This is a genomic window from Thiovibrio sp. JS02, from assembly GCF_053485635.1.
Map to the genome: position 1 here is coordinate 1,825,146 of NZ_CM130715.1, position 56,269 is coordinate 1,881,414.

The following is a 56,269-nucleotide window of genomic DNA, read 5'->3' on the forward strand; positions in this document are numbered from 1 at the left end:
CTTATGGCGCAAGGGTTCGGGATCATCCTGCTCAAAGTGCTCCAGGATGACCGCCAAATGCTCGGCCATCTCCTTGAAGGGCCCCTTGGCCACGCAGGCATCGGCGCCCAGGGAAAGGAAATCTATCTTTTCCTCGGCGGCAATGGCCGAGATAATGACCAGAAAAACGCCCGCATGCTCGGGGAGCTGCCGGATGATCCGGCAGAGTTGCTCGCCGTTGATCTTGGGCATGACCAGATCGATGAAGATGAGGCCGGGGCGGAAGGAATCGAGAACATTCAAGGCGGCAAGCCCGTCTTCGGCAGTGGCGACCTCGTATTGCCGCTGCTCCATGAACCTGCTGACAAGATGCAGGAGAACCTTGTTGTTATCTACGATGAGCACGCTCTTCTTCATACCATCCTCCCGGGGCCGGTGTCGGGACATCGCCGGAACCCACAAGCAAAAAGCCCATCTTCCTGCCGAAGATGGGCTCCGATACAACCAACGCGGCTTCCCTTCGGTAACCCGGCCGCCAGCTTGCTGGCCCGTGGCTTTGCGTCCCCAGGTCACCCTGGGTTTGCCATTTCGGAAGAAGTACTGACACTCTAATAGATTCAACACGAACAGGAATAAAGTCAATACCTAAAAACTACGGAGATGAGCATGCCACCTCAGAGCATGCCGAGGCTCCGGCTCACCCGCACCGCCTTTTCCGGATCAAGCTTCGGGATGATCTTGGCGACCTCGTCGGTCTTCATGGCCTTCAGGATCTCCACCACCTCGTCGTCATCCATCTTATCAAGCAGCGGCGCCACCTTGGAGGCACTCATGCTGCTGTAGATCTTTATGAGATTCTTGAAACGCTGATCCTGCACCTTCTTCAATTCCGCGAGCTGCGCCTTGACCTCTTCCTGCAGGGCGATGAGTTTTGCGTATTTCTCATCCACCTCACGCGAGAGGGCGGCAAGATTGCCCTCCTTGTCGGCAAGCTCCTTTTCCTTGACGGCGACCGCCTCTTCCCGCTCCCTGAGTGTGGCGGTCAGGGCGATCTCCTGACTGGAGGCCTCAACGGGCTTTTTCTCCGTGGCCGCCGGCAGGGCGGCGAACAACACGGCCAAAACAATGGCCCCCTGGATACAGATTTTGGAACGGGGTATTCTCATGCTCTTCCCTGCGCCCTCGGATTGTTTTTGGCCTGGCTCAATGCTGGTTGCCGTGCCGGCCGAAACGCAGCACCATCTGCTCATCGGCCTCGTTCTGCTCTTTTTTCATCTGTGCCTGCAAAAATTTCTGGTAATCGCGCTCCCTGGCCTTTTCCATCACCTTTTTTTCCCGCACCTTCTCGGCCAGCGCCTCTCTTGCCGCGAGCACCACCTGCTGCTGGCTCTCCAACAGCCGGGTAACCGCTTCGATCTCGCGCTCCTTCAGGGAAATCGCGTCCATATAAAAAGAAAAGAGGGGCGCAGGCATGGTGTTGCGCTTTTTTTCTTCAAACTCGTCAACCAGAGCCTGCCGCTGGCTCCTGAGTCCGGCAAGCCTCTGGGTGTGGGATTCAAGAATCAGCAACTCCCTGGCCAATTTCTGCTGGGCAAGCTCTTCGAGATTGCGCCGCAGGGCAAGAACCGTTTCCAGCCTGAAATGGTAAGCCATCCCTCACACCTCCCCTTAACGGACCTTCGCCTTTGCCCCTTTCTCTTCAGCGGTAAAGATGGCGGCCAGCTGCCTGGAGCTCTCGGCAAAGGATACCTTTTCGTCAACGGCCTGCTTGAGATATCCGGTCAACCGGTCGATCATGCCGATGGCATTGTCGATCTTCGGGTTGCTGCCGCGGGCATAGGCGCCGATATTGATCAGATCCTCGGAACGGCGGTAGGTGGCCATGACCTCCAGAAACCGGTGGGCGATCCGGACCTGCTCCTTGGAAACCACGTCGGTCATGCAGCGGCTGACGCTGCCCATGACCTCGATGGCGGGATAATGCCCCTGACTGGCCAGATCACGGCTCAGGATGATGTGGCCGTCGACAATGGAGCGCACCGCATCGGCAATGGGTTCATTCATGTCGTCACCCTCGACCAGGACGGTGTAGATGCCGGTGATGCTGCCCTTGCCCTGGCAGGTTCCCGCCCGCTCCAGCAGCTTGGGCAACTGACCGAACACGGAAGGCGTATAGCCCCGCGAGGTGGGCGGCTCACCGATGGCAAGCCCCACCTCCCGACTGGACATGGCGAAGCGGGTCACGGAATCCATCATCAGGATGACATCCCTGCCCCGGTCGCGAAAAAATTCGGAGATGGCCATGGCCAGATAGGCCCCGCGCATGCGGACCAGGGGCGGCTGATCCGAGGTGGCCACCACCACCACCGAACGGGCAAGGCCCTCCGGACCGAGATCCCGCTCGATAAAGTCTTTCAATTCACGACCGCGCTCGCCGATTAAGGCGATAACGCTGATATCGGCGGCGGTGTGCCGGGCGATCATGCCAAGCAGGGTGCTTTTTCCCACCCCGGAGCCGGCAAGAATGCCGATGCGCTGGCCCTTGCCCAGGGTGAGCAGACCGTTGATCGCCCGGACCCCCACATCCACCGGTTGCAGAATCCGCTCGCGGGACATGGGATTGAGCGGTTCGGCGTAGAGAGGATAAAGGGTGTCGGCGTCAAGCGGCCCCTTGCCGTCCATGGGGTTGCCGAGACCGTCTATTACCCTGCCCAGCAGCGATTCCGCCACCGGCACGCTGGCCTGCCCCCCCACCAGCCGAATGGCGCTGCCCGGCTCGATGCCGCGCATCTCACCCAAGGGCATGAGGAGCACCCGCCCCTCGCGAAAACCGACCACCTCGGCAAGCACCCGGCCCTTTCCCTTGAAGACCTCCACCTCGCAGATGCTGCCCACCGGAATCCCCGGCCCCAGGCTTTCCAGCACCATGCCGATCACCTGATTGACGCGGCCTCCCACCGTGATCAGGGGGAGATCCTGCACAACCTGCCGGCAGCGGGAAAGATTCATGGGGTACGCGTCCTGTAATGGGAGGAAGCCTCTCCACCGTGGGAGAAGCGGGGAGCCGGAGCTTCAGCTGTCGCCCAGGGCGGCGAGAAAAGCCTTGTCCACTGCGGCATAAAGCTTTTCCTTACAATTTTCCAGGGTGGCGTCGATTTCGCCGAAATCCGTTTTCAAGAGGCAACCGCCCGCGCTGATATTGGGATCCTCAACCAGTTGAATCCGGTTTTTCCCTTCGATCAGGCGCGGATTCTCCAGGCTGGCCTTCTTGAGGCGGTTGAAATCCTCGTTGTTGAGGTGGATCTGCACGGTGGAATTCTCCACGACAAACTCCATGGCGTTTTTCAGACAGGCCTGGATGACGAGGGGATTCACGGAAACCTCGTGGTGCACCAGCCGCTCCACCATGCTCCTGATCAGGGCGAGCAGATCCTCCTCATACTGGCGCAGCACCGCACCTCGCTGCCCCTCAAGAGCCGCCAGAAAGGCATCAAGGGCGGCAATCCGCCCCCGGTACTGTTCGTGACCCGCGGCACTCCCGGCCGCCTCGCCCCGGGCAAAGCCCTTGTCATGGGCATCCTGCTTGATCCTTTCGGCCTGCTCCCGGGCCTGACGGACGATCTCCGCGGCCTCTTCCTCGGCAATCTCGCGGGGATCCCGAGGCTTCTCCGCAGGCGCCTCCGGCTCGCCGGCGGCCTCCTTCTGCCAGAAATCCTCAAAGGAAAGAAATTCTTCGGTTTCAAGCTTCGGGGCGCTCTGCACGGTAAGATCCTTCTGCAGCTTGATGACTCTAGACAAATTCGTCCTCGCCGCCGGCACCCTGCATGAGCTGAATCTTGCCCTCCTGCTCCAGGCGCTTGGCTATCTTGATGATGGACTGCTGGGCCGCCTCGACGTCGCGAACCCGGGTCGGCCCCATGATTTCCATGTCTTCCTTGAGCATTTCCACGGCCCGGGTGGACATGCATTTGAAAATCTTCTCCTTGAGGTCATCCGAGGCGATCTTCAGAGCGATCTTCAGGTCGTCGGTGCTGACCTCCTTCAGGATCGCCTGGATACCCCGGTCATCGACCCCCATGAGATCCTCAAAGACGAACATCAGGCGACGGATCTCGTCGGCCAGGGATTCCCGCTGCTCCTCAATGCCTTCGAGCACCGAAGCCTCCAGGGCGCGATCGGCGTTGTTCAGGATTTCCGCCACCGCCGCCACGCCGCCGAGACGCTGCCCTTCCATGCCTTCCACGGAAAGAAGCTCATCCTGGAGAACCCTGTCCACATCGACGAGAATCTCGGGGCTCACCTTGTCCAGCTCCGCCATGCGCATCACCACCTCCACCTGGACATCCTCGTTGAACTCGGCGAGGATCTGGGCGGACTGGGTGGGTTCGAGAACGGAAAGAACCAGGGCCACGGTCTGCGGGTGTTCGTTGCGCAAAAAGTTGACCAGTACCTTGGGTTCGAGCTTTCTTGCCTTCTGGAAGAGGGTCAGCTTCCAGTCGGAACGGATCTCTTCAAGGATCTCGCTGGCCTTGTCACTGGAGAGCGCCCGTTTCAGGGCGGATTCCAGCATCTCGTTGCCGGAAAGGAAAATATCGGAGTCGCCGGTGTCGGCCTTGAATTCGGTGAGCAGGGCATTGAGGTCGTCGCGGTCAACCTTGTCGATCCGCGCCATCTGCCGGCCGACCAGCTTGATTTCATCCGCGTCGAGCCTCTGGAAGACCTGGGCGGCAAAATCCTCACCAACGGTGAGCATGAAGATCGCCGCCTTCTCCGGACCGGTGAGGGAGCTGCCAGCTGCTCCCCCAGGCTCCTTTTTCCCTTTGCTCATAAATTAAGCCTCTTCACGTAACCAGCGACGAACGAGATCAGCGGCCCGATCAGGATCGCTCTGCGCCAGGCGGAAAATCCGCTCCTGATCGGTAAGTCCGCGGGGCGTCAGGGCAAGGTCTTCATCCTCCTCGCCGCCGACCCCGGGCAGATGCCCGCCATGTTCCGCCATGGCGGCAACCCGCTGGGTCTCTATCTGTTTGGCGGCCAGAATCTTCAAGAACGGCTTGACCACGAAGAGGATGACCAGGAGAGCGATCAGCAGGGAGATGACCGGCATGGCCAGCCATTCCGTCATCGCCCGCCATTTCTCCATCACGTCGGGCTGTTCCTCCTGCATTGCCGAGAGGGCAAAGGGCAGACTCGCCACCTCCACCTGATCGCCCCGCTCCTCGTCGTAGCCGATGGCGTTTTTCACCAACTTGTCAAAATAACGCATTTCTTCCGCACTGCGTGGCTGGTATTTTAGACTCGTGTTCCCGTCCTTGTCAACGCTCTTTTCGTAAGTACCATCGACCATCACCGCCACTGACAATTTTTTGACACTCCCGCCCTTCTCCTGAACATGCTTCACCTGCTTGCTGATCTCATAGTTGCGGGTGACATTCTGCCGGTTATAACCGCCACCGGTGGCCCCCTCGGCCCCTGGTTCGGCAAAGGTGGCCAGTTCGCCTTTCACGCCGGGGATCCCCTCGGGAGTGGCGCCGCTGCGTTGATCATTCTCCGTGAGCAGCTGCTCACTGCGCACCACCTGCGCCTCCGGGTCGAAATTCTCCTCGGTGAGTTCGACCCGGCTGTAATCGATGTCCGCGGTGACCCGGGCCCGGGCCTTGTTGACCCCCACCACCTCTTCCAGCATGGTCTCCACCTTCTGGCGCAGGGTATCCTCTATTTTCATCTGATGCTCAAGCTGATTGCCGGTGAGCACGCCTTCACCCTCCGCCTGCTTGCGGAAGAGCAGACGGCCGCTGGTGTCCACCAGGGTGATGTTGTCGGTGCTCAGGCCGGGAACGGCGCTGGCCACCAGATTGACGATGCTCTGGATCTGATGCGGAGTCAATTTTTCCCGACCGCGCAGCTTGACGCTGATTGAGGCGGTGGGCGGCTTCTCATCCTCGATGAAAACCGATTCCTTGGGGGTGGCGATATGGACCCTGGCCTCGACAACCTGCTGGAAATTACGGATGGTCCGCGCCAGTTCCCCCTGCAGGGCCCGCTGATAATTGAGGCGCTGCACAAAGTCCGTGGTGCCGAGACTGTTCTCATTGAAGATCTCAAAGCCCACCCCGCCGCCGCGGGGCAACCCCTCGCCGGCCAAGGCAAGGCGGATCTCATAGACCTGCTCCGCCGGCACCAGGATGGTGGAACCGTTATCTGAGATCTGGTATGGACTGCGCTGATCCTTGAGCTTGGCCACCACCTCGGCGGCATCTTCCTCGGCAAGGCCGGAGAAAAGAACCTTGTAGGAGGGGGCCTGCCCGACCATGGTCAGGCTCAGGAGCCCGCCGACCACCACAAGGATGACCACGGCCCCGATTATTTTCTGGGTGACACTCAGGCCCTTGACGATGGAAACGATCTGCTCAAGAATCTCTTTTGGGGTAGCCATGCGCTCTTCACTCCCTGGGTTGCGGTTACGCAAATACCTACAAACTACAGCTGCATCCTCATGACTTCACGGTAGGCATCGATGACCTTCTGCTGCACCCTGGTCATCAGACGGAAGGAGATCCCCGCCTTTTCCATGGCGATCATGGTTTCATGGATGTTGGCATGCTGGCCCGCGGCGAGACCGGTGACAAGCTGGTCCGCCTCCTGCATCTGGCCGTTCACGGTTTCCATCGAACTGCGGAGCATCTCGGAAAACCCCGTCTGCTCCACCTTTTTCCCGCCTCCCGGCACCGGACTCGAAGAGCCGGCAAGGGGCACCGCCTGCATGGTGATCTCTTTCATGTGGTTCACCTTCTCTTTTTACTGAAAAACCGACCGATCCTACCTGCTGATGTCAAGCGCCTTCAGCGCCATGCTCTTGGCCGAGTCCAGGGCCGTGACATTGGCCTCGTAGGCGCGCCGGGCGCTCATCATGTCAACCATCTGCTCGGCAACATTGACATTGGGCATCCGAACGATTCCCTGTTCATCGGCATCGGGGTGCGAAGGATCATACACCTCCTTGAACGGCGCCTTATCCTCCACGACCTTCACCACCTCCACCTTGCGGAGGCGCTCGGTGGTGGAATTGAGGGCGTCCTGGAAATTGACGCCCTCAAGGGGCCTGGCCGCAAAAACAACGGACTTCGCCTTATACGGGCCTCCCTCCATGGTGCGGGTGGTGTTGGCATTGGCCAGATTCATTGCCGAGATGTTGAGCCGTGTGCGCTCGGCCTTGAGGGCGGAGCCGCTGATCTGCATTGCCGTCAGGATATCCATTTATTATTTACCTCCCTCATCGATGGCATACCGCATGCCCTCGAATTTCTTGCTCACGGTTCTGGCGACCACCTGATACATTAACTGGTTTTCGGCAAGCTTGACCATCTCCTCGTCAAGATCCACAGGGCGCCTGGCCTCGGCAAACTCCCTGGTCTTGCTGACCTCCACCGCATCAAGCTCCATGTGCCCGGGGCTGGTTCTCGCCAGTTCACCCTGGCCGGTCATGACACTCTCCATGACCTTGGCGAACTTGAAATCCTGCACCGTATAGCCCGGGGTCTCATAGTTTGCCACGTTGGACTGGATCAGGCCCTGGCGTTCCTGCCGCAGGGTGAGTGCCTGCCGCATTGTCTCAACCGAACCACCGAACAGTGAATTGATAGGCATATTTTTCTCCTCGAGCAAATGATTTGCATGGTTTCCTTGCAAAGGAAATGCCAAAGAGGAGAGACAATTTCTTTTTTTATATTGCCACAGATTTTTAAAAGGAAAAAAAAGACGGGTTCCTGGGCAAATGCGGAGATCTCCACCGGGAAAACCCAGACATTTGGAGTGCAACTTGCTGAAATAACAAAAAAATAAAAACACCGGCCAGGATCACGGTGCCCCGCCCCCTGATTTAACCGATTTCTCCCAGGGACCGGTACTCATGGAGCTTGTTGCGCAGGGTGCGCACGCTGATCCCGAGAATCCTGGCCGCATGTGTTCGATTATTGTCGGTCTTGTGCAGGGCCTGCAAAATCATTTGACGCTCCACCTCGCGCAGGGTCTGATTGCCGATGTCGATGGCCGCGGAGGTGTTTGCCGCGGCAACGGCAGGCAGGCCGCCCGCGCCTTCCGGGCCGGAAAGCGCGGGCGGTTTGCCTGCCTCGGCCAGGAAAGGCGGCTCCACGTCATCCCAGAAATCCCAGGGCTCGAGTTCTCCCCCCTGGGAAAGGAGCACGGCGCGCTCGATCAGATTCTCCATCTCCCGAACATTCCCGGGCCAGCCATACTCCCCGAAACGGATCCTGGTCGCCGGGGAAAGGCTCTTCAGCTCCTTGCCGTACTGGCTCGAATACTTTCTGACGAAAAAATCCGCCAGCAGCCAGATATCCTCCCTGCGCTCCCGCAGGGCGGGCAACCGCAGGGGAATGACATTGAGGCGGTAATAGAGATCCTGGCGAAAGGTGCCTTCCTTGACGGCCTCCTCCAGATCCCGGTTGGTGGTGGCCAGCACATGCACGTCTATCCTGATGGGGCTTCGCCCTCCCAGCCGATCCACCTCTTCCTCCTGCAGCACCCGCAAAAGCTTGGCCTGCAGATGCAAGGGGATCTCGCCGATCTCATCGAGCAGCAGGGTGCCGCCGTCGGCCAGCTCGAACTTGCCCTTCTTGGTGACGATGGCGCCGGTAAACGCCCCCTTTTCATGGCCGAAAAGCTCGCTCTCAAGCAGCCCCTCCGGCAGGGCCGCGCAGTTCAAGGCCACAAAAGGACCATTGCACCGGTCGCTTTCCTGATGGATATAGCGGGCAAACACCTCCTTGCCGGTTCCGGATTCACCGAGGATCAACACCGTCGCCTTGCTCGAAGCCACACTCCTGGCCCGGGCCATGAGCTGCAGGAGCTTGGGATTCTTGCCGATGATGGGCCGGTCCGAAAGCCGGCTCTCCTCCCGCCCCGGGGCGGCCGCCTTCGCGGCGGGGGCCGGCAACTTGCCCTCCCGGGCAAAAACCCGGGCCACGGTTTCTTCAATGACCTCAACCGGAAAGGGCTTCAGGATATAGTCAAAAGCACCCCGCTTCATGGCTTCCACCGCGGTATCCACCGTGGCAAAACCGGTCATGATCACCACCGGCAGATCAGGGTGCGCCTCCTTCACCAGGCCGAGCAGGGTGATGCCGTCCATCTCCGGCATCTTGATGTCGGCCACGACCAGATCCGGCCTGTTTTTGGCGATCATCTCCAAGGCCATCCGACCATTTTCGGCAACCGCAACCTCATGGCCGTTGCGGGTCAACGCCTCGAAAAGGGCAATGCGCATGTTTTGTTCGTCATCGACAACCAGTATCCTGCGACTCTGTTCAGCCATCGGTTCCCATCCGGTTCCCTGGAATCTTCTTCGCTTCAGGCAGAAGCCACGGGCAGCAGTACCCGAAAGGTGGTGCCGCGCTCCTGCCTGCTCTCAACTTCTATCAAGCCGTTATGAATCTCGGCAATATAATGGCCGATGGCCAGCCCCAGCCCTCGCTTGCCCCCCTTGGTGGAAAAAAAGGGGTCAAAGATCTTTTCCAGGCTCTCCGGCGCAATCCCGCAACCATTATCCTTTATTTTCACTTCCAGCAACGGCCCGTGCTCCTTGTCGGCCCGCACCGTTTTCAAGGCCACGGCAAGGATGCCGCCGCCGGGCATGCTCTCGATGGCATTGAGGCCGATATTGACAAACAGCTGCTCCAGCAGGGCCGGATCTCCGACCACCGCCGCCTGCCCCTTCCCCAGCCGGCTTTCGATGAGTATACCATGCGCGGCCGCCATTTCCTGGAGGGATTGTATGCTTTTTTTCAACAGCACCGTCAGATCGACCGCTTTCATCTCCGGCTGCGGCAATCCTGAAAAGGTGACAAAATTATTCAGGAGATGGGTCATGGTGCGCACCGCCCCCAGCATCTGGGCGGCAATCCGCTCGTTGTCCGGATCCTCGGCAAGCTCCCGCTTCAGGATGGAGGCGTACAGTTCGAGGCTGCCCAGGGGATTTTTCAACTCCTGGCTCATGGCTTCGGCCATCTCCCGCATGGCGGCAAAACGCTTGCCCCGGTTCAGATGCATCTCCATCAGGGTGGGAAAGGTGACGTCCTCCAGGGAAAGAAAAAACCCGGAAACATGCAGAAAGGGGCTGGCAAGATCGTTACGGCTGATGAGAACATGGCGCTTTTCCGCGCCGGTGGAGGCGGGGATGCTCTCGCAGAGCAAGCGGCCGCCGGGCATGCGCAACACCGCCGCATCGTCGCCCAGGACGAATTTCTGGGCCAGCAGCGCCCAGCAGCTCTTGTCCTGAATGGAACTGCCGGCCAGGCCCAGCAGTTGCGAAGCCTTCTGGTTCACCGCCAGGAGGTTGCCCTGCCGGTCGGCGAGCAGGATGCCGCCGGGCAGGCTCTCTATGATGGCAAAAAAGAACTCCCGCAGGTGTTCGGGAGTGTCGAGCGTGAAATTCCCCATTGCTATACTGTGTCCGTCGCCGAGCGCACGTTCAGCCCGTGGAACCGGGAATCCGCTTCCGGCCCTGATTGATCTCGATCTGATTCAGACGCTCCTGGGCTCTTTTGCCGAGAAGCTTGTCCGGCCCGGCCTTGGCCTTTTCCAGATGCGCGCGGCCTTGCTCCATCTGCCGGTCCTTGAAAAACATCTCGCCGAGCTTGAGATGCATCTGTTGCGCCGCCTTGTTCTCCTGGGGCATCCCGGCAGCCACCCCGGCGAGATAGGCGGTGCGGGCGCCGCCGGCATCGCCTGCGCCGCCCAGGGTGTCACCCAGCCGTTTGTACCAGGCCTGCAGGGGTTCCGGGCCAAGCCACTGCTGCCGGCCGTATGCCTCCAGGGAGGAGGCGACTTCCGGATAGGAACCGATGGCAAAGAGCAGGCGCAAACGCGCTTCGGCATACTCCGCCTTTTTCTCCGGAAAGGTGAGGACGGAGGCGGCCCTGGCATAATAATCAAGGGCCTCTGCCTTCCGGCCCTTGGCCTCGCTCAGCCTGCCGCTCAGATAGTAAACCTCGCCAAGCTCCTTGCCGTTGGCGTAGATGTCGCGCAGATAGGTAAGCAATCGGTCCGCGGCGGCATGATTTTTGAGGATAAGATAGACCTCGGCCCGCCGGTAATAGAGATCCCTGCGATCCTCCGGAGTGAGCGGCAGGGCCAGGGCGCGGTAATACACCACGGCGGCCTGCTCATAGAGCTTCATGGCCTCGAGGGCCCGGCCGACCAGGAAGAGGAATCTGCCGTTGTCCAGGGTATTGACATGGCGATGCTCACCAACGTAGAGCTGGTAAAGCTTTTCGTATTGTTTCCGGTCAAAAAGCCCTTCCCCCAGGTAAAGAAGAACGGTGTTGGCAAAATCCACCTTCTCGCCCGGCCTTACTCCTGCCTCGTCATTGCGTAGAAAGCTCTTGCCGACCTCAAAGGCCTGCTCAAACTGATCGCGGGCCCGATAGCGGATAAAAAGCCCCCGGCGCGCATCCTGGGCAATGGGTTCGCCGTGAAAGCCGTCGACCACGGCCAGCAACGGCCTGTCTCCTGCCGGATCGCCCAAATCGTTGCGTTTCTGCCACTTGGAGAGCGCCCGTTCCTGATCGTCAAAATATTCGGCAATGCGAAACTGGGCGAGCACCACCGGCCTGTCCGCCGGCGAACCCTCCTCTACGATGCGACGGTAAAGGGACTGGGCGGAGGCATTGTCCCCCTGGCGGTGGTAACTTTCCGCCAGATCGAAAATCACCTCGTGCTTGCGCTTGAGATTCTCGATGAGATTCAGGTAATGATAAAAATATCTCTGCGCCTCCTTTTCCTTGCCAAGTTTCTGATAAACCAGTCCCAGATCGTACAGCACCTCGGGGTCCTTCAGATAGTAAGAGGGGTGGGCGCGCATGACCTCCTGCAGCCGGGCGAGGGCCTCGGGATATTTGCCCTCGGCATAGAGCCAATTGCCTATGCCCACCGCCGCTTCCGCTCTCAGGTCCGGCTCCTTGGCCGATTTTTCGAGGCGCTGAAACACCTCGGCCGCCTCGGGGGCGCGCCCGACCTGCAGCAGGGTTCTCCCCTGCCAGTAAAGGGCCTTATCCAAAAAGGGCGACTTGGGATACCGATCGCCAAAGAGCTTGAAGTAGATCAGGGCCTCGCGGAAAAAGCGCATCTGGTAGTGTGCGTATCCCACTTCGAAATACGCCTCGGCCGCCCGCGCCGACTCGGCAAAATCCGTGCTGAACATGCGGAAAAGATTGCGCACCCGCTCCCAGTCCGGGCTCGGGCCTTCCTGCGCCTGTCTCTTGGCGAGCTGCGCCGCCTGCCAGAGCGCCTCTTCCGCCTTGTCGCTCTCGCGGAAGCCCTCGTAATAGCGCTGGTAGAGATCCGCCGCCTCGGCAAGCTCTCCGGCGGTTGCCGCGGCCTGCGCCTCCTGCCAGAGCGAGGCCGGGTCCACGCTGACCGCGGCCGGTTGCGCCGCTCCCCCGGCATCTTCGGCGCGGCAGCAATCCACTGTCGCGCCGAAACCGGAGACGCCCGCCAGAAGCAGGAGCGCTACGATCCGGGCAAAAAGCAGCGACGGCATGCGGGTGTTTTTTTTCATCGTTTCCAGACCATGGCTTATCAATGATGGAGGGCAGCAAAAAAGCCCCCTCCCACTACGACTCGGAAGAAGAGGAGACCAGCTTGAATCGTTTCATCTTTTCTATCAGCGTGGTCCGGTTCACGTTCAAAAGCTTGGCCGCCCTGTTCTTGATCCAGCTGGTCTGTTCCAGGGCCTGCAGGATGAGACGCTTTTCAAAATCAGCCACCATGTCGTTCAGAAAAAAGCCCTGCTCGGGAATCTCCTCGATCCGTTCGGGCGCTTCACTCCTCGCTTCGAGCAACCGCTCGGGCAGATCCTCCAGGGTGATGGTTTCGCCGCCGGCCAGGATCACCATCCGCTCCACCATGTTCTCCAGTTCCCGGACATTGCCCGGCCAGGGATAGCGGATCAGGCTGTTCAACACCCCCTCTTCAACGGCCTTGATCTTCTTCTTTTTGGCGTGGTTGAATTTGGCGACAAAATGCTCGACCAGGAGCGGAATGTCCTGCGCCCTTTCCCGCAGGGGGGGCGCGTCGATGGGAATAACATTGAGGCGGTAATAGAGATCCTCACGGAAACGCCCCTCCCTGACCTCCTGATCGAGATCCCGGTTGGTCGCGGCAATGACCCGGAAGTCGGAACGGATGGTCCGGGTGCCGCCGATACGCTCAAACTGCTTTTCCTGCAGCACCCGGAGCAGTTTCACCTGCAGCATGGGACTCATCTCGGAGATCTCGTCAAGAAAGACGGTGCCGCCGTGGGCCAGCTCAAAGCGTCCGAGCCGGGTGCGGATCGCGTGGGTGAAGGCCCCCTTCTCATGACCGAAAAGCTCGCTCTCCAGAAGTTCACCGGGGATGGCCCCGCAGTTGACCGGCACAAAAGGACCGTCCTTCCTTATCCCTTCAAAATGCAGGGCCTGGGCGATGAGCTCTTTGCCGGTGCCGGACTCCCCCCGTACCAGCACGGTGGTGTCGGCATCGCAGACCTTTTTGATCAGGGAAAAGACCTGCTGCATTTTTTTGCTTTGCCCGATAATGGCGGAACAGCCCCGGCCCGAATCCGGGCCGGCCGTCTCCGGCGCCGCTTCCTGGCCCCGAACCCCGGCCTTGTCCAGAGCGGCGGCCAGCCGGGTGCCGCTGAGCGGCGGCTCAAGGTAGTCGGCCGCCCCGGCCTGCAGGGCAACAATGGCGTCATTCACCGAGGGAGAACTGGCCGCGACAATCACCGCCAGGGGCGGGGTGTTCTCCTGCAGGTCGGCGAGAAGGGTGCTGTAGGGTTGCACCGAAGGAACGGCAAGGAGCAGCGCCTGGCACTGGTTCGTTTCCAGCCAGCGCCTCGCCTCGGCCTCGGAGCGAACAACCGCCGGAACCATGCCTTTTTTCTCAAGGAGTTGCAAAAGATCGGAAGAGCGGCCAGGAGAGTCGGCAAGGAGGAGAATGGAATTGGGAATCATACCGCCGTCGTAATTTTCTTGTTTCTTTTAATAAATTTCACACCTTATGTTCTTTGGTATACAATATCCACAAAAAAAGTGTCAATTTTTTTTCACATGCTATAATTTATCTTTAATTATTAAAATGTTATAGATTATTGTGGATTGGCTTCCCGATTTATGGCAGGTTTTGTCGAACCGGGCAAACCTGCGAAGGTCAAAGGCCCGCGACGCGCTCTGCCAATTATCAACCCGGAGATGGTGACAAACTCCACCAGTTACGTTATGAAAACCGTCGACATCGTGGTTTTTCCCGGCCTTTCGCCGGGCGTCTCTCCATGATGCCGGCAATCCTTGCCCGTGCGACAAAAAAGGCTTAAGCATGCAGAAAGACGCAAGCACCTCCCCCCCCCTCATCGAGCTGGTCAAGGTCACCAAGATCTACCCCCCCGACGTGGTGGCGCTCGAAGACGTCTCCCTTCAGGTTTTCAAGGGCGAGATCCTCTTTCTCACCGGCAGAAGCGGCGCCGGCAAATCCACCCTGCTCAAACTCATCTGTTGCCTGGAAACACCGAGCAAGGGTCTGATCGAGGTTGGCGGCCGCGATCTTTCCCGGATCAAGCCGCCGGGCATCCAGCGCATGCGTCAAAAAATCGGCGTTGCCTATCAGGACTTCAAACTCCTGGACAAGCAAACGGTTGCCCAGAATATCGCCATGGCAATGGAGGTCACCTACGCCGGCAAAAAACTGATCACGGAGCGGATCGATGAACTGCTCACCATGCTGAACCTCATCGACAAACGCGACAAACTGGCGGGCGAACTTTCCCGCGGCGAGCAGCAACGGGTGGCCCTGGCCCGGGCCGCGGCCAACAAACCGGCCCTCCTCCTGGCCGACGAGCCCACCGGCAATCTCGACCCGGCCGCCACCGCCCTGGTCATCAAGCTGGTCAAACGCTTGAACGAGGAAAACGGCTCCACCATCGTCATCGCCACCCACGATGAATCAATTTACGAAGAAACCGACCACCGGGTCATGGATCTCTGTAACGGCAGGATCTCGATGCACACCTGCCGCAAACCTCGACAGATCGAACTTTTCGAAGCGTTCCCGGCCTGAGCCGCGCTTTTGCGGGAACGGCCCGCCAAGGAGTATCCGCCAATGGTGTATCTGCTCTATATCCTGAGCCAAACAGGCAGAAATCTTCGGAAAACGTGGGGAACCCAGGTCATGACCCTGCTCACCGTGACCCTTTCCGTTCTGATCTTCTCCTTTTTCTTTCTGGTCTACACCAACATGCTCAAGGCCAGCCAACGGCTCGGCGACGATGTGCGGCTCATCGTCTATCTCGACAACGAAATTGTTCCGCAGATGCGCTCCCGGATGGAGAAAAAGATCCGCGACTTTTCCGAGGTGGAAAAGGTCGTTTTCCTTTCCAGGGCCGATGCCTTTGCCCGCTTGCAAACCCAGCTCGGAGAGGAAAAGGATGTTTTGGCGGACCTCGGCCCGGAGTTTCTGCCGCCCTCCATCGAGGTCTATCCGGTAAAATCCCTGCAGAGCCTCACCCACCTCAGCCAGTTTTCCGAGTATCTCCTCTCCCTGCCAGGGGTTTCCAAGGTGCAGTACGGCCGGGAGTGGCTGGAGCGTTTCGGCTCTTTCACCAATCTTATCCGGGTCATCGTTTTCCTGAGCGGCGGCCTGCTCATCATCAGCATGACCTTTATCGTTTCCTACACCATCCGTCTCACCGTTGTCTCCCGCCACAACGAACTGGAAATCCTCAGACTGCTCGGGGCAACCAGCGCCTATCTCCGCCTGCCCCTGCTGCTGGAAGGGCTGCTGCAGGGATTTCTCGGCTCCACCCTGGGCCTTTTCGCCCTCTTTCTTCTTTATAATTGGATCACCGACCGTTTCAGCGGCCCCGGCTTTCTGCAGCTTTCCGATTTCACGTTTTTCCCGCCGACGATCACCGCTGCCATCCTGCTGAGCAGCATTGCCCTGTGCACCTGCGGCAGCCTGGTTTCCATCCGCAGATTTTTCCGAATCTAAGGGTCATGACGCGAACAAATCCTTTCGGCAGATACCCATTTATCCTCGCCCTGAGCCTCCTGCTGGCCATGGGCATGGTTTTGCCCGCCTCCCTGGCCGCGGAAAAGGGGAATACCGATTCCCGGCTCCTGGAACAGCAGAAAAAAATCCAGCGCATCAAGAAGGGCATCGAAGGCCAGAAAAGCCGCGTGAAACAAACCCGGGAGCAGGAAAACAGCCTGACCGAGGAACTTGACCGCCTCAACCAGAGGATCCAGGAGGAAGGCGACACCCTCGCCAAACTGAAGGCGGATCTTGCCGGCCACGAGCAGCTTATCCAGGCAAAACAGGCAGAAGCCGCGCAGGCCGGGCAAGCCAAGGAACAGGCGAAAACCCACGTCCAGGCGCGCCTCAACGCCTTTTACCGAATGGGCGCCATCGGCGTGATGAATGTCATTTTTTCAAGCAGCGACCTGCCGGAGCTGCTCAGCGTCCGCGAATATTTTGCCGCCCTCCTGAAGCACGACCGAACGGTCTTCGAGGAGTATCGCCGGAAAATAAAGGAACTGGAACAGGCGCAGCTTGCCCTGCAAGCGGAAAAAAAGACCCTTGTCGAAACCATTTCCCAGGTGAAGAGCCAGGAAGAGGAGCTGGCCGCCTCCCGCGGGGAGAGACTCGCCCTGCTTGACAAGGTGAAAACCGAAAAGAAGCTCTATCAGTTGGCCCTGGCGGAACTTGAAGAAGCTTCGGACAGGCTTGCCGGCACCATTGAAGAGTTGAAGGCCGCCGCCGAAAAGGAAAAAAAGAAGCGTCGTCAGCCCATTGCCAAAAAACGCAGGCCGGAAACCGCCGGATTCGCCGCGCAAAAGGGCAAACTCTCTCCGCCGGTTTCCGGCACGGTGACAACCCTTTTCGGCAGGAACGCCCATGGCAAATTCGGAATCACCACCTCCTCAAACGGCATAGACATCAAAACCCGCCCGGGGACGGAAATCAAGGCCATCTACGACGGCAACGTGGCCTATGTCGGATTTTTGCGCGGCTACGGCAATCTGCTGATCATTGACCACGGCCAGCAGTATTACAGCCTTGTCTCGCAGGCGGCAAAGTTCTACAAACAGGAAGGAGATCCCGTGGTCAAGGGCGAGGCCATCGGCATCATGAGCGAGCAGGAAGGCTTGCTGGCGGAGGGATTGCATTTCGAGATCCGTCACGGCACCACGCCGGAAAATCCCCTGCAGTGGGTGAACAACGCCAAACTGATCATCAAGGCGGCAAAAACCGCAACAAACTGATTTTCCTTTATTATTGAAGATAAATCATTGTCTCCGGGCACGAGACATGATAGGATATTATCCTTTCCCGTTTTGGAGAATCCCCCTCCTCCAGCGCTCTTTTTTATTGAAGGATTTCGTATGAACCGTATCACCAAAGGCACCCTGAAGAAATTTTTCCTTGCCTCCCTAGGCGTCTCCATGGCAGCCATTCTGCTCTGGAATTACTCCACGGTAACCGCAAAAACCGCGGACACCTATAAGAGCCTTGAGGCGTTCTCCAATGTCCTCAATCTGGTCGAGGAAAACTATGTGGAGGAGATCGACAGCGACAAGGCCATCGAAGGGGCCATCAAGGGCATGCTCAACACCCTGGATCCGCATTCCTCCTATATGAAACCCGAGGATTTCAAGGAGCTGCAGGTAGAAACCCAGGGCAGCTTCACCGGAATCGGCATCGAAATCACCATGAAGGACAATATCCTCACCGTTGTCTCCCCCATCGAAGGCACTCCCGCCTCGAAGAAGGGCCTGATGGCGGGCGACAAAATCATCAAGATCGGCGAGGAGATGACCCAGGACATGAGCCTCATGGAGGCGGTCAAACGGTTGCGCGGTCCCAAGGGAACCGAAGTGACCATCTCCATCCACCGCAAGGGCTGGACCGATCTCAAAGAGATCACCATTGTCCGTGACGTGATTCCCATCCACAGCGTCAAAGCCAAGATGCTCGAACCCGGCTACCCCTATATCCGGGTCATCAACTTCCAGGCCCAGACCACCGTTGATTTCAAAAAAGCCTTGGCCGACCTGGAAAAAGAGGGTGAGATCAAAGGCCTGATCATGGATCTGCGCAACAATCCGGGCGGCCTCCTTGACCAGGCGGTCAAAATTGCCGACATCTTCATCGACGAGGGAGTGCTTGTTTCCACCAAGGGCCGGATCAAGGAGCAAAACTCCGTGTTCCACGCCCACAACAACAACGGCAAATACAACTATCCCATGGTGATTCTGGTCAACGAGGGCAGCGCCAGCGCTTCGGAAATCGTGGCCGGCGCCCTCCAGGACCACAAGAAGGCCGTGATCCTGGGCGCCCAGACCTTCGGCAAGGGTTCGGTGCAGACCATCATCCCCATGGACAACGGCGCGGGGCTGCGGTTGACCACGGCCAGATACTACACCCCCAGCGGCCGCTCGATCCAGGCCACCGGCATCACTCCGGATATCATCGTTCCTTCGGCCATCACCGCCCAGGATGAGCCGGAAAAAGAGGCGGAAAACGGGAAAAAGCCAAAATTCCTGCGGGAAAAGGACCTCAAACACCACATCGGCAACGGCCTTGACGGCGGCGCCGACACGAAAGAGGGCGAAGAGGAAGGCAAGGAGGAGCAGCCGCAGCCGGAGCCGAAGGCGCAGGAAACGCCCCAGGAGGAAATACTCAAGGATCAGCAGCTTAACACCGCCCTGATGCTCCTCAAGGGATTGAATGTCTTTAACGGTGGGGCCCGCGGCAACTGACCGGCGGTTAAAAAACGATGCTCTTACAAAAAGGAGAGGTCACCCCTCTCCTTTTTTCTTTTGGGCGGCGACCATTTCGTAATAATCGTTCCCGGCCAGGTCGTTGATCACCACCGCCGGAAATTGTTCCACCTCAAAGCGATAGAGCGCCTCCGGGCCGGCATCGGCAAAGGCTACCAGTTCGCTCTTCCTGATGCATTTCGACAAAAGGGCGCCGGCTCCGCCTATGGAGGCAAGATAGACGGCGCCATGCAAGACCATGGCCTCACGCACCGTGGCCGAGCGGGAGCCCTTGCCCATGGTTGCCTTGAGCCCCAGCGCCAGCAAACGGGGGGTATAGAGATCCATCCGGTAGCTGGTGGTGGGACCTGCCGCGCCGATCACCCGACCGGGCCGGGCCGGACTCGGCCCCACATAATAGAGGAGCTGGCCGGAGAGGTCCACCGGCAACTCCTGGCCCTCATCGAGTAAAGCGCAGAGACGGCGGTGGGTCTGATCGCGCCCGGTGTACAGGGTGCCGCTCAGGCTCACCAGCTCGCCGGCCGCCAGGGAGGTCAGGGTATCGGCGGCCAGGGGCAGGCTCACCTCTTTTAAATTTTCAAAAAATTCCGGTCTGTATCGCAGTAATGACATGGCTTCGGGTTTCTGGTTCCGGATTCGGGTTTCTGGGGTCGGGGCAGATGCGGCGCAAGGCGGCGTCCTGCCAGCTGAAGGCTGTTACAGAGTGATTTCCTTGTGTCGATGGGCATGGCACTGGATGTTCACCGCCACCGGCAGGCTGGCGATATGGGAAGGAAAGACTTCCACATGCACGGCCAGGGCGGTGTTCACCCCGCCAAAACCATGCACTCCGTTGCCCTGCGCGTTGATCGTCCGCAGGAGCTCTTCCTCAAGGGCCGCCACATCCGGACGCCCGCTCCTCTCTCCCACCGGGCGCAGCAAAGCCATTTTCGCCAACAGGGCCGCCTTTTCAAAGGTGCCGCCGATTCCCACCCCGACGACCACCGGCGGACAGGGGTTGGACCCGGCCTGCGCCACCCTTTCGCTGACGTAGCCAACGACCCCCTCGATCCCTGCGGAAGGAGGAAGCATGGCCAGGCTGCTCATGTTTTCACTGCCGCAGCCCTTGGGCAAAAAGGCGATCCGCACCGTCTCACCCGGGACGATTTCCACATGCACCACGGCCGGGGTATTGGTGCCGGTATTCTTGCGGGTCAGGGGATCACAGACCGATTTCCGGAGGTAGCCCTCTTCGTATCCTGCCCTCACCCCGTCCTGCAGCGCCTTGTGGAGATCGCCCAACACCCGCACCTCCTGACCGAGACGCAAAAAAATGATCCCGGTGCCGGTATCCTGGCAAACAGGGATCCGCTCCCGGCTGGCAATATCGGCATTGGTGATGAGCAGATCGAGGATATTTTTGGCCAGCTCGTCCTCTTCCCGATCCCGGGCGGCGAGGAGGGCATCCAGGATATCGGGCTCCAGGTCGTGGGCCGCGGCAATGGCCAGATCCCTGACCGCCTCCCGGATCTCGTTACTGGTAATCTCACGCATGAAAAAGCCCTTAGGAATTCAGCCGGCGGTTGCGCAGGGCCAGGCTCTGTTGTTTGAAATTGTGCTGAACGATCTTTTCCCGGTCCTCTTCGGTAAGCAGGGCGTACTCAAGGGCGATCCGGAACTTCTCGCCACCCTCTTCCTCGTCTGTTGCCGCCTCGCAGGACACCACCCTGCCGAAGCAGTACACATAGATATAGGCGGGCAGCAGAACGACATGGACCTCGAAAACATCGTCGAGCCGCGCCGGCGTGTCGCTTTGAAAGGCAATGCCGTTGGCGCTGATGTTTGCCTTTTGCAGCACCAGGGCATCGAGGGGGCTTTTTTCCTTCTTCACCCGCTGCAGAACCATGTTCATCTTATTGTCCAGATGCTGCAAAAAATCAGCCAGATCCGCATCGCGTTCCCGCAACTTCACCAGGGCGGTCTGCGCGCCGATGAACATCTGGATGTCGGCAAGCTTCTCCTGGTTGTACAGGGAGATCCCGTGATGAAAATCTTCCGTTACAGACTGCAGTTTTTCCGGGGACACCGGGTTGACGGCGAGAAGCACCCTGTCTGTGATGCGGACCGACTGTCTGCGATTCAAAGATTCTCTCATACCTGTACCACTCCGTTACCTTATAAGAATTTTCCCGCCGGAAGCTACTGCAGCTCTTCGATTCCGGAAAAGGCCTCGCCGCCCTTGGCGGGCTTGATGATGAACTCCACCCGCCGGTTTTTGGCCCGCCCTTCCTCGGTATTGTTGCTGATAATGGGCTTGCCGTCCGCATATCCCGTGGCGGAGAGCCGGCCGGCCGGGATCATGAACTTCTTCTGCCAGTATTCAACCACCGCCACCGCGCGGGCGGTGGACAATTCCCAGTTGTTGCGAAAGCCGGTTTCCTTGCGCAGCATGACATTGTCGGTGTGCCCATGCACGGCGACATCCGCCTCCGAGGTGGAGGCCACCTTGCCGATCTTGTCCAGGAGCGCGATAAATTGCGGCTTGAGCTCGGCCTTGCCGGAATCAAAGGCCAGGGGCTCCTTCACCCGGATGAGAATCCCTTCCTCGGTCTCCGCCGATTCCACCAGGCCGGACTGGGAAAACTCCTCGACAATCCTTTCCAGCTCCTGGCGGGGATCAAAGGGGACCGTCTCGAAGGAGGGCGAAAGCATCAGCTCGCCGCCGGCCGGGTCATAGACCTGCTTTGTCCGCTGGACGCCGAAGGCATCCTTCATGGCGCCGCTCATCTTGGCGAAACTCGGCTCATCCATGTGGGAAAAGGAAAGAAGAACAACGAAGAAACAGAGGAGCAGCGACATCATGTCGGCAAAGGTGCACATCCAGGCAGGCGCCGCCGCCGGGCATTTCTTCTCTTTCGGTTCGTCTTCCGCCATGACCTTTCTCCTTTCCTTCCCGGCTCAACCCTCAGCGGGCTTCCGCGGCCTTGCGATCCTTGGGCGGCAGAAAGGTTTCCAGGAACTCTTCCATGACCCTCGGGTTCAACCCCTTCAGGATACCGAGCACCCCTTCGATGATCAGTTTGCGGTTGCGCTCCTCCTCCTTGCAGCGCAGGCCGAGCTTATCCGCCAGGGGGATGAAGAAGAGGTTGGCCGCCACCGCGCCATAGAGGGTGGTGAGAAGGGCAACGGCCATGGCGGGTCCGACCGCCGAAGGGTCGCTCAGGTTGGCCAGCATCTGCACCAGGCCGACCAGGGTGCCGATCATGCCGAAGGCGGGTCCCGAATCGCCCATGCCCCTGAAAACCGATTGCCCCACCTCGTGCCGTTCCACGGTGAGGCTCACCTCCTTTTTCAGAACCTCTTCGATGAACTCCGCCTCATGGCCGTCCACGCAATACATGATCGCCTTTTTCAGAAAAGGATCGTTGATGGGCTGCTGTTCAAGGACGATGAGACCGTTTTTCCGGGCGATGTTGGCCAGATTGACGATCTCCTGAATAACCTCGGTGGGGACGCTCGCCTTGATGAAAAAGGCATTGAGCGCCACCTTGATGGAGTTGATGACATCGGCCATGCTGAAGCGGATAAAGGCGGTGGCGATGATGCCGCCCCCCACGATGAAAACGGAGGGAATGTCCACAAAGAGCAGGACGTTTCCCCCCAGAACAATGGCGGCGGCCAGGATTGCCGTGCCAAAGACCATACCGATCACTGTTGCTATATCCATCGTTTCTCAACCTTTCTTCTCTGCGCTTGACAGTCCGTTGGAAAAGCCGTCCCTGGCGTTTTCAACCGCCGGTTGGTCAAAGAAGGCTTTGACCAACCTCACGAATTTCCTGGCTCTTTCAGAGCCGCCAACATTCGGCGGCACCTCCCTGTGCCGCCAACAGTCCGCTGAAAAAACCGCGTAAGGTATCGTAATACTTTTACTCTTTTTTCAACAGCGATTCCACCGCAAGTTGCATGGTGAAGCAGTGCTCCGCATCGGGATAGACGCCTGCCTTGACCTCATCCCGGTAGGAGGCGACCGCCTCCTTGATCTGGGGGGCCAGCTTGGCATACCGCTTGACAAAGCTGGGCACGAATTTCTCATACATACCGAGCAGATCGTGGAGCACCAGCACCTGGCCGTCGCAGTGCGGACCCGCGCCGATACCGATGGTGGGGATACCGATGTTGGCGGTGATCGCCTCTGCCAGTTTGTCCGGAATACACTCAAGAACCAGGGCAAAGGCCCCGGCCGCCGCCAGGGCTGTCGCCTCGGCGAGCAGGCGCCTGGCGCTGGCGGCATCCTTTCCCTGCACCTTGTAGCCGCCGAGAGAACCGGCCGTCTGCGGGGTCAGGCCGATATGGCCCATCACCGGGATGCCCGCCCGCACCAGGGCGGAGACGGTGTCGCACACCTCCAGGCCCCCTTCGAGTTTCACGGCATCACAACCCGCCTCCTTGAGAAAACGACCGGCATTGGCAATGGCTTCCTTGACGCTGACCTGATAGGAGAGAAAGGGCAGGTCGCCCACCAGCACGGCCCGCTTCACGCCATGCTTCACGGCCCGGGCATGATGCAGCATCTCCGCCATGGTCACCGGCACGGTTGACTCGTAGCCGAGCAGCACCATCCCCAGGGAGTCGCCGACCAGAACCACTTCGATCCCGCTCTGGTCCAGCAGCCTGCCAAAGCTGGCGTCATAGGCGGTGAGCATGACGATCCGCTCGCCGCGGCCCTTCATCTCGACAATATCCCGTACGGTGAGTTTTCTTTCCGGCATATCGAGCCCCTCCCTTTCCTCTGGCCCGCCTCCCTCAAAAGGGAAGCATTCCCCCGTTCATCTCCGGGTCATTTTTTCTGGTAAAGGTCCGGCCGAAATGTTCATAGGCGGCCAGGGTCGCCATCCTGCCGCGCGGGGTCCGGATCAGATAGCCGCTCTGGATCAGAAACGGCTCGTAGACATCCTCCAGGGTGTTTTTTTCCTCGCAGGCCATGGTGGCCAGGGTTTCCAGGCCGATTGGGCCGCCCTGAAACTTATCGATGATGGTGAGCAGGATCCGCCTGTCCATCTCGTCGAGTCCTTCCTTGTCCACCCCCAGCATGTCGAGGGCCTGGTCCGCCACCTTGGCGGTGATGCGGCCCTGCCCCTTCACTTCGGCGAAATCGCGCAGGCGCTTGAGCAATCTGTTGGCAATCCTGGGCGTGCCCCGGGAACGGCTGCCGATCTGCAGGGCGCCGCCCTCGTCCACCGGCACGTTCAGCAGGCTGGCCGACCGTTTGACAATGGCCACCAGCTGCTCGGGGGTATAAAAATCAAGGCGCAGCACCATGCCGAATCTGTCCCGCAAGGGCGGGGTGAGAAGGCCGGTGCGGGTGGTGGCGCCGACCAGGGTGAAGCGCGGCAGATCCATCTTGACGCTGCGCGCGCCCGGCCCCTGACCGATGACCAGATCGAGCTGGTAATCTTCCATGGCCGGGTAGAGAATTTCTTCAACCACATGGTTGAGGCGGTGAATTTCGTCGATGAAGAGGACGTCGCCCTCCTGGAGGGAGGTGACAATGGCGGCCAGATCGCCGGGCCGCTCGATGACAGGACCTGAGGTCACCTTGATGTTGGCGCCCATCTCGTTGGCGATGACATAGGCAAGGGTGGTCTTGCCCAGGCCCGGAAAACCATGGAACAGAATATGATCGAGCGCCTCGCCCCTGGCCTTGGCGGCCTGGATGGCGATGGCCAGGTTCTCTTTGAGCTGTTCCTGGCCGATATACTGGGAAAGCAGCTTCGGGCGCAGATCGCCGTCCGGCTGCTCGTCAAGTCCGGCCTGGGGAGAGACCAACCGTTCTTCGCAATTCACACCAATGCCCTCAATGCCTGCCGGAGCAGTTCTTCAATGCGCATGGCGGCGAACACCTCCGCCTCCACCTGCTGCCGCACCGTCTGCAGGGCCTCTTTGGCCCTGGCCGGCGGATAGCCGAGATTGACCAGGGCGGAGATGGCGTCCTGAACCTGCTGCTCATCGGCTGGCGCCGCCTTGACCGGAGTCGGGCCCGCCAGGGCCGCCGGCAGGAAGTTGACCTTGTCCTTGAGCTCCAGACAGAGCCGTTCCGCGGTCTTTTTCCCGACCCCGGGAAGGCGGGTAAGCCGCGCCAGATCGTCGTGGAGAATGGCCTGGGCCATGTCGGCCGGCGAAATGCCGGAAAGAATGTTCATGGCCACCTTGGGGCCGATGCCGGAAACCGTGTCGAGCAGCTGGAACATCACCTTTTCCGCCTGATCGAGAAAACCGTACAGGTTGAAGGCATCTTCGCGCACCACCGTCTGGATGTAGAGGAAAATTTCATTTCCCTCCTCGGGCAGTCGCTGGTGCCCGGCCTGGGGAAAGAAGACTTCGTAGCCCACTCCGCCCACCTCGACGATCAGGGCGTCGGCAAGCTTTTTGAACAGCACTCCCCTCAGGCAGGCAATCATTGTTGATCTCGCAAATTCATTAAAAACACACCGGTCCGCAACAAAAAATTCAACGACCATTGCCGATCCCGTGGCCCATTATGAAGGGATTTTGGCGGGAAGAGAAGCAAAAAGCCCATCATTACAACAAATTATTATAATGATTGGCCCGACAGATGGCCACGGCCAGGGCATCGGCCGCATCCTGGCTGGGCGAGGCGGAAAGCTTGAGGAGGATGCGCACCATCTGCTGCACCTGCTCCTTGGGGGCCTGCCCGTAGCCGGCAACCGCCTGCTTCACCACCCGCGGGCTGAACTCGGCCACCGGCAGCTCCCCCTGCATGGCAGCCAGAATCAATACCCCCCGGGCATGGCCGAGCTTCAAGGCGGAGCGCGGATTGACCGCGGTGAAGATATCCTCCACCCCCACCAGCTGCGGGCGGTGCCGGGCGATCACCTCGCGGATCCCGTCGTAGATCTCCTTGAGCCGTTCCGGGAAGGGCGTTTTTTCCGAGGTCCGGATCACCCCGCAGGAAACAAAGGTGAGCGCGGCGCCCTGCTTGTCGATCACCCCGTAGCCCGTGGCCCGGGACCCGGGGTCGATCCCGAGTATCCGGACAACCTCACCGCCTGCCCTCCTCTTCCCGGTTGCCATGCCTTAGGAAATTTTCTCCATCAGGGCGTCGGGGATGTCGAAGTTGGCATGCACCTTCTGCACGTCGTCATTGTCTTCCAGGTTGTCGATGAGCTTCATCAGCTGGATGGCGGTCTTTTCGTCGGCGACCTCCACGGTGTTTTTCGGGATCATGGAGATGGAAGCCTCGACAAAGGTCACCCCGGCCTTTTCAAGAGCCTCCCGCACCCCGTTGAAATCGTCCGGCGCGGTCAGCACCTGAAACACCCCGTCTTCCTCCACCACGTCCTCCGCGCCGGCGTCCAGGGCGAGCTCCATGAGCTTGTCCTCGTCGATCACACCCTTTTCCACCAGCATGGAACCCTTTTTGTCGAACATGTAGGAGACGCAGCCGCTCTCCCCCATGTTGCCGCCGGACTTGCTGAAAAAGAAGCGGACCTCGCCCACGGTGCGATTCCGGTTATCGGTCATGCACTCGACCAGCATGGCCACCCCGCCTGGCCCGTAGCCCTCGTAGGTGATCTCCTCGTAGTTGACCCCATCCATGTCGCCGGTGCCCTTCTTGATGGCGCGTTCGATGTTGTCCTTGGGCATGTTCACCGCTCTTGCCGCGGCAATGCCGGCACGCAGACGGGGATTGGCCTCGGCGTCGCCTCCGCCCATGCGGGCGGCCACGGAAATTTCCTTGGCGAGCTTGGTGAATATCTTGCCGCGTTTGGCATCCTGGGCGCCCTTGCGATGTTTTGTATTAGCCCATTTTGAATGTCCAGCCATGGAGTACTCCTTGCAGATTAAAAATTAAAAATTAAAAATGCAAAATCGAGGGGCCATTCTGCATTTTTCATTCTTCATTCCACATTTTCTTCAACCCCAGGCCCAGCACGAACACCTCGCGGCTTTCACTTCTGGAGCTCTTGGGCTTCACTATTTTCGTGGTCTTGAAGTGCCTGCGCACCTCGTCGACAAACTCCTTGAAATCCTCGCCCTCGAAGACCTTGCAATAAAAGTTTCCGCTCTCCTTCAGCAGCTCCCCGGCCACCTCGAGAACCATCCGGGACAGGGCCAGGGACTGCTGCTGATCCGCCCACTTGTTGCCGGTGGTCCGCGGCGCCATGTCGCTGATGATCACGTCGTAGAGCGGGCAAAGTTCGCGGATCTTCACCCGCACCCCCTCCTCCATGACGTCGCCGTGCAGGAAGATGAATCTGGCGCTGTTGCCCTTGGTCCGGACCTGGCCGAAATTGAGATCAACGCCGACCACCAGCCCCTGGGGACCGACGACCTGGGCCGCATACATGGACCAGCTTCCGGGCTGGCAACCCAGATCAAGAACCTTGTCCCCCTTCTTGAGGAGGTGGTGCTTCAGCTGCGCCTCCTCAAGCTTGTATACCGAGCGGGCAGGGTAGCCGTCCTTCTTCGCCTTTTTGAAATAAAAATCCTGAACTTCCTTCACAGGCCCGCCGCAGGTTGGGGTGTCTGGAAATGCGGGCAGTCCGACACAGGATCAACACCACCCAAAAAGGTTAATATTTAGCCAATTTATCAAAAATTGACAAGAGGAATCCAAGCGGACAGTCGATGCGTTTCCAGGGCGCAGCGGCAAAGGCCAGATCGAGGCGCGGAAGCTCCACAGCGTGGCGTCAAGGCAACGCGGGAGCTTCAGGCAAGCGTTACCCAGCGATCCTCCCTGGCCGAGAGCAGGCAGGCATCGCAGATCCGCACCGCGGCAAGGCCGTCCTCGGCCGGGACCGGATTTGCCCTCCGGCCGTTCAGCCACGCCTGCCAGTCCAGAAGCAGGGGCAGAATCGCCGGCGCCGGCCCGGAATGAAGAAGGGGGACAATCTCCGCCCCTTTGACAAACTCGAGAAAGCCGTGCACCTGATCGCCCTGCAGCTGGCCTGCGTTGCCGACAAACTCGTAACGGCCGCAGCGGGCCGGGCCGATCTTGCTTGCGTCCACCGTGCCGAGCAGGCCGCCTTCCATCTCGACAAGCCCGACGAAGAGATCCTCAAGCCGGCTGGTATGACGATGGCCGACCAGGGCCCGCACCCGCCGCACCTCTTTGCCGGTGATGAATCGCAGGGCGTCAAAAAGATGGACCGCGGAGTGAAGGATGACCCCACCGCCAGCGACCTCGGGGAGATCGAGCCAGGAATGGACGTTCTGCTCAAGACGGTGGCAGGCGGAAAAATGGTGCAAGGCGCCGACCCGGCCCAGCTCGCGCCTGAGAGCCATGATTACCGGGTTGTAGCGCAGCGTCTGGCCCACGGTGAGGGGCAGGTTCGCTCTCTCGAAAAGCGAGACGATGCGCTCGGCGGTCACGCCATCCGTGGCCAGGGGTTTTTCGAGAAGAAGCGGTTTCCGGTGCGCCGCGCAGCTCTCGGCAATGGCAAGATGCAGATTCGGGGTGGTAACGGCGATCACCGCCTCAACCTCCGGACTCGCCACCAGATCCCGCCAATCGCGGTAATATGCCGCGGTCCAGGCCCTGGCCTGCTCCGCGCCCTCCTTGCCGCGCCTGCTGATGGCAACGAGCCGCAGTTCGGGCAGGTCCTCGATGATATGCCTGGCGTAACGCGCCCCATGCCGCCCGGTACCGATGATCCCTATCCGCATGGACACCCCTGCTATTTCTTCCAGACCGCCAGAGCCTTCCGGTAGACCTCCGAACGGGAGAGATTCAAGTCCCCGGCAAGGCGCTGCACCGCATCCTTCATGGACAGGCCCGACTCATTCCGGTACCAGGCGAGCAGCTCATCCAGGTTGCCGGTTTCCGGTCCGGGAGCCACTTGACCTCCTTCGAGCAGGACGACAAACTCGCCTTTGATCTCGCCGCGCCGGGCAAAGGTTACCTGCATGCTCTCCAGCGGGCCGCAGACAATCTCCTCATGGATCTTGGTGAGTTCCCGGCCCGCCACCCCGCCCCGGTTGCCCAGGGCGGCCAGGCAATCGGCCAGGGAGGCGACAATGCGCCGGGGCGACTCGTAAAAGACGATGGGATATGGCTCGTTGACCAGGGAACGCAGGAGCCGGCGCCGCTCCGAAGCCTTTGCCGGCAGAAAGCCCAGGAAAATGTGACCCGGCCCGGCAAAGCCGCAAATGCTGAGGCCGGCGGCCAGGGCCGATGCGCCGGGGACCGGCACCACATCAATGCCCCGGGCGTGGGCGCTCTTCACCAGGATGGAGCCCGGGTCGGAGATGCCGGGGGTGCCGGCGTCGGAAACCAGGGCCACCGACTTGCCGGCCGCAAGCTCGGTCATGATCTCCTGGGCCCGGGTCGCCTCTTTTTCCTTGTAGTAGCTGATGAGCGGGGTATGGATATCAAAATGGCTGAGCAGCTTCCGGGTGTGCCGGGTGTCTTCCGCGGCGATCAGATCCACCTCTTTGAGAATCCGCAGGGCCCTCAAGGTGATGTCTTCCAGATTGCCGATGGGGGTGGCCACCACAAAGAGGGTGCCCTGGCGAACGGGGACCTCTTCGGAAGGACAGCCCTCCTTTTTCCTGTTCCGGGTCATGCCGCTCACGCCTGGACCGGGAAAAGAAGCTGAAAGCGGGTGCGGCCGGGCCTGCTCTCGCAGGAGATGGCGCCCCCGCAGCGGCCGGCGAGTTTGGCGGCCAGATAGAGCCCCACGCCGAGATGGTCTTGCCTGGTCGTATAAAAGGGCTCATAGATCCGGGACAGGGCGGCGGGATCAATGCCGGGCCCGTTGTCCTCGATGCTTGCCGCAACCCCGTCGCCGGTCAGCCGCGATTCCACCACCACCCGGGCGTCATCCACCTCCCGCACCGCGTCCAGGGCGTTTTGCAGGATGAGGTGAAGGATCTGGTGCAGCTCAAGATGATGAGCGGCCAGAGCAGGAGGGTCCTCCGCCAGGAGGAGCTTCTTTTCCACCTTGTGTTTAAAGAAATTGTCCGCGCAGAGAAACTCCACCTCCGCTTCGAGCACCGTATTGATCGTATAGGGGCTTATCCCGGCAAGCCGGCTGAAGTCGGGAAGAATCAGGGTGCGATGCAGGAGCTTCTGGCTCTGCAGCACCTTCTCCTTCATCTGGGCAAGGGAGGAACTGCGGCGGCTGATCAGCTCAAGCAGGGCCGCCGTCTCCGGAGATGGCTGACTCTCCTGCATCTGCGCCAGCATGTCCAGGGCCTTGGCCACCATCATCTCAAAAAGCTCGGTCTGCAGGGAAAAGACCTGTACCATGCCGTTAAGATTGTGGATGATGCCGCGAAACATCCGGCCGATGGCCGCGTCCTGACTCTGGGCAAGATAGGCGTCCTCCCACTGTTCTGCCTGCATCGCTCACCTCCCGGCAGCGCCCGCTGCCCTGCTCGTCTTTCCCATTCCGGGAAGATTCCGGTCCGCCCCGGCTCCTTATAACTTACCCACAATTCCCAAAACATTCCAGGTGATTGTCCGGAAAACGCCGCGCCTTCGTCATGCGACCGGGGTGTGGACTGAGTGGGCGGCATGAGGTATCATGAGATGGTCAATCTTTCTCCATAACCAATGCGCAAAACGGCAAAGACGACCATGCTCCTCGATGTCCCCTTCCTGCCGGACCCGGCCTATGTGCGATTTCTCAACGCGCGGCGGCATACCCTTTATTCGGTGCACTTCAGCCTTTTTCTCCCGGAAATCCCCGACGGCCGCCACCGCCCACGGGAAGGTGCCGGCTTCCCAGAACTGGCCGCAGCCCTTAAGGAACTCAAAGGCCCGAAAAAATATGCCCTTCTGAACAGCCGCTTCCATCATCCCCGCCTCTATGGAGACAGGGAAATGTTGCGCACCCTTCTGATGAGCCTGGAAAGGCTCCTTGCAGACGGCAATCTCGACGGCATCACCATCGTGGATTTCTATCTGCTCCAGGCCCTTTCCGACCTTGCGCCGGAGGTGGCGGCCCAACTTGAAGCGGTGCCGGGCGTCAACTGCATGCTCGACGCCCTTGACCGGATTGTCTCCTGCTGCGATGCCATCGACCGCAGCCACTTCAAGCTGCCGACCAAGCTTAACCTGGACCGTTCCCTCAACCGACGGCCCGATGCACTCAAGGAGATGGCCAGCCAGTGCCGCCGACATTATCCAGGCATCAGGCTCACCCTGCTGGCCAACGAGGGCTGCCTTTGCCACTGCCCTTTCAAGTTCAGCCACGACGCCCAGATCGCCTTTGCCAACCTTGGCCTTGCCGCCAACGAAACCTTTGCCGCCAATCGCGACCTGGGCTGCATCCGGGTGCTTTCGGAAAGCCCGGAGCAACTCTTCAAATCCCCCTTTATCCGACCGGAGGACCAGAGTCAGTACGAGGGTGTGGTTGATGTGCTCAAGCTCTGCGGCCGCACCCTGGGGCCGGCCTTTCTCATGCGGGCCGTGGAAGCCTATGCCAATGGCTGTTATGACGGCAACCTTCTCGACCTCCTCGACACCCTGGAATGGCTGGCGCCCAAACTCTTTATCGACAACGCCGGGCTGCCGGCTGATTTCTTCCGGCGGCTCACAAACTGTGACAGGCAATGCGCGCGCTGCGATTACTGCAAGCAACTCCTCAGCAGGCACAGCAGAAAACTGCCCCCGTCCCTGCCCGACTTCCGACAAAGGTGAGAACAAGTGGAACTCATCCAACTCCTGATCAAGCCGATCATCTTCCTGATAATTCTCACGCTCGTCTATTATTGCTGCATACGGCCCATGAGAAAGATCCTGAGCCCGCCGCTGCCACGCAAATCGCAACCGGCAGCCAAAGCCGCCGACGAAGAAGACCCGCTCCTTACCCCGAAAAGGATGAGTGATCGGGAACGGATCAACCGCCTGGCGCAGAGCGACCCGGAACGGGCCAAGGAGCTGATCAGAAAGTGGCTCAAGGAAAATGGCCGCTAGGATAAATCCGACCACGGCGGAAAGACGTCATTGCCGCCAACGGCACGACCTGTTCCGGAAGCTCCCTCCCAACCCTGCTCAGTTCCGCTTATCCCCAGAAAATCATATCGGATTTACGGAAAACCGGACTGCCCAAAGCGATCCTGCTTTGCCATTTCCTGACATATTATATACAATTCCGGCTAGTTGCCGCCCCGCCCCACGGACGGCACAAAAATTGCCTAATTTCAACCCATCAGAGAACAACCTCACGAGAGCAACACCCTGAAAAAAGTGCTGCTCTCGTGAGCCTCATTATTTTACCTTTTACTTTTTGCCGGAGGTGCACGAAAACGCCTGAAAAACCAAAACATAACAAAAAAAAGGAGCAGAGATGGGAAATTTCACTCAGCATATTCTGCATATAAGGTTTGCCCCCCCCCCAGCCTTTAAGTTGAAGATTCATTGCTTGATTTTATGTGGAGTAGCGGCACTTCTCGCGCTTCCCACCCCGTCACTGGCCACGCCAATACTTGGTTCGGCGCAGAGCTTCGCAATCCTGGGTCACGAAACCGTTACCAATGCCCATAGCGACCCGAATCCACCCACGCAAATCTACGGAAATTTAGGGGTGACCCCAGGAACCTCCGTCACCGGTTTTTATCCTGACGGGACCGTGAGTGGAGGAACGATACACGCCAACGACGGGGTCGCCCAACTTGCTCTGGCGGATGCGACGAGTGCGTACAATACCCTGGCAGCCTTACCGTTCGTTTACGACTATACCGGTGTTGTCCTCGGGTCGGCCGGCTACACCACGCTCACACCGGGTGTCTATCATTTTGACACCTCGGCTCAGTTGACAGGAGCACTCACTCTCGATTTCCAAGGGGACCCGGATGCGGACTTCATTTTCCAGATTGGGAGTACGCTCACGGCCGCAAGCAGTTCTTCCGTAAACGTCATTAACGGGAATTCACTGAGTGGGGTGTATTGGCAGGTCGGAAGTTCCGCAACTCTGGGTACCGACACTACTTTCGCAGGCAATATTCTCGCCCTTGCCAGCATCAGCCTCGATCCTCGCGCAGAGATTCTGTGCGGGAGAGCCTTCGCCCTCACCGGGGCAGTGACCTTGGTAGACAATCTCATTTCAAACGACAACACCGCCGAGGACTTCGGCAGCGGCCGCTCCGACTTCGGCAGCTATGGCTTCAGTGGCGGCGGAAGCGCGGAGCCGGTTCCCGAGCCTGCCACCATGCTCCTTTTCGGCTCTGGACTGGCGGGCCTGGTCGGCACCAGAATGAAAAAAAAGACAAAATAATCCCGACCCGTAAAGGCAGAGCATCCTGAGCCTGCATTTTTCAATATCACTCTACGGCATAACCCAACAATCCCGCGAGAGCAGACACGTTATGCTCGGAAAGATTCTGCTCATCACCGTGATTCTGATGCGGTTGGGCGTAATACCCACCTGCCCACAGCCGGACCTGGGGGTACCGGGCCGAGCGGCGGACTAGGCCTGATCATGCTCCTGCAGCCCCTGATCATCATGCTGCTCTTGGGCAGGATATGGGGCGGATGCTGATCGGGCCATGAAAACGCCGCATCGAAACGCCAAAAAAAGATTAGGAGCACACCGCTGCGTGGGCAGGCAACAGTTCGGAACTTAACGGATTCTGAATCAAGGAGGGGATTACCATGGAAAAACTGAAAGTGGGAGGCATTTGTGTTGTAGTAGTTCTCATGCTTGGAGTCATGGTGCCCGCGTTTACTCCTGGGCGGGCCGCGGCTGCTGAACAAAGTCGCGAGCAGAATGCCGAGCGAAAAGCCGACCAGAAGGCCCTTCAAGAGGGATTGCAGGAATCCCTGGGGATGCCGGTTCTCAAAGGCGATGTCTGGCAAAAGATGATGCATGACTCCAAGGTGGCTTTTGTCTGGGGGTTTGGCCATGTTGTTTCAATTGAACAGCACCTGATGGAGAAATTTCCTGAGCTCAAGAGGGATGGTTTTGTTGCAAAAGTCGTTGAAGGAATGGCTGACATACCCATGGAGAAAGTCATTGCCCAAGTGGATGATTACTACGGTGCTCATCCCGACAAGATAGATACCCCTGTCACGAATGTGATCTGGGATTTAATAATCAAGCCAAATATAAAAACAGGCATCGCTGGCCGCCCACTCCGGAAGTAATACGAAAATCATGATAACCGAACAAGGAGAGATGAGATGAAACGCATCGCTTTCGCTTTTATTGTTCTTGTCATTGTCCCGACCATCGGCTGTTCCGGGATGACCACCACCGAGCAAAAAACTCTGAGTGGGGCGGGAATTGGCGCTGGCGGTGGAGCTGTACTCGGTGCCGTCACCGGGGGAAGTCCCGTGGTCGGAGCCGTAGTCGGTGGCGGCATAGGCGCGGTGACCGGCTACATTCTTGGAGAAAGTGAACACCAGTAACCCATGATTTCATGGCAAAATCAAAACTTCACACACCAGGAGGAAGATTATGAAACTGATCAATCTGTTCGCGGAATTTTTCCTCGTCGTGCTGCTGGTCGCCCTGCTGGGATGCGCCTCGACGGCAAAACAGGAGGGAACCGGAGAGTATATCGACGACGCCGTCATCACCACCAAGGTGAAGGCGGAAATTTTCAATGACGCCTCCCTGAAATCAAGCGAGATCAACGTCGAAACATTCAAGGGAGTGGTTCAGCTGAGCGGCTTCGTCAGTTCGCAGGCAGCCATTGACAGAGCGGTCACACTGGCGCGCGGAGTCAAGGGGGTGACCGCGGTCAAGAACGACATGCGCGTCAAGTAGAAGCGGGAACGTTCAGCTCTTTATTCAGTGGAGACAGGCCATGCGGAAAATTCGCCGACGGTCAAGGGATCTGAGAATTCATTGAAATTGCCCATGGCGGAAGAGGGTCCCATGCCTATTATCTGTTGCGTTAACCATGCTCATGGCCATATGGTGGCGAGGGCCAATGGTCCTATCGCCTGGGAGGAAGTCAAAACCCACTTGCTTGTCGAACGCCTTCACGGTGGTTTGAGCTACCCCGAGTTGATCGACGCACGCGCCGCGACCCCGAACTGGTCCTCGGCCGAAGCCCGCGAGATCGTCAAACTGCTTACCACCTTCGGTCGCGAATCCAAGCTCGGCCCCACGGCGGTGGTGATCTCCGGCGACCTGGCCTTTGGCATGCTGCGCATGCTTGAGATCATGCTCGAAGACGTGTGCATCGTCAGGCCGTTTCACGATTACGACGCAGCAGAGCAATGGTTCAAAAACCCGAAAGAGACTGTCACCTGACAGACCAACAAAAGGAGGCTCATATGTTGTGGACGATTGCCGTGATAATGATAATTCTGTGGGCGCTGGGGCTGGTCAGTAATTACACGATGGGAGGATTCATACATATCCTGCTGGTCCTTGCCATCATTGTGGTGCTGCTCAACCTCATTCAGGGGCGACGTCGCCTGTAGCCTGCGGGAAGGGTATCTGTTCAACCCGGCTGATAAAGGAGCGAAATGAAACCATACACGTTGGTGGCCGTCATTCTCATCGCAACGGGGATCATAGCCTTTGCCTATCAAGGGATCACCTACACGACAAAAGAGAAGGTCGTCGATATCGGCCCTCTCCAGATGACTGCCGAGAGGACGAGAACCCTGCCTCTGCCTCCGGTCGTGGGAGCCGTCACGCTTGTGGGCGGCATTCTTTTGTTGGTCCTGGGAAGAAAAAAAGGGTGATCAAAACCGGGAGGTCTCATGAACGAATACAAACGTATCCTTGTGGTCAGCAGAATGATCCAGTCATCCCGAAAAGTCATTCAATACGGGGTTTCTCTCGCCCGGAAATATAAAGCCGATCTCTATGTCATTCATTCCATTTACAATCCCTTCGGCCTCAGAGGCTGGAGCATGGGAACCCTCTCCCTTGAAAAAGAGTATGAAAAAATTCTCGCGGATGCCAGACGGAAGCTGTCCGAGCTTGTCGAAGCCGAGAAAACCAGGGGCATGTCCATAAAGGAAATGGTTCGGGCGGGAGAGCCCACCGAAGAAATCCTGAAAACCATTGAGGAAGAAAAAATCGATCTCCTGGTTCTGCTTGCCCATCAGGAAGGGCGTCTGGAAGACCTCTTTTTCGAACGCAGCAACGATGAGCTGGTCAGAAAAATGCCTTGCTCCATCATGCTGGTGAAACAGGAAGCCGGGGAGTCCGGCCAGGAGGAGAATGACGAGGAGTGATTGCCTGAACCGTGCTTTGGGCTTGAGGAGAGCCGTCATGAATATTTTGCTTGTTTATCCCGAATATCCGGACACATTCTGGAGCTTCAAGCATGCGCTCAAGTTCATTGCCAAAAAAGCCGCTTTCCCGCCCCTCGGCTTGTTGACCGTAGCAGCCATGCTTCCGAGCGACTGGCGGAAAAAACTGGTGGACCTCAATATTGAGCCGTTGACGGATGCGCAACTGGCCTGGGCGGATCTGGTCTTTCTCAGCGCCATGCTCGTCCAGAAAGAAAGCGTGCGCCAGATCTGCCAGCGGTGCAAGGCCCACGGCAAAACGATCGTTGCCGGCGGACCGGTTTTCACAACCCAACATGAACAATTCGAGGATGTGGACCATTTTGTCCTGAACGAGGCGGAAACAACCCTGCCTCTTTTCCTCGATGATCTGGCGGCCGGTCGGCCTAAACCGCTTTATGCATCCGATGAACGGCCCGATATCACCAAAACGCCGGTTCCTCTCTGGTCGCTGATTGACAGCCGAAATTATGCGACCATGGCAATCCAGTACTCGCGGGGGTGCCCGTTCAACTGCGAGTTCTGCGACATCATCATTATGAACGGCAGGATCCCGCGAGTAAAATCGCCGGCACAGATGGAAAGGGAATTTCAGGCCCTGTTTGATGCCGGCTGGCGAAAATCGGTCTTCATCGTCGATGACAATTTTATCGGCAACACCCGGGAAGTAAAGCAGCTCCTCCCCTCCTTGATCGAATGGCAGCGAAAACATCGGTTTCCCTTCACCCTCCTCACCGAAGTCAGCGTCAACCTGGCGCGGGACAAGGAATTGATGCAATTGATGAGCGCTGCCAATTTCTTCAAGGTCTTTCTCGGTCTTGAGACGCCAAACCATGACAGCCTGCTGGAATGCGACAAAAAACAAAATGCCTCCGCCAGTCTGGTCGAGGTCGTGGATACGATTCACCGGCACGGCATGCAGGTCATGGGCGGCTTCATTGTCGGTTTTGACCATGACCCGGAGGACATCTTCGACATACAGGTTCGTTTTATCCAGCAGATCGGGGTGGTCACGGCCATGGTGGGCATATTGACCGCTCTGCCGCAGACGCGCCTCTGGCACCGGCTGATGGCCGAAGGGAGGCTGCTCAGTGATGCCACGGGGGAAAACACGGATGGGCAGCTGAATTTCAAACCCAAAATGGCAAAGGAGAAACTCATTGCCGGGTATCAACAGCTCCTCACCACACTGTATTCACCTAAACACTACTACCAGAGGATAAACACCTTTCTCCGCAGCTACACGCCCACCGCCAGAACCAGGGTAAGCAAGGAAGACCTGCTCGCCTTCTTGAGAGCCGCCTGGTGGCTCGGCATAGTTTCCCAAACCCGGTTTCGCTATTGGCGATTGATTGCGAAAACCTTTTTCCTGAAACGCAGAGCCCTGCCCATTGCAGTGGAACTCGCCATCCACGGTTTTCACTTTGAAAAAGTGCGGGAACGGGTTTGCCGGCCCTGGAGCGTCACCCCGGCTCACGGGCGGGCATATCCTCCGACCGACGGCGGCGGGCAAAACGAACCGAAGAATTTGCCGAAAACATTGTAATATGAATCCGGACCGATACCTTCCCCGCTCTTTACCGGCACCGTTGAAAGGCTTGACGGATCTGGCCCTGGACCTGCGCTGGAACTGGAATCACAGCGCCGATAAACTCTGGCAGGCGGTCGACCGGGAACTCTGGGAAGCCTCCGGCGATCCCTGGCTGATTCTGGAGAGTATTTCCCGAAAACGGCTGGAATCGCTTGCCGTTGATGCCGATTTCCTTACTGAATTACAGTTTCAGCTCGCGCATCGAAAATCCTACCTGAGCAAATCGACCTGGTTTGCAAGGGAATATGGAAACGACAAGCTGGGGAAAGTGGCCTATTTCAGCCTGGAATTCGGCTTGACCGAGGCGCTGCCGATTTATTCCGGTGGCTTGGGCGTTCTCGCCGGCGATTTCTTAAAGACAGCCAGTGACCTTGGCATCCCCCTGCTGGGCATAGGGCTCATGTATCAACAGGGTTATTTCCGCCAGACCTTCGACACCAACGGTGACCAACTGGCGTTTTTCCCATACAACAATCCCACCATGCTGCCGGTGCTCCCTTTGCGCGATGCCGAGGGAGAATGGCTGCGGGTCAACGTGGAATTGCCGGGCCGCACCCTGCGGTTACGCAGTTGGCAGGCGCAGGTCGGCCGCATCCCGCTGTATTTGCTTGACAGCAACGACCTGCTCAATTCTCCGGCCGACCGAGGCATTACCGGAGAACTCTATGGAGGCGGAATGGAGATGCGCCTGCAGCAGGAGATGGTGCTCGGCATCGGGGGCTGGCGCCTGCTGGAAGCATTACATATCGAGCATCCCGTCTGCCACCTCAACGAAGGGCATGCCGCCTTTGCCGTCTTGGAACGTGCCCGCGCCGCCATGGACCGTGACGGACAATCCTTCCACACGGCCCTGCGCTGTTCCCGGGCCGGCAATGTCTTTACCACCCACACGCCGGTGGAAGCGGGATTTGATCGGTTTCCGCCAAAACTCATGGCGCAGTATTTCTCTCATTATGCCGACCGCCTGGGTATTTCCCTGGCTGCCCTGCTCGCTCTTGGCCGCGCCGAGGTCGGCAATGCGCTTGAATCCTTCAACATGGCCTATCTGGCGCTTAACGGCTGCGGCGGAGTGAACGGAGTCAGCCGTCTGCACGGAAAGGTGAGCCGGAGGATCTTTCGGCCCCTGTTTCCCCGCTGGCCGGAAGGTGAAATTCCCATCGGCCATGTCACCAATGGCGTGCATGTGCCATCCTGGGATTCGGCGGCCGCCGATGCCCTGTGGACGAAATTATGCGGAAAGGATCGCTGGATGGGCAGCCTTGCGGATACCGAACACGCCTGTCAAAAAGTCGCCGACGAGAAATTATGGGAAATGCGAAGTCAGGCGCGGCTCCCGCTCATCAAGGCAATACGCCGACGCCTGGCCCGCCAGCGAGCTGCCTGCGGCAACCATGCGGGTGTTGGGCAGTGCGAGCAGATACTCGACCCCAATGCCTTGACCATTTGCTTCGCCCGCCGTTTTGCCAGCTACAAACGCCCCGCCCTGTTGCTTGCCGATCCGGAAAGGCTCGTGCGCCTGCTGACCGATGTCCATCGGCCAGTGCAACTTATCATTGCCGGCAAGGCGCATCCCCAGGACGAAGAAGGGAGGCATCTCATCCGCCGGTGGAATGATTTTCTAAGCCGGCCTGAAGTGCAGGGCCATGTCGTTTTTATTGAAGACTACAATATGGCGGTGGCTGCCGAACTGGTTCAAGGCGCGGACCTTTGGTTGAACACGCCGCGCCGTTCCTGGGAGGCAAGCGGCACCAGCGGCATGAAGATCCTGGTCAACGGCGGTTTGAACCTTTCCGAGCTGGACGGCTGGTGGCCTGAAGCCTATCGCCCGGAGGTGGGATGGGCGATTGGGTCTGATGATGAGCATGAAGACCGTTCCTCCGTGGACAGCGCGGAAGCGGAAGCGCTGTATACCATACTGGAACAGGATGTCATCCCGGCTTTCTACAACCGTGATGAACGCGGCATCCCAACGGCCTGGGTAGCTCGGATGCGGGAAAGCATGGCCCGGCTGACGAGCAGATTCTCAGGCAACCGCATGGCCCGGGAATATCTTGATGACTACTACCTGCCGGCCAGCGCCAACTTTGGGCGGCGGACCACAAACAATTCCAGCCTGGCGGTTGGCCTGGAAAGGTGGCACAATGCCCTGGCAAAACATTGGCCGCAGGTGCGTTTTGGCCAGAAAAAGACCCACGAGTCGGCAGGGGATATCTTCTTGCGCGTCGAGGTTTACCTCCCCGGCCTGGGACCGGAAACGGTCCAGGTCGAACTGTATGCCGAGCCCCGCGAAAAGGGCAAGGAGCCGGAACGTATCAGCATGACCCGTGGCGACAAACTCACGGGCGCTGAAGACGGCTACCTGTATCAGGCGGCCTTGCCTGCCGGCAGGCCGGCGGCTGATTATACGCCGCGGGTAATCCCCTGCCACCCGGAAGCCTTGATCCCCCTGGAGGCCAACTTTATTCTCTGGTATTCATAAAGATCGCAATCGACAATGATCATCGCCGGATTCCGGAAACAGCAGGTCCCGTTCCCCCACACGGCCAAACACGGCCATCCGCACAAAAAAAATCAGGCCCGCACTGGGAAATATCATCTGCCGGGTCAACGGGTCACGAGGCCGCTTCTCCATCGCGGGCAGAACTACCTTTTCAAATCAAGCACAAAGGAGAACAGGAAATAGGGCAGGCTAACGCTTCTTGGGCCGCAGCATCTGGGGGCTGGTATCGGACCCGTGCGGGGCGTGGCAGGTAAGGCACTTGCTTTCGACCTGGGCCTGGGTATGCTGGGTGCCGGTGCCCCTGGCGTGGCAGGTGAGGCAGATGTCCTTGCTTTTCAGGGTGAACTTGCCGCCCTTATTCGCGCTGCAGGCCGGGCCGGCCGGCAGATGACACATCTCGCAGCCGTTGGCGCCGGCCATTTCCGCGGCCACCGGACCGTGCAGGTAGCGCACCCCGGCAAGCCGCTCATGGCAGGCGCCGTTCAGGCACCCCTTGGCCGAGGCCTCCGGAGCAGGGACGAAAAGAGAACAGGCCAGCAGGAAAATGCAAACGGCAACAGAGAAAAAGCGAACACGCATCAGAAACACTTCTGGTTATTTTTTGCAGGGAAAATCTTAACCACCGGTTAGGTGCTAACCTAGCCCATGGCCCCCCGGAAAGGCAACGAAAAAATGGCAGCGGCCAAATCAGTTGTAGCTGCTAACAGCCGCAAGCTGATCCGCCGCCTTCGGGAGCCGGAGGCGAGCAGTCAAAGGGGCCGAAATGGGTACTCCGGTCGCCTGATATGCGGAAGTGCCTGCCGAACCGGGTCTCCTCCAGCATGGCCGCGGTATTGCCGCAGACCAGCATGGGCTTGCCGGTGATGAGGCGATGGTGGGCGTCCAGATCCCAGGCGTGCGGGTGACCGGGGACGGTGCCGAGGTAGACGGCGCTCTGGCCGTAATCCTCGCAGATGTCCTCCAAGCAGGCGAGCTTGAAGGCACGGACCGTCATGGAATAAAAATCGACCATGCCGACCTTGTCCTCGACGGCGGGATTGTCGAGGGCCACTTTTCTTTTGACCATGAGCCGATAATCCGGGCAGCCGAGTTCCCTGAGCAGCCTGCGAAAATCTTCGATATACAGGGCGCCGGCCAGGCATTCGCCGTGAAGAACCGGATCGTTTTCAAAATGCGCCGGCACCCGCCGTCCGGCGAAGATGTCGGCGAAATGAAGCTCGCCGCCGGGCTTCAATACCCGGAAAATTTCCGCAAACACGGCCCGCTTGTCCGGAGAAAGGTTGATCACGCAATTTGAGACCACCACATCCACGGAATTGTCGGCAATTCCCAAGGCGGCAAGATCCTCCATATACCCTTGCCGGAACTCCACGTTGGCCTTTGCATAACCGAAGGCCTGCATCTGGCCGGCCACATGGCTGCGGGCCACGGCAAGCTGCTCCTCGGTCATGTCCACACCGATCACCCGACCACCCTCCCCCACCAGGCGGGAAAGCAGAAAGGCATCCCTTCCTGCCCCGCAGCCAAGATCGAGCACCGTGCAGCCTTCCAGGCAATCGGGGATGGGCGAGCCGCAGCCGTAAGAGCGGTTCAGAATCTCCGGAGAGATGGTGCGGAGAATGTTCTTCATCCCGGCGGAAAGCGGCTCGCCGTCGCAGCAACAGGCCTTGGTTTTCAGATCCTTAGAGCTTTTCAGGATCCTGCCGTAATACTCCTTCAACTGTTCCTGGCTCTCGGGCGTGGATTGCATGGTTGATACTCCTTTATGCTTCTTCCCGTGCCGGGCTTAACGACAGCCGCAGCCGGCTTGATTCTTCTTATGCATCAGCGGTTGAATGAGAATGGTAAAAAAAAGCGCGGCCAGGGAGCCGCCAGCAAGGGGCCCCAGCACATAAACGGTGAAAAAGCCGTAACCGCTATCTGGCATGGCCGCCCGGCCCCAACCGGCCAAATAGGCGAAAAGGCGGGGGGAAAGATCCCGGGCCGGGTTGAGCCCTGCCTGGGTCAACGGCGCCACGATGCAGATGATCACGGTCACGGTGAGGCCGATGAAGAGGGGGGCGATGGCATCGTCCGGACGGCCGACGTTGCAACCCTCGGTCAGAGAAAAGATGCAAAAAACCAGAATGAACGTACCAGTTGCCTCGGCGCCAAAGGCATTCCACGCGCTGACCATGGCCGCGTCCCCAGCCCCCGGATTGGGGTAGAACTCGCCGAAGAGCATGGCGGTCTTCACCGATTCCGGGGCACCGCGCACGATGCCGTGGAGCTGTTCATAGGCCGCGATGGAAGGGCCGAACAGGAGATAGAGCAGGCCGGCGGCCAGAAAGGCGCCGCCGAACTGGCCGAGCAGATAGGTCGGGAGCTTGGCCGGGGTCATCCGGCGGCCGAGGACCATGGCGAGGCTCACCGCCGGATTGAGATGCGCGCAGGAAAGATGGCGGGTGGCATAAATCGCCAGGGTAACGCCGATGCCCCAGATGGCCGCCACCTGAAAAAGCCCGCCATGGGCGCCAAAGAGCACCGTGGCCGTCACCGAGCCGCAGCCGAAAAAAACCAGCAAAAAGCTGCCGATGGCCTCACCGGCAAACCCATGCAATCGACTCATGACACATTCCCCTTATGGATAAACTATTTCCCGTTCTTCAAACAAAAGCATACCCTGTTGCCCTTTGCCGGGCATGTAAAAACAGACCACTCAGGAATGGTGCGCTCCGGACGCATGAAGCGCCGCCCCCATCCCGGGATAGGCGTTGATCTCAAAATCCGCTCTGCTCATGAGTGTCTCTCCTGGGTCATTATCTGGAGGCTGCGGGAGTGGTCACCGTCTTTTCCACCACCAGCCCGGCCTCCTTCCAATCGGCGAAAATGGCCTGGCTGATCTTTTCGTAGCCAAGTTTCTGCAATTTGCGGTAGGCGTTGTAGCTGCGGCCGCCGGAGTTGCAGTAGACGATTATTCTTTTCTCCTTGTCGAGAACACCGGATTGGGTGGCAAACGAGGCCACCGGGATATTGACGGCGCCCGGTATGTGCCCTTCCCTGAATTCTTCCGGATCCCGGACATCCACCACAGTGATGTTGCCGCCGCCTGCGATCAGGGCGTCCAACTCCGCCGACGGGATCTTCGTCGTCTCGATGCGCTTTTCGTAATCCGGGCCGGCGTAGATCGGCAGCCCCTTCTCTTCCCAGACCGGCATCCCCTCGGCATAGACCATGACCTTCGCGTAGCCAAGCGCCAGGGCCTTGACCGCCGCCTTCTTGCTTTTGCCGCACTTGACGCCGTTGCAGTAGAAGACCAGCGTTGCCGATTTGTCGGCCGGCAGCAGGCCGGCGTACTCGACGAATTTTTTCTCCGGAATGTTGATCGCGCCCTTGATGTGCACTTCCTGATATTCCTCCGGATTCCTGGCATCGATCACCGTGACCGTCGTGTTTGCGTCCAGCATTTTCTTCAGGCCTTGGGTGTCGATGACGGCATGGCCGTCCCTGTCCGGAGGGGAGGCGACCGCTGAGCCGGCGAAAACCGGCGGCGCGAGGATATTCACGACAAAGAACAGCAGCAGAACGAATTGTTTTCTCATGTTTTTTCCTTTTTGTTCCAGGTTGCAGGTTGCGGTTTCCGCCGCTGCCCGCCGAGCCGGGAATACCCGACTTGGCGGGCGCAACGGCCGGCCCGGCATTCATGCGTGGTTCAAATCAGCGCTGAGGAATAACCGCCGCGTGGCCGGTTCAGTTGTCGGCTTGCAGTTTGTCGGGATGCGGCCACTTCTCCACTCCGCCCTTGAGGATGAAGAGCTTTTCCTCCGGCACGCCCTGACTTTTCAGGTAGGAATAGCAGCGCTTGGCGCCGCCGCCGCCCCGGGGGCAGACCACCACCACCGCATCACCGCTCTTCTTGCAGGCATCCACCGCCGCGTCGAGTCGCTTGCGCTCGGCCTCGGTTTCCACCGGATAGGCGTTGGTTTCGATGGAGCCGGGGAAATGGTGGGCGGCGAACTCCTTCTCGATCTGGATGTCAACAATGACCATGGGCTTTTTCGCCTCAAGCCATTGCTTGAACTGCTCCGGCTCCAGGTAGTTGAAACGCTCAAAAATTGCCGCCACATTGAGAAGACAGAAAAGGGGAAGAACGAGTGCGAACAGTTTTTTCATTGGAACTCTCCTTGGGTGCTTGATGGTATCAACCGCAGCTGCCGGAGGCGCAGGAACCGCCGCAACCGCCGCCAGCCAGCTTCTTTTCCGAAGTGACGGAAAAGCCGCCCCCGCCGCCGCATCCGCAGCCAGAGGTCTGCTTGACGAAATCCACCGTGATCCTGCCGGTGCTTTCAAAAATCCGGTCGGAAACCAGGAAGGTGATGCCGCCTTCCTCGAACACCTTGTCCGTTTCCTTTTTCTCGTCCAGGGCAAGACCCAACCCCACGCCCGCGCAGCTGTTCTGCATGGTGACCCGGATGGCCGAGTCGAGATTGTTCTTGGCCAGATAATCCTTGAGATTGACGACCGCTGATTCCGTTACGGTAAACATGGTTTTCCTCCTTTTTCTTCGTCTTGGGCGTCCGCGCCCGCTTATTCATTGCCGGGAAGAGTCAACCGGACTCTCCCTGTTACGGATTGCGAGAAACCGGCGTCAGGCGCACCGCGCAGGCCTTGTACTCCGGGGTGCCGGCTATTTCGTCCACGCCGGGGCTGGTGAGCAGATTGACCAGGGAATCGGCATGGTGGAAAGCCATGAACACCGATCCTGGACGGCTGCGCCCCGTGACACGCGCCATGACCTCGATGGCGCCCCGGCGGGAAACCACCCTGACCCGGCGGCCATCCTCTACTCCCAACCTCGCCGCGTCATCCGGATGCACCTCCACCGCCTCTTGGGGCTCCAGGGAGAGCAGCCCCCGGCAGCGCCTGGTCATGGTGCCGTTGTTGTAATGGGCGAGCCGGCGGCCGGTGATCAGGATGAACGGATATTCGCCGTCGGGCTGCTCCAGGGTTTCCACGTTGCCCAGCACAGAAAAACGGCCCTTGCCCCGGGTGAAACTCTCCTGGTGCAGGATGGGGGTGCCGGGGTGGTTCCGGTCCGGGCAGGGCCAGATCAACCCTTCGCCTTCCAGCCGCTCGTAACGGATGCCGCCCAAAATCGGGGTGCAACGGGCGACCTCCTCCATGATCCTGGCCGGGCTGTCGTAGCGCATGGGGTAGCCCATGGCGGTGGAAAGGCGGCAGACGATCTCCCAGTCGGGCAGGGCCTCGCCCGGCGACGCCACCGCCTTCCTGATCCGGCGCACCCGGCGCTCGGCATTGGTGAAGGTGCCGTCCTTTTCATAGAAACAGGCGGCCGGCAGCACCACATGGGCCATCTCCGCCGTTTTGGTGAGGAAGATATCCTGCACCACCACCATCTCCATCCTGGCGTAGGCGGCGCGGATGTTGTGGAGATCGGCCTGGGTGTGGAGGGGGTCGTAGCCGATGCAATACATCCCCTTGAAACGGCCCGCCCTGGCCGCTTCGTACATCTCCGGTTCGGTGAGCCCTTGATTGGCCGGCAGCTCCGCGCCCCAGGCCTGGCCCAACCGCTCCCTGGCCGCAACATCCGCCACATCCTGATACCCCGGCAAAACGTAAGGCAAGGCGCCCATGTCGCAGGAGCCCTGAACATTGTTCTGGCCCCGTAGCGGGCTGATGCCGGCATTGGGCCGGCCGACATTGCCGCTGGCAAGAGCGAGGTTGGCAAGGCCCATCACCCCCTGGGTGCCGTTGCGGTGCTCGGTGACCCCGAGGCCGTAGAGGATCATCCCCTTTTGCGTCCCGCAGTAAAGACGGGCCGCTTGGCGCACCAAATCCGGGCCGACCCCGGTCTGTTCCACCATGGCTTCCGGCGCATAGGCCGCCACATGCTGGCGAACCACCTCCAGGTTTTCAGTCCGGTTGGCGATGAATTCCCTATTTTCCAGACCCTCGTCCAGGATGGCATGGAGCAGGGAATTCAGGAGCGGAACATTGGTGCCCGGCACCAGCCGCAACCAGATGTCGGCCTTGGCCGCCATTTCGGTGCGCCTGGGGTCGATGACGATGAGCTTGGCGCCGTTTTCCACAGCCCGTCGCACCTTCATCCCCACCACCGGGTGGGCCTCGCTGGTGTTGGAGCCGCAGATCAACAGCACCTCGGCCCCCTCGATATCGCTCAAAGAGTTGGTGGCGGCGCCGCTCCCCAGGGCGATGCGCAGGCCGCTCACAGAGGGGGCATGGCAGACCCGGGCGCAGTTGTCCACCGAGTTGCTTTTGAAGACCAGACGACAGAATTTCTGGGCCAGGTAGTTGACCTCGTTTTCGCAGCGGGAGGAGGAGAGCACCCCCAGGGCCTCGGGGCCGTATGTTTCGCGGATCAGGGCGAAACGGCGGCCGGCGAAATCGAGGGCCTCCTGCCAGGTGGCCCTGCGAAAAGGCTCGTCAATCCGTTCCCGGATCAACGGGTGAGTGAGCCGCTCCGGGTGGCGGTAAAAATCGAAGCCGAAGCGGCCCTTGACGCAGAGATCGCCATGGTTGGGCGGGCTCTCCGGCCCGGCCTTGACCTCCAGCAACACCCCCTGCTTCGTCGTGATCGCCACCTCGCAGCCGGTGCCGCAATAGGTGCAGACGCTGGCCGTCTCGGTGGCCTCGCCGGGCAGGAGGGGCAGGCCCGATTGCTTTTTGCTGAGAGCGCCGGTGGGGCAGGCATCGACGCAGGCGCCACAGGAGACGCAGTTGTCGTTGATAGTGAGGCGAAGGTTGACAAGCCGCCCCTCTTCCTCCGCATAAAAAACCGCGCAGGACCCGAACTCGCAGGCCCTTTCGCAGCGATGGCAGGCCACGCAGCGGTTGGGGTCGATGGCGATGAAACGGTGCGCATCGTCCGGCGCGGCCAGACGGCGCCCCGGCGCCAGCGTGGCCGGCACCTTGTATTCGGCGCAGAGTGGCCGCAATTCGCATTTGGCCAGACCCAAGCAACCACAAGCCAGACAGCGTTTGGCCTCCCGCACCGCCATCTCCTCGGTGAAGCCCAGCTCCACCTCGGCAAAGTCGGTGATCCGCCGCTCCGGCGGCCGGGCCGGCATCTGCTCGCTCAACAAAAGCGGGAAGCCCTGGAAGTTGACCATGTCCACCTCCTCGAACTTCTTGCCCCGGCTGAAATTGAAGCGACTGTCAAGAGGCTGCGGGAAGTCCCCGGCCAGTTCGCGGTGGATGGCCTCGGCGGCCCTCCGGCCCGCGTCCACCGCCTGGATCAGCGAGCGCGGCCCGCTGACCACCTCGCCGCCAGCGTAGATGCCGGGCAGATTGGTCTTTAAGGATGTGGGCTCGGCCTTGATGGTCAGGCGGGGCGTCAGCTCAAGGCTGGCCTCCAGCTCGCCAAAGGCGCGAAAGCCGTCATCCCCTTCCTGGCCCAAGGCATTGATGACCAAGACGCCGTTCCAGACAAGACCAGAACCCTCAACAGGTACCGGCCGACGCACCCCAGCCGCGTCGGCTTCGGAAAGCACGGTCCGGGCCAGCTCAACCGTCAGCTCCTCGTCCTCCCGGCGCAGGGCCAATGGGGTGGCCATGAGGAAGAAGCGCACCCCCTCCTTCTCCGCCTCGGCCACATCCCGCTGGTGGGCCGCCATCTCCAACCGGGAACGGTCATGGACCACGGTGACCTCGGCCCCACCTAGGCGCAGGGCCAAACGGGCCGCCTCCACCGCCACTCTGCTGCCGCCAACGATGAGAACCTTGCCGGAGAGGGGGGGCTGGTTGCCGGTGGCCACCTGGGCCAGGAAGACAAGGCCGTCCATGGCCGCCTCGCCGCCCGGAATCTTGAGACTCTTCTGGCGGCCCATGCCGGCGGCGATAAAGATCGTCTTAAATCCCTGTTCCTTGAGATCGGCCAGACTGAAATCCCGGCCCCAACGTTTCCCGGCCCGGACATGGACCCCCATGGCCACGATGTTTTCCACTTCCCGCCGCACCGCCTTTGTCGGCAGCTTGAAGGAGGGAATGGCGAAGCGGGCCATGCCGCCCAACTCGCTGGCGGCCTCGAAGATGGTGACGCTGTGGCCGAAGCGGCGCAGGACACAGGCGGCCGACAGACCGGCCGGGCCGCCGCCGATGATCGCGACATTATGGCCGGTCGGTACGCCTGGCCGCTCCGGCGGCAGCCCGTGCCGCTCGGCGTATTCCACCACGAAGCGTTTGAGGTGGTTGATGGCGATGGGTTCGTCGAGCAGGGCCCGGCGGCAGCGGGTCTCGCAAAATCCTGGGCAGACCCGGCAGACCAGGCCGGCCAAGGAGTTCTTCTCCCGAATCAGGCCTAAGGCCGCCGCATACTCGCCCCTGGCCACCAGGTGGACATAGCCCTGAACATTGATTCCGCCGGGGCAGGTAAGGTTGCAGGGCGCCTTGCAATCGCCGTAGTGGACCGAGGCCAGTTGTTGCAACCGTTCGGCCCGGTGTTTTTTGAGGGCCGGAGTCACGGTCTCGATCACCATCCCCGCCTGGGCCTGGGTCCGGCAGGACCGGCGCTGTTTGCCGTCCACCTCCACCAGACAAAGAAGGCAGGGGCGCTTGGCGTCCTCGCGGCCCGGCGGCAGGTGGCAAAGGCTGGGAATCTCGATTCCAGCCAGTCCCGCCGCCTCCATGATGGTGGCGGTGGCCGGAGCGCTCACCGGCCGGCCGTCAACGGTGAGAGAAATGGTGGTGCACTCCATCAGTTTCCTGCCCCGAACGACTCTTCCAGTGCCTTGGCGCATTTGTCCGCCACCAGACCGGCAATGGTTTTGCGGGAGAAATCGCCGCCCTGCCTCATCTCGCGGCTGGCGTTGATGAGGCCGGTCCTGATCTTGCGCCCTCTGGCCGCCTCGGCCGCTTCGGCCAGGCGGAGGCGCAGGACCTCGGTTTCCAGTCCTTCCGCCGCACCCAGGGGACCAAGGGCCGCCACTTGTTTGGTGAAAGCGGTGATGATCTTCACGAAGTTCGGCCCCTCGGCGGCCGAGGCCCAGTCGATGAGGAAACGCTCCCTCCTTACCCCCAGCCGCGCCAGCATCTCGTGGACCAGGGCGGCGGAAACCAGGCCGTGGTAGTTGCCGTCGATGTAATGGCACTCGCCGGGATGGCAGCCGCCGACGAAGATGCCGTCGGCGCCATTGGCCAAACCTTCCAACGGGAAGGAGGGATCGAGGCGGCCGGTGCACATCATGCGAATGACCCTGAGATTCGGGGGATACTGGTAGCGGCCCACCCCGGCCGAATCGGCGGCGGTGTAGCAGCACCAGTTGCAGAGAAAGCCTAAAATTCTGGGGTTGTGTTCCATGGTCATTGCTTATTGTTCCCTGTTGTCCTGCTGCCGGTAGGTGATGGCGTAATGAAAGTTCCTGGAATCGAGCCAATCGAGGTGCTTACCGTCAAGCTCGGCATAGGGATAGCCAAAGTTGTTTAACGGTTCTCCTGCCTGGGCGGGGGAAAGACGCACGTCACGACCCCGGCTCAACTCGACCCGGTAAGCGTCCCAGCCCCCCCAGTAATAATTACGCAGCGTCACGATTTCCGGATGCTCCAGGGGCAACCCCTTGGTCAGCATGGCCTTGCGCACGTCAGCGGGATCCACCGGCACCCAGCCGTAGCCGGGAAGATAAAATTCCGCCCAGCAGTGCTGCCAACCGGTGACATCGACCACCGGCTCCTTGCCCATCCGGATACCGAAAATCTCCCGGGCCGGCACCCCGGCAGCGCGGCAGAGAGCGACGAAAACCGAGTGGATGTCCGTACATTTGCCGCCCGGCTTTTGCAGCAGGGAGCAGACATCACCCTTGCCGCAGCCGCGGGTGTCCGGATCGCGGTACATATTCTCGCAGGTCCAGTCATAGATCGCCCGCGCCTTTGCCAGCACAGTCTTTTTTCCCCGGGTTATTTCACGGGCCAAGGTACCGACCGGTCCGTCGAGGGGGGCCAGCGAGGTGGGGGCCAGCCACTCGCGGTAATCGTCTGCACTCCAAGGGGATTCCTTTTTCGGAAAATCGCGGCGACCAACCTCCTGCCGCACGGCCGTATAGGAGAATTCCATCTTACGACTGCTGCTCCCCTTGTTCCAGCGGACATAGAGAATCGGAGTCTGGTGTTGCCGGTCGGCATATACCGCGGATTCGGCAAAGTCTCCTGTTACCCGGATATCGCTGATTTCCTGCTCCGGCGAAGAAACAGGGTAAGGAATCCAGAGCCTTGCCTCCTGGCCGGCGGGATGAGCGGAGAGATCGACCTCCATCACCATGCGGCCGGCAACCTCTGCTCCTTGGGCGGCTGTCGCCGAAAACAGGGCGCAGACAAGGGTCCAAAGTATAAATTTTGTCTTCATGCGGTTTCCTCCATGCGATTGTATTGCCAACAGATTCATTCAACTGAAAAAAATCCGGCTTTCATGCCGCGCCAAAGGCCTTGATCTGCGCCATGATGCCCTCGAAGGTGAAACGGCCCATGTCGATGGCCATGGTGGGGCACCTGGCCGCGCAGACCCCGCAACCCTTGCAGGAGGCGGTCAGCGTCCTGGCCTTGCGGCCTTTGTCGGCCTTGTATATTTCGATGGCCTTGTAGGGGCAGAAGGTCTCGCAGGCCCCGCAGCCGATGCACTTGTCCGGATCAACTTTGGAGACGATGGGTGCCGGGGTGATGGAGCCACGGGCCAGGGGCTGGCAGGCCCGGCCGGCCGCGGCCTGGGCCTGGGCGATGCTCTCGGCCATGGACCGCGGCGAATGGGCCAGACCGCAGACATAGGTGCCATCCACCGGCAGGTCCACCGGCTGAAGCTTGACGTGCGCCTCCAGGAAGAATTTTTCGGCGGTCACCGGCACCTTGAGCATCCGCGCGAGGATGGCAGGGTCTTCCGGCACGATGCCCACCGAGAGCACCAGGAGATCGGCGGCCACCTCCACATCTTCCCCCAGCAGCGGATCGTAATAACGGACCAGAACCGCGCCGCCCTTGGCCAAATTGACCTCCGGCCTGTTCTCCTCGTGGTAGCGGCTGAAGATCACCCCGGCCTCCCGGGCCGCCCGATAATCATCCTCCAGAAAGCCGTAGGCCCGCATGTCGCGGTAGAGCACGGTGACGCCAAGCTCAGGTCGCAGTTTTTTGAGGCGCAGGCTGTTCTTCAAAGCCTGGCCGCAGCAGACCCGGCTGCAATAGGAAAGATCCTCGCCACGTGAGCCCACGCACTGGATCATCACCACCTGTTTCGCGGTTTTGGGCAGCGGCTGGCCGGCGGCGAGTTTCTTCTCCAGTTCCAGCTGGCTGAGAATCCTGGGGGATTCGCCCCGGTGATACTGGGTCGGCTCGTAGGGCCGGCCGCCGGTGGCGAGCACGAGAACGCCGTGGTTGACCACGATGCTCTCCTTGCCCGTGGCCACGGTGGTGGTGAAGTTGCCCACGTAGCCGGACACCGCCGCGACTTCAGCACTGGTATGCACCGATATTTTCGGATGTTTTTTGACCCGGCCGATCAGCCCGGTCATGGCCTGGCGCGGATCATGACCAAAACGGTCGGCGGTGAGCAGCATGGCCCAGCCGCCCAGCTCTTTTTCCCGCTCCACCAGCGTCACCGCGAAACCCTGCCCGGCAATGGCCATGGCCGCAGTCATGCCCGCGAGCCCGCCGCCCACCACCAGGGCCGCCGGGGTCACCGGCAACTGCTGTTCGGCCAGGGCGGTAAGATGGACTGCCTTGGCTACGGCCATGCGCACCGCGTCCTTGGCCTTTTCGGTGGCCGCCTCGGGCTCATGCATGTGCACCCAGGAGCACTGATCGCGGATGTTGGCCATCTCGAAGAGGGAGCGGTTCAGCCCCGCCTCCCGCAGGGTGGCTTGGAAGAGGGGCTCGTGGGTGCGGGGAGTGCAGGCTGCCACCACCAGCCGGTTGAGCCGGTGCTGGTGGATGGTCTCCACCAGCAGACGCTGGGTATCCTGGGAACAGGAGTAGAGATTGTCGGTGGCATAGACCACGTGGGGCAAGGTTCTCGCGTACTCCGTCACCGAAGGCACCTTGACCACCCCGCCGATGTTGATCCCGCAGTGGCAGACAAAAACGCCGACGCGCGGCTCCTCGTCGCCGATGTCCTGTTCCGGTGGGAAGCTTGCCTTGGTGGCTTCGCTGCCCCGGGCTACGGCAAGCAGGCCGGCGCAGAGAGCCGCGGCCCCGCCGGCCTGGGTGACCGAATCCGGGATATCCTTGGGCCCCTGGAAAGCGCCGATCACGTATACACCCGGCCGACTGGTGGCCAGGGGCGCATAGGTGTCGGTTTGGGCAAAGAGGTATTCGTTGAGGTCGATGCCGGCGGCCCTGGCCAGCCCTTCCGCGTCATCCGGCGCTTCCAGCCCCTGAGAGAGCACCACCAGGTCGAACTTCTCGCTGTGATGCCCGCCGTCCTCCGTGGCCCAGGTGAGCAACAGGCCTCCGTCGAAGACATCCTCGACCTTGGGCGGCCGGGCATGGATCACCCGGAAATCGCCTTCCCTGATCGCCCGCTCCCGGGCCGCGTCGAATCCCTTGCCGTGGGTGCGGACATCCATGAAAAAGAGGGTGATCTCGCACTCCGGATCATGCTCGCGGGCGAGCGAGGCCTGCTTGATGGCGTACATGCAGCAGACCGCGGAACAGTAGTTGTTGCCGCAGTTCTCGTCCCGGGAGCCGATGCACTGCAGAAAGGCGATCTTCTTGGGGTGCTTTCGGTCGGAGAGGCGGAGGATCTCGCCGCCGGTGGGGCCGGAGGCGCACATCAAGCGCTCGTGCTCAAAGGCGGTGACCACGTCGCTGAAACGGCCGTAACCGTAGCGGGACAAGACCTCGTTGCTCACCCGGCCGAAGCCCGGGGCGAGGATCACCGCGCCCACCGGCAGCTTCAGGGTTTTTTCGGTGTCGTCGAAGCGGATGGCCTTGGCCTGGCAGGCAACCGCGCACAGGCCGCAGGTCTCATAATTGAGCCTGAGGCAGGCCTTGGCGTCGATGTAATAGGAGGTGGGCACGGCCTGGGAGTAGTCGATGTGGGCCGCGTGGCTCTTTTCGAGGTTCTCGTTGAAGTCGTTGCCGATTTGCTTCAGGCAGTAGAGGGTGCACTGGCCGCAGCCGGTGCAGGCCTCCTCGTCGATGTAGCGGGGTTTTTTTCGGATCGTGGCGGTGAAGCTGCCCGGTTCTCCCCTCAGTTCGACCAGTTCGGCCAGGGTCAGGATCTCGATGTTGGGGTCGCGGCCCGCTTCCACCAGCTTGGGGGCCAGGATGCAGAGGGAACAGTCGTTGGTGGGAAAGGTCTTGTCGAGCCTGGCCATGACCCCGCCGATGGCCCCGGATTTTTCGACCAGCCAGACCTTGTAGCCGAGTTCACTGAGATCGAGGGCGGCCTGCACCCCGGCCACCCCGCCGCCGACCACCAGAACCGAACCGACCGTCCGCTGGGCGGACGGGCTGGAAACGGGAGCGTTCATACTTCCTCCTTCACTGTACGTTGCCGGAAAAATTCCGGAAATGCCGCGGCTCTGCTGCATAGCGGCGGACAACGTCAGCGGAGAGGCGAGCTAACCGTATTGACGCACCGGAACGCCCATCGGGCAGGGAGAGCCGCAATATCGCCCGACCCGCACCGGGCCGGCCGGCTTTCGCCGGATGCTTGCTCATATCTGTGGCAATCTGCGCTGCAAAACGGTTCTCCCTGAATGTGAATCTTTAAAAAAAGAGTCGTTCGTGAACGGCAAGGGTAGTGGCATAACCTGCTAAAGTCAAATCGAATATTCCGAAAACAGACAGGTTATTTTATTGTATTTTTCTATTCAAATGATCGAGACGAACGATCACCTCTTCGACTTTCCCGCTTACGGACGAGCACCCAAAGGCTGAAGACGAAGAGCAGGATGCTCATGCCGACAAAGGCCTTGGTGTGTTGCGCCACCAGGGGTTTGTCAAAGGAGGACATATAGAGGTTTTCATCGACCTGTACGGTGATGGCGGCGGCATGGACGCCGTGCCCGGACTCGTCCGTCAGCGTTATCCGCCACGTACCCGGCCGGTCGGGCAGAAAGGAGACGATGCCGTTCCGGTCCGTCCTTCCCTTCTGGTGCGGCATGGTATCCCCCGGCCCGACGACCTCGTAAGCGCTATAGCTGGCCGGATCGTCCGGTCCGTAGAAGACCCTGGCGCTGATTCCCCGGTTCTCCACCCGGTAATGGATGGCATGGGCGTGGGTATCTGTGGCAATGGCGAGGGGCAGCAAGAGAAATATTAAGGCAAGGGTGCGGCGCATTGTTGTTCTCCGGGATGCGAGGGGTCGCGGCGGCAGGTGGGACGCCGCGACCCCTGCTCGATCCTATCTGACGCTAAAGGTCAGGGTTGCCACATAGGACTCCGCATCGCATTCCTCGGGCTGGGAAAAAGGCAACTCATGCTGAATCCTGAGAAGCCAGATGCCGGGCGCGCCGAGGGTGATTCCCCCCCGGCCGTTTTGGTCGGTAGTGATGGAAGGGGCCTGGCTTTCTTTCTTGTCGGCATGGCCATGATAGACTGCCGCCATCTCGCCGCTGAAGGGTTGGCCCTTGAAGAGAACGCGGACAGGCAGGGTATCTCCGACCTTGAGCCGGGCCGGATTGACCAGGGGAATGATCTCCAGGGGATGGCCGACCGCCTGGTCAACCGCCTCCTGCCGCGCCCCCACATTGACGATCCCCTTCATGCTCATGGTTGACCAGGAGCATTTGACCACGTTGTCCAGTCCTTTTTTGGATTGCCTCTTGCCGCCGTCGACGGTCTTGGTATAAAAGCTCGATTTCCGCCGACCGGCGACCAGATATGCCCCGTCCGCCAGCGCTTGCCGACTGATAAACTCCGTGGCCGACTCCGGGGCCACCGGGATTTTGGCGCCGGTTGCGGAAAGGATGAAGATCTCCTCCAGGTCGTCGGCGGCGAGAAAGTTTTCAGAGGGGAAGGTATGGCCCCAACCGATATGGAACGGCTGGGCACCCTGGGCGGCAGGCGCGTAGTTTTCCATCTCGATCCAAGGATAATGGGCGCAAGCCTCTTGAGCCCCAAGGAGGGTAAGGGTAAGAACGCTGACAGTCAGCCAGCAGGGCAATCTCTTGGTCCATGCATTCATTTTTTTCTCCATCAACAGGTAAAGTTAAAAGGTAAGATCAAGCTTCAACATAAAGGTCCGGCCGGTCCGGAAGTTGCCTTCATCACCCTTGTCCGAATCGAAAACATTGTCCGCCTCCAGGGAGAGCTTGGCAGTGTCGCGCAAGAGCTTGTAAACCTTGGCGTCCACCACGGTATGACCGCCGATTTCGGCGGTATTGTCGGTATTGGTATACTGGCGTGAAACCTGGGAAACAGTGGCGCTCATCCCTATTCCGTAGTCCTTCAGCCCGTAGGCCGGGGTCAGGCCCATCTGGTGCTCCGGAGTATGGGTGAGGTTCTTGCCGTTTTCCCTGTTTTCCGAATCGGTATAGGTATAGGCGAGCGCCAGGGAAAGGCTGTCCGCCAGCCAGAATCTGGCAAGAAGTTCTATGCCCTGGGTGGTGGCCTTCTCGACGTTCCGATAAATCTGAAGCGGCAGGCCGTTATGGAGAGTGCCGGTATCTTCGCGGGCCACCATCTCCCTGATATCGTTGCGGAAATACCCGACGCTGCCCATGGCGCTGCCCTCTTTGAGCCAATGCTCCACCGCCGTCGAATAACCGATGGCCGTTTCCGGCTTGAGGTCCGGATTGGATTGCACATAATAGGAGCCATGCGCGTAGGGAGCATCGTAGTAAAGCTGGCGGATGGTGGGAGATTTGAATGCCCGGCCCGCCGAGACCCGCAGGCTGGTTGCCGCAGAGAGCCGGTACATGGCGCTGAGCTTGGGGTTGACCTCATCCCCGAAGACGCTGTGATCGTCGTAGCGAACGCCTGGCACCAGGGTCAACGCCCCGCCGGGCAGGATCATTTCATCCTGAAGATAGAGGCTCGCGATCTCAATGCCCCGATCGACGCCGATGGTGCTGCCGTCCGCGTTGTCGATGCTAAAATCGATGGCCTGATTCTGGAATTCCGCGCCAGTGGTCAGGGTGTGGATCTCATCTGCACTCCAGGTGTATTGCCCCTCCACCTGGCGGTAGCCGATATCCCCTGTCTTGTGGCCATAGGTGTTGTCG

Annotated in this window: 57 protein-coding genes and 1 riboswitch (2 of these 58 only partly in view); of the genes, 16 read left to right on the forward strand and 41 right to left on the reverse strand. The window is 59.8% G+C overall.

Going from position 1 to position 56,269, the window contains the following annotated elements:
* The 14 genes from ACUUL3_RS08480 to ACUUL3_RS08545 all read right to left on the reverse strand — a co-directional run.
* Positions 1-396: the beginning of a response regulator gene (locus tag ACUUL3_RS08480; protein ID WP_448556369.1), read on the reverse strand. Its footprint begins 675 nt before the window's first position; 396 of the gene's 1,071 nt are visible here — the first part of the coding sequence; it begins with the start codon at positions 394-396; the stop codon falls past the left edge of the window.
* Between the two features lie 102 nt (positions 397-498).
* A riboswitch (cyclic di-GMP riboswitch) is annotated at positions 499-574 on the reverse strand.
* Between the two features lie 79 nt (positions 575-653).
* Positions 654-1,145: a MotE family protein gene (locus tag ACUUL3_RS08485; protein ID WP_448556371.1), complete on the reverse strand. Its 492-nt coding sequence runs from the start codon at positions 1,143-1,145 to the stop codon at positions 654-656.
* A gap of 37 nt (positions 1,146-1,182) precedes the next feature.
* Positions 1,183-1,632, reverse strand: a complete 450-nt coding sequence (gene fliJ / locus ACUUL3_RS08490) for a flagellar export protein FliJ (protein WP_448556373.1) — start codon at positions 1,630-1,632, stop codon at positions 1,183-1,185.
* A 15-nt stretch (positions 1,633-1,647) separates the two neighbouring features.
* Complete coding sequence (locus ACUUL3_RS08495; RefSeq protein ID WP_448556375.1) at positions 1,648-2,988, reverse strand: FliI/YscN family ATPase; 1,341 nt, start codon at positions 2,986-2,988, stop codon at positions 1,648-1,650.
* A 63-nt stretch (positions 2,989-3,051) separates the two neighbouring features.
* Positions 3,052-3,777, reverse strand: a complete 726-nt coding sequence (locus ACUUL3_RS08500; protein WP_448556377.1) for a FliH/SctL family protein — start codon at positions 3,775-3,777, stop codon at positions 3,052-3,054.
* Entirely contained in the window at positions 3,770-4,807 is a 1,038-nt protein-coding gene (gene fliG / locus ACUUL3_RS08505; RefSeq protein ID WP_448556379.1) for a flagellar motor switch protein FliG, read from the reverse strand. The genes ACUUL3_RS08500 and fliG overlap by 8 nt, the downstream gene beginning before the upstream one ends.
* Positions 4,808-4,810: 3 nt before the next feature.
* Entirely contained in the window at positions 4,811-6,415 is a 1,605-nt protein-coding gene (gene fliF / locus ACUUL3_RS08510; protein ID WP_448556380.1) for a flagellar basal-body MS-ring/collar protein FliF, read from the reverse strand.
* A gap of 44 nt (positions 6,416-6,459) precedes the next feature.
* Positions 6,460-6,759 (reverse strand): flagellar hook-basal body complex protein FliE, encoded by a 300-nt coding sequence (gene fliE / locus ACUUL3_RS08515; protein ID WP_448556382.1) that lies wholly within the window; start codon positions 6,757-6,759, stop codon positions 6,460-6,462.
* 39 nt (positions 6,760-6,798) lie between these two features.
* Positions 6,799-7,236, reverse strand: coding sequence for a flagellar basal body rod protein FlgC (gene flgC / locus ACUUL3_RS08520; protein WP_448556384.1), 438 nt, complete (start codon positions 7,234-7,236; stop codon positions 6,799-6,801).
* A gap of 3 nt (positions 7,237-7,239) precedes the next feature.
* Positions 7,240-7,626, reverse strand: coding sequence for a flagellar basal body rod protein FlgB (gene flgB, locus ACUUL3_RS08525; RefSeq protein WP_448556386.1), 387 nt, complete (start codon positions 7,624-7,626; stop codon positions 7,240-7,242).
* A 232-nt stretch (positions 7,627-7,858) separates the two neighbouring features.
* Positions 7,859-9,310: a sigma-54-dependent transcriptional regulator gene (locus ACUUL3_RS08530; RefSeq protein WP_448556388.1), complete on the reverse strand. Its 1,452-nt coding sequence runs from the start codon at positions 9,308-9,310 to the stop codon at positions 7,859-7,861.
* A 35-nt stretch (positions 9,311-9,345) separates the two neighbouring features.
* Positions 9,346-10,434 (reverse strand): two-component system sensor histidine kinase NtrB, encoded by a 1,089-nt coding sequence (locus ACUUL3_RS08535; protein ID WP_448556390.1) that lies wholly within the window; start codon positions 10,432-10,434, stop codon positions 9,346-9,348.
* A 31-nt stretch (positions 10,435-10,465) separates the two neighbouring features.
* Positions 10,466-12,553 (reverse strand): tetratricopeptide repeat protein, encoded by a 2,088-nt coding sequence (locus ACUUL3_RS08540; protein WP_448556392.1) that lies wholly within the window; start codon positions 12,551-12,553, stop codon positions 10,466-10,468.
* A 55-nt stretch (positions 12,554-12,608) separates the two neighbouring features.
* Positions 12,609-13,988 carry a sigma 54-interacting transcriptional regulator gene (locus tag ACUUL3_RS08545; protein ID WP_448556394.1) on the reverse strand — a complete coding sequence of 460 codons (1,380 nt, stop codon included), beginning with the start codon at positions 13,986-13,988 and terminating at the stop codon, positions 12,609-12,611.
* A gap of 361 nt (positions 13,989-14,349) precedes the next feature.
* On the opposite strand from ACUUL3_RS08545, the gene ACUUL3_RS08550 reads away from it, so the two are divergent.
* The 4 genes from ACUUL3_RS08550 to ACUUL3_RS08565 all read left to right on the forward strand — a co-directional run bounded on the left by ACUUL3_RS08550 (position 14,350) and on the right by ACUUL3_RS08565 (position 18,788).
* Positions 14,350-15,087, forward strand: coding sequence for a cell division ATP-binding protein FtsE (locus tag ACUUL3_RS08550; protein ID WP_448556396.1), 738 nt, complete (start codon positions 14,350-14,352; stop codon positions 15,085-15,087).
* Positions 15,088-15,129: 42 nt separating this feature from the next.
* Entirely contained in the window at positions 15,130-16,017 is an 888-nt protein-coding gene (locus ACUUL3_RS08555; protein WP_448550565.1) for a cell division protein FtsX, read from the forward strand.
* Between the two features lie 5 nt (positions 16,018-16,022).
* Positions 16,023-17,291, forward strand: coding sequence for a murein hydrolase activator EnvC family protein (locus ACUUL3_RS08560; RefSeq protein ID WP_448550566.1), 1,269 nt, complete (start codon positions 16,023-16,025; stop codon positions 17,289-17,291).
* A gap of 120 nt (positions 17,292-17,411) precedes the next feature.
* The gene (locus ACUUL3_RS08565) at positions 17,412-18,788 is read left to right on the forward strand and encodes a S41 family peptidase (protein WP_448550567.1); all 1,377 of its coding nucleotides are present in this window, start codon (positions 17,412-17,414) and stop codon (positions 18,786-18,788) included.
* 39 nt (positions 18,789-18,827) lie between these two features.
* Here ACUUL3_RS08565 and ACUUL3_RS08570 read toward each other — a convergent pair whose 3' ends face one another.
* The 14 genes from ACUUL3_RS08570 to ACUUL3_RS08635 form a co-directional block, all read right to left on the reverse strand.
* Positions 18,828-19,421: a FumA C-terminus/TtdB family hydratase beta subunit gene (locus tag ACUUL3_RS08570; protein ID WP_448550568.1), complete on the reverse strand. Its 594-nt coding sequence runs from the start codon at positions 19,419-19,421 to the stop codon at positions 18,828-18,830.
* An 84-nt stretch (positions 19,422-19,505) separates the two neighbouring features.
* Positions 19,506-20,342 carry a fumarate hydratase gene (locus tag ACUUL3_RS08575; protein WP_448550569.1) on the reverse strand — a complete coding sequence of 279 codons (837 nt, stop codon included), beginning with the start codon at positions 20,340-20,342 and terminating at the stop codon, positions 19,506-19,508.
* A 10-nt stretch (positions 20,343-20,352) separates the two neighbouring features.
* Positions 20,353-20,943 carry a PilZ domain-containing protein gene (locus ACUUL3_RS08580; RefSeq protein WP_448550570.1) on the reverse strand — a complete coding sequence of 197 codons (591 nt, stop codon included), beginning with the start codon at positions 20,941-20,943 and terminating at the stop codon, positions 20,353-20,355.
* A gap of 44 nt (positions 20,944-20,987) precedes the next feature.
* Positions 20,988-21,722 (reverse strand): OmpA family protein, encoded by a 735-nt coding sequence (locus ACUUL3_RS08585; protein WP_448550571.1) that lies wholly within the window; start codon positions 21,720-21,722, stop codon positions 20,988-20,990.
* A gap of 31 nt (positions 21,723-21,753) precedes the next feature.
* Entirely contained in the window at positions 21,754-22,515 is a 762-nt protein-coding gene (locus ACUUL3_RS08590) for a MotA/TolQ/ExbB proton channel family protein (protein ID WP_448550572.1), read from the reverse strand.
* Between the two features lie 199 nt (positions 22,516-22,714).
* Positions 22,715-23,557, reverse strand: a complete 843-nt coding sequence (panB, locus tag ACUUL3_RS08595) for a 3-methyl-2-oxobutanoate hydroxymethyltransferase (RefSeq protein WP_448550573.1) — start codon at positions 23,555-23,557, stop codon at positions 22,715-22,717.
* 34 nt (positions 23,558-23,591) lie between these two features.
* Positions 23,592-24,632 (reverse strand): Holliday junction branch migration DNA helicase RuvB, encoded by a 1,041-nt coding sequence (ruvB, locus tag ACUUL3_RS08600; protein WP_448550574.1) that lies wholly within the window; start codon positions 24,630-24,632, stop codon positions 23,592-23,594.
* Positions 24,629-25,246 carry a Holliday junction branch migration protein RuvA gene (gene ruvA, locus ACUUL3_RS08605; protein WP_448550575.1) on the reverse strand — a complete coding sequence of 206 codons (618 nt, stop codon included), beginning with the start codon at positions 25,244-25,246 and terminating at the stop codon, positions 24,629-24,631. Before ruvA ends, ruvB begins: the two co-directional genes overlap by 4 nt.
* A gap of 121 nt (positions 25,247-25,367) precedes the next feature.
* On the reverse strand, positions 25,368-25,880 hold the full coding sequence (gene ruvC, locus ACUUL3_RS08610) for a crossover junction endodeoxyribonuclease RuvC (protein WP_448550576.1): 513 nt from the start codon (positions 25,878-25,880) through the stop codon (positions 25,368-25,370).
* A 3-nt stretch (positions 25,881-25,883) separates the two neighbouring features.
* A complete protein-coding gene (locus ACUUL3_RS08615) occupies positions 25,884-26,633 on the reverse strand; it encodes a YebC/PmpR family DNA-binding transcriptional regulator (RefSeq protein WP_448550577.1) in 750 nt (249 codons plus the stop codon).
* 67 nt (positions 26,634-26,700) lie between these two features.
* Positions 26,701-27,312, reverse strand: a complete 612-nt coding sequence (locus ACUUL3_RS08620; protein ID WP_448550578.1) for an RlmE family RNA methyltransferase — start codon at positions 27,310-27,312, stop codon at positions 26,701-26,703.
* A gap of 206 nt (positions 27,313-27,518) precedes the next feature.
* On the reverse strand, positions 27,519-28,475 hold the full coding sequence (locus ACUUL3_RS08625) for a Gfo/Idh/MocA family protein (protein ID WP_448550579.1): 957 nt from the start codon (positions 28,473-28,475) through the stop codon (positions 27,519-27,521).
* Between the two features lie 11 nt (positions 28,476-28,486).
* Positions 28,487-29,374, reverse strand: coding sequence for a 16S rRNA (cytidine(1402)-2'-O)-methyltransferase (gene rsmI, locus ACUUL3_RS08630; RefSeq protein WP_448550580.1), 888 nt, complete (start codon positions 29,372-29,374; stop codon positions 28,487-28,489).
* Between the two features lie 5 nt (positions 29,375-29,379).
* The gene (locus ACUUL3_RS08635; protein ID WP_448550581.1) at positions 29,380-30,156 is read right to left on the reverse strand and encodes a sensor histidine kinase; all 777 of its coding nucleotides are present in this window, start codon (positions 30,154-30,156) and stop codon (positions 29,380-29,382) included.
* 210 nt (positions 30,157-30,366) lie between these two features.
* Here ACUUL3_RS08635 and ACUUL3_RS08640 point away from each other — a divergent pair, with 210 nt between their 5' ends.
* The 12 genes from ACUUL3_RS08640 to glgP all read left to right on the forward strand — a co-directional run bounded on the left by ACUUL3_RS08640 (position 30,367) and on the right by glgP (position 40,082).
* Positions 30,367-31,455, forward strand: coding sequence for a hypothetical protein (locus tag ACUUL3_RS08640; RefSeq protein WP_448550582.1), 1,089 nt, complete (start codon positions 30,367-30,369; stop codon positions 31,453-31,455).
* Between the two features lie 6 nt (positions 31,456-31,461).
* On the forward strand, positions 31,462-31,731 hold the full coding sequence (locus tag ACUUL3_RS08645; RefSeq protein ID WP_448550583.1) for a hypothetical protein: 270 nt from the start codon (positions 31,462-31,464) through the stop codon (positions 31,729-31,731).
* A gap of 373 nt (positions 31,732-32,104) precedes the next feature.
* On the forward strand, positions 32,105-33,031 hold the full coding sequence (locus ACUUL3_RS08650; protein ID WP_448550584.1) for a DUF3494 domain-containing protein: 927 nt from the start codon (positions 32,105-32,107) through the stop codon (positions 33,029-33,031).
* A 377-nt stretch (positions 33,032-33,408) separates the two neighbouring features.
* Complete coding sequence (locus ACUUL3_RS08655; RefSeq protein WP_448550585.1) at positions 33,409-33,900, forward strand: hypothetical protein; 492 nt, start codon at positions 33,409-33,411, stop codon at positions 33,898-33,900.
* A 36-nt stretch (positions 33,901-33,936) separates the two neighbouring features.
* Entirely contained in the window at positions 33,937-34,164 is a 228-nt protein-coding gene (locus ACUUL3_RS08660) for a YMGG-like glycine zipper-containing protein (RefSeq protein ID WP_448550586.1), read from the forward strand.
* Positions 34,165-34,213: 49 nt separating this feature from the next.
* Positions 34,214-34,525, forward strand: a complete 312-nt coding sequence (locus ACUUL3_RS08665; protein ID WP_448550587.1) for a BON domain-containing protein — start codon at positions 34,214-34,216, stop codon at positions 34,523-34,525.
* Between the two features lie 243 nt (positions 34,526-34,768).
* On the forward strand, positions 34,769-35,017 hold the full coding sequence (locus ACUUL3_RS08670) for a hypothetical protein (RefSeq protein WP_448550588.1): 249 nt from the start codon (positions 34,769-34,771) through the stop codon (positions 35,015-35,017).
* A gap of 23 nt (positions 35,018-35,040) precedes the next feature.
* Entirely contained in the window at positions 35,041-35,190 is a 150-nt protein-coding gene (locus ACUUL3_RS08675; RefSeq protein ID WP_448550589.1) for a lmo0937 family membrane protein, read from the forward strand.
* Between the two features lie 45 nt (positions 35,191-35,235).
* Positions 35,236-35,457: a DUF3185 domain-containing protein gene (locus tag ACUUL3_RS08680; protein ID WP_448550590.1), complete on the forward strand. Its 222-nt coding sequence runs from the start codon at positions 35,236-35,238 to the stop codon at positions 35,455-35,457.
* Between the two features lie 18 nt (positions 35,458-35,475).
* Positions 35,476-35,955: a universal stress protein gene (locus ACUUL3_RS08685; RefSeq protein ID WP_448550591.1), complete on the forward strand. Its 480-nt coding sequence runs from the start codon at positions 35,476-35,478 to the stop codon at positions 35,953-35,955.
* 37 nt (positions 35,956-35,992) lie between these two features.
* Positions 35,993-37,558 carry a B12-binding domain-containing radical SAM protein gene (locus tag ACUUL3_RS08690; protein ID WP_448550592.1) on the forward strand — a complete coding sequence of 522 codons (1,566 nt, stop codon included), beginning with the start codon at positions 35,993-35,995 and terminating at the stop codon, positions 37,556-37,558.
* 43 nt (positions 37,559-37,601) lie between these two features.
* Entirely contained in the window at positions 37,602-40,082 is a 2,481-nt protein-coding gene (gene glgP, locus ACUUL3_RS08695) for an alpha-glucan family phosphorylase (protein WP_448550593.1), read from the forward strand.
* Positions 40,083-40,292: 210 nt separating this feature from the next.
* Here the strand turns inward: glgP and ACUUL3_RS08700 are convergent, their stop codons facing one another.
* The 13 genes from ACUUL3_RS08700 to ACUUL3_RS08760 form a co-directional block, all read right to left on the reverse strand.
* Complete coding sequence (locus tag ACUUL3_RS08700) at positions 40,293-40,682, reverse strand: cytochrome c3 family protein (RefSeq protein ID WP_448550594.1); 390 nt, start codon at positions 40,680-40,682, stop codon at positions 40,293-40,295.
* A gap of 121 nt (positions 40,683-40,803) precedes the next feature.
* Positions 40,804-41,853 carry a methyltransferase domain-containing protein gene (locus ACUUL3_RS08705; protein WP_448550595.1) on the reverse strand — a complete coding sequence of 350 codons (1,050 nt, stop codon included), beginning with the start codon at positions 41,851-41,853 and terminating at the stop codon, positions 40,804-40,806.
* 36 nt (positions 41,854-41,889) lie between these two features.
* The gene (locus ACUUL3_RS08710; RefSeq protein ID WP_448550596.1) at positions 41,890-42,711 is read right to left on the reverse strand and encodes an MIP/aquaporin family protein; all 822 of its coding nucleotides are present in this window, start codon (positions 42,709-42,711) and stop codon (positions 41,890-41,892) included.
* Between the two features lie 190 nt (positions 42,712-42,901).
* Positions 42,902-43,684 carry a rhodanese-like domain-containing protein gene (locus ACUUL3_RS08715; protein ID WP_448550597.1) on the reverse strand — a complete coding sequence of 261 codons (783 nt, stop codon included), beginning with the start codon at positions 43,682-43,684 and terminating at the stop codon, positions 42,902-42,904.
* A 148-nt stretch (positions 43,685-43,832) separates the two neighbouring features.
* Entirely contained in the window at positions 43,833-44,255 is a 423-nt protein-coding gene (locus ACUUL3_RS08720) for a rhodanese-like domain-containing protein (protein WP_448550598.1), read from the reverse strand.
* 28 nt (positions 44,256-44,283) lie between these two features.
* Complete coding sequence (locus tag ACUUL3_RS08725; RefSeq protein ID WP_448550599.1) at positions 44,284-44,628, reverse strand: IscA/HesB family protein; 345 nt, start codon at positions 44,626-44,628, stop codon at positions 44,284-44,286.
* A gap of 79 nt (positions 44,629-44,707) precedes the next feature.
* Positions 44,708-48,817, reverse strand: a complete 4,110-nt coding sequence (fdhF, locus tag ACUUL3_RS08730) for a formate dehydrogenase subunit alpha (protein ID WP_448550600.1) — start codon at positions 48,815-48,817, stop codon at positions 44,708-44,710.
* Positions 48,817-49,425, reverse strand: coding sequence for a hydrogenase iron-sulfur subunit (locus tag ACUUL3_RS08735; protein ID WP_448550601.1), 609 nt, complete (start codon positions 49,423-49,425; stop codon positions 48,817-48,819). The genes fdhF and ACUUL3_RS08735 overlap by 1 nt, the downstream gene beginning before the upstream one ends.
* Positions 49,426-49,428: 3 nt before the next feature.
* Complete coding sequence (locus ACUUL3_RS08740; protein ID WP_448550602.1) at positions 49,429-50,457, reverse strand: transglutaminase-like domain-containing protein; 1,029 nt, start codon at positions 50,455-50,457, stop codon at positions 49,429-49,431.
* A 61-nt stretch (positions 50,458-50,518) separates the two neighbouring features.
* Positions 50,519-53,572 carry an FAD-dependent oxidoreductase gene (locus ACUUL3_RS08745; RefSeq protein ID WP_448550603.1) on the reverse strand — a complete coding sequence of 1,018 codons (3,054 nt, stop codon included), beginning with the start codon at positions 53,570-53,572 and terminating at the stop codon, positions 50,519-50,521.
* A gap of 338 nt (positions 53,573-53,910) precedes the next feature.
* On the reverse strand, positions 53,911-54,384 hold the full coding sequence (locus ACUUL3_RS08750; protein WP_448550604.1) for a hypothetical protein: 474 nt from the start codon (positions 54,382-54,384) through the stop codon (positions 53,911-53,913).
* A 63-nt stretch (positions 54,385-54,447) separates the two neighbouring features.
* Positions 54,448-55,230, reverse strand: coding sequence for a DUF4198 domain-containing protein (locus tag ACUUL3_RS08755; protein ID WP_448550605.1), 783 nt, complete (start codon positions 55,228-55,230; stop codon positions 54,448-54,450).
* Positions 55,231-55,254: 24 nt separating this feature from the next.
* On the reverse strand, positions 55,255-56,269 hold the 3' portion of the coding sequence (locus ACUUL3_RS08760; RefSeq protein ID WP_448550606.1) for a TonB-dependent receptor plug domain-containing protein. Its footprint extends 974 nt past the window's final position; the window shows 1,015 of its 1,989 coding nt (coding positions 975-1,989); its start codon lies beyond the right edge, outside the window; its stop codon occupies positions 55,255-55,257.

Bases quoted from the DNA above. Each gene is read 5' to 3' on its own strand.
- ACUUL3_RS08715 (WP_448550597.1), bottom strand. From the start codon at position 43,684: ATGAGAAAACAATTCGTTCTGCTGCTGTTCTTTGTCGTGAATATCCTC.
- ACUUL3_RS08750 (WP_448550604.1), bottom strand. From the start codon at position 54,384: ATGCGCCGCACCCTTGCCTTAATATTTCTCTTGCTGCCCCTCGCCATT.
- ACUUL3_RS08635 (WP_448550581.1), bottom strand. From the start codon at position 30,156: ATGCAGGCAGAACAGTGGGAGGACGCCTATCTTGCCCAGAGTCAGGAC.
- fliF (WP_448556380.1), bottom strand. From the start codon at position 6,415: ATGGCTACCCCAAAAGAGATTCTTGAGCAGATCGTTTCCATCGTCAAG.
- ACUUL3_RS08570 (WP_448550568.1), bottom strand. From the start codon at position 19,421: ATGTCATTACTGCGATACAGACCGGAATTTTTTGAAAATTTAAAAGAG.
- fliE (WP_448556382.1), bottom strand. From the start codon at position 6,759: ATGAAAGAGATCACCATGCAGGCGGTGCCCCTTGCCGGCTCTTCGAGT.
- ruvC (WP_448550576.1), bottom strand. From the start codon at position 25,880: ATGGCAACCGGGAAGAGGAGGGCAGGCGGTGAGGTTGTCCGGATACTC.
- ACUUL3_RS08575 (WP_448550569.1), bottom strand. From the start codon at position 20,342: ATGCGTGAGATTACCAGTAACGAGATCCGGGAGGCGGTCAGGGATCTG.
- ACUUL3_RS08740 (WP_448550602.1), bottom strand. From the start codon at position 50,457: ATGAAGACAAAATTTATACTTTGGACCCTTGTCTGCGCCCTGTTTTCG.
- ACUUL3_RS08530 (WP_448556388.1), bottom strand. From the start codon at position 9,310: ATGGCTGAACAGAGTCGCAGGATACTGGTTGTCGATGACGAACAAAAC.
- ACUUL3_RS08705 (WP_448550595.1), bottom strand. From the start codon at position 41,853: ATGCAATCCACGCCCGAGAGCCAGGAACAGTTGAAGGAGTATTACGGC.
- ACUUL3_RS08545 (WP_448556394.1), bottom strand. From the start codon at position 13,988: ATGATTCCCAATTCCATTCTCCTCCTTGCCGACTCTCCTGGCCGCTCT.
- ACUUL3_RS08495 (WP_448556375.1), bottom strand. From the start codon at position 2,988: ATGAATCTTTCCCGCTGCCGGCAGGTTGTGCAGGATCTCCCCCTGATC.
- ACUUL3_RS08655 (WP_448550585.1), top strand. From the start codon at position 33,409: ATGGAAAAACTGAAAGTGGGAGGCATTTGTGTTGTAGTAGTTCTCATG.
- ACUUL3_RS08560 (WP_448550566.1), top strand. From the start codon at position 16,023: ATGACGCGAACAAATCCTTTCGGCAGATACCCATTTATCCTCGCCCTG.
- ACUUL3_RS08745 (WP_448550603.1), bottom strand. From the start codon at position 53,572: ATGAACGCTCCCGTTTCCAGCCCGTCCGCCCAGCGGACGGTCGGTTCG.
- ACUUL3_RS08690 (WP_448550592.1), top strand. From the start codon at position 35,993: ATGAATATTTTGCTTGTTTATCCCGAATATCCGGACACATTCTGGAGC.
- ACUUL3_RS08615 (WP_448550577.1), bottom strand. From the start codon at position 26,633: ATGGCTGGACATTCAAAATGGGCTAATACAAAACATCGCAAGGGCGCC.
- ruvA (WP_448550575.1), bottom strand. From the start codon at position 25,246: ATGATTGCCTGCCTGAGGGGAGTGCTGTTCAAAAAGCTTGCCGACGCC.
- rsmI (WP_448550580.1), bottom strand. From the start codon at position 29,374: ATGACCCGGAACAGGAAAAAGGAGGGCTGTCCTTCCGAAGAGGTCCCC.
- ACUUL3_RS08550 (WP_448556396.1), top strand. From the start codon at position 14,350: ATGCAGAAAGACGCAAGCACCTCCCCCCCCCTCATCGAGCTGGTCAAG.
- ACUUL3_RS08665 (WP_448550587.1), top strand. From the start codon at position 34,214: ATGAAACTGATCAATCTGTTCGCGGAATTTTTCCTCGTCGTGCTGCTG.
- ACUUL3_RS08625 (WP_448550579.1), bottom strand. From the start codon at position 28,475: ATGCGGATAGGGATCATCGGTACCGGGCGGCATGGGGCGCGTTACGCC.
- ACUUL3_RS08585 (WP_448550571.1), bottom strand. From the start codon at position 21,722: ATGGCGGAAGACGAACCGAAAGAGAAGAAATGCCCGGCGGCGGCGCCT.
- ACUUL3_RS08675 (WP_448550589.1), top strand. From the start codon at position 35,041: ATGTTGTGGACGATTGCCGTGATAATGATAATTCTGTGGGCGCTGGGG.
- fliJ (WP_448556373.1), bottom strand. From the start codon at position 1,632: ATGGCTTACCATTTCAGGCTGGAAACGGTTCTTGCCCTGCGGCGCAAT.
- ACUUL3_RS08755 (WP_448550605.1), bottom strand. From the start codon at position 55,230: ATGAATGCATGGACCAAGAGATTGCCCTGCTGGCTGACTGTCAGCGTT.
- ACUUL3_RS08720 (WP_448550598.1), bottom strand. From the start codon at position 44,255: ATGAAAAAACTGTTCGCACTCGTTCTTCCCCTTTTCTGTCTTCTCAAT.
- ACUUL3_RS08700 (WP_448550594.1), bottom strand. From the start codon at position 40,682: ATGCGTGTTCGCTTTTTCTCTGTTGCCGTTTGCATTTTCCTGCTGGCC.
- ACUUL3_RS08580 (WP_448550570.1), bottom strand. From the start codon at position 20,943: ATGAGAGAATCTTTGAATCGCAGACAGTCGGTCCGCATCACAGACAGG.
- panB (WP_448550573.1), bottom strand. From the start codon at position 23,557: ATGCCGGAAAGAAAACTCACCGTACGGGATATTGTCGAGATGAAGGGC.
- ACUUL3_RS08590 (WP_448550572.1), bottom strand. From the start codon at position 22,515: ATGGATATAGCAACAGTGATCGGTATGGTCTTTGGCACGGCAATCCTG.
- ACUUL3_RS08725 (WP_448550599.1), bottom strand. From the start codon at position 44,628: ATGTTTACCGTAACGGAATCAGCGGTCGTCAATCTCAAGGATTATCTG.
- ACUUL3_RS08735 (WP_448550601.1), bottom strand. From the start codon at position 49,425: ATGACCATGGAACACAACCCCAGAATTTTAGGCTTTCTCTGCAACTGG.
- ACUUL3_RS08555 (WP_448550565.1), top strand. From the start codon at position 15,130: ATGGTGTATCTGCTCTATATCCTGAGCCAAACAGGCAGAAATCTTCGG.
- ACUUL3_RS08565 (WP_448550567.1), top strand. From the start codon at position 17,412: ATGAACCGTATCACCAAAGGCACCCTGAAGAAATTTTTCCTTGCCTCC.
- ACUUL3_RS08660 (WP_448550586.1), top strand. From the start codon at position 33,937: ATGAAACGCATCGCTTTCGCTTTTATTGTTCTTGTCATTGTCCCGACC.
- flgB (WP_448556386.1), bottom strand. From the start codon at position 7,626: ATGCCTATCAATTCACTGTTCGGTGGTTCGGTTGAGACAATGCGGCAG.
- ACUUL3_RS08685 (WP_448550591.1), top strand. From the start codon at position 35,476: ATGAACGAATACAAACGTATCCTTGTGGTCAGCAGAATGATCCAGTCA.
- fdhF (WP_448550600.1), bottom strand. From the start codon at position 48,817: ATGGAGTGCACCACCATTTCTCTCACCGTTGACGGCCGGCCGGTGAGC.
- ACUUL3_RS08650 (WP_448550584.1), top strand. From the start codon at position 32,105: ATGGGAAATTTCACTCAGCATATTCTGCATATAAGGTTTGCCCCCCCC.
- ACUUL3_RS08680 (WP_448550590.1), top strand. From the start codon at position 35,236: ATGAAACCATACACGTTGGTGGCCGTCATTCTCATCGCAACGGGGATC.
- ACUUL3_RS08640 (WP_448550582.1), top strand. From the start codon at position 30,367: ATGCGCAAAACGGCAAAGACGACCATGCTCCTCGATGTCCCCTTCCTG.
- fliG (WP_448556379.1), bottom strand. From the start codon at position 4,807: ATGAGCAAAGGGAAAAAGGAGCCTGGGGGAGCAGCTGGCAGCTCCCTC.
- ACUUL3_RS08710 (WP_448550596.1), bottom strand. From the start codon at position 42,711: ATGAGTCGATTGCATGGGTTTGCCGGTGAGGCCATCGGCAGCTTTTTG.
- flgC (WP_448556384.1), bottom strand. From the start codon at position 7,236: ATGGATATCCTGACGGCAATGCAGATCAGCGGCTCCGCCCTCAAGGCC.
- ACUUL3_RS08540 (WP_448556392.1), bottom strand. From the start codon at position 12,553: ATGAAAAAAAACACCCGCATGCCGTCGCTGCTTTTTGCCCGGATCGTA.
- ACUUL3_RS08485 (WP_448556371.1), bottom strand. From the start codon at position 1,145: ATGAGAATACCCCGTTCCAAAATCTGTATCCAGGGGGCCATTGTTTTG.
- ACUUL3_RS08535 (WP_448556390.1), bottom strand. From the start codon at position 10,434: ATGGGGAATTTCACGCTCGACACTCCCGAACACCTGCGGGAGTTCTTT.